46 protein-coding genes and 3 tRNA genes (1 of these 49 running past the window's edge) are annotated in these 57,671 nt (G+C 33.7%); 24 read left to right on the top strand and 25 right to left on the bottom strand.

Translation table 11 applies throughout. The features are described 5' to 3' along the window. On the bottom strand, positions 1-68 hold the 5' portion of the coding sequence (locus BUB82_RS10575; protein WP_073193591.1) for a hypothetical protein. It extends 634 nt beyond the left edge of the window; 68 of the gene's 702 nt are visible here — the first part of the coding sequence; its start codon is at positions 66-68; its stop codon lies beyond the left edge, outside the window. A gap of 70 nt (positions 69-138) precedes the next feature. Between BUB82_RS10575 and BUB82_RS10570 the strand changes: the two genes are divergently transcribed. Further along, positions 139-366, top strand: coding sequence for a hypothetical protein (locus BUB82_RS10570; protein WP_073193590.1), 228 nt, complete (start codon positions 139-141; stop codon positions 364-366). Here the strand turns inward: BUB82_RS10570 and mptB are convergent. From mptB to BUB82_RS10555, 3 genes are read right to left on the bottom strand one after another with little or no spacing between them, the layout of a single operon-like run. Further along, a complete protein-coding gene (mptB, locus tag BUB82_RS10565; protein ID WP_143185679.1) occupies positions 307-1,668 on the bottom strand; it encodes a polyprenol phosphomannose-dependent alpha 1,6 mannosyltransferase MptB in 1,362 nt (453 codons plus the stop codon). The two genes, BUB82_RS10570 and mptB, sit on opposite strands and share 60 nt — an antisense overlap. A gap of 50 nt (positions 1,669-1,718) precedes the next feature. After that, positions 1,719-3,179 (bottom strand): cellulose synthase family protein, encoded by a 1,461-nt coding sequence (locus BUB82_RS10560; RefSeq protein ID WP_073193615.1) that lies wholly within the window; start codon positions 3,177-3,179, stop codon positions 1,719-1,721. Next, positions 3,166-3,864, bottom strand: coding sequence for a glycosyltransferase family 2 protein (locus BUB82_RS10555; RefSeq protein ID WP_073193589.1), 699 nt, complete (start codon positions 3,862-3,864; stop codon positions 3,166-3,168). The genes BUB82_RS10560 and BUB82_RS10555 overlap by 14 nt, the downstream gene beginning before the upstream one ends. Before the next feature lie 307 nt (positions 3,865-4,171). Here BUB82_RS10555 and BUB82_RS10545 point away from each other — a divergent pair, with 307 nt between their 5' ends. Next, positions 4,172-4,702 (top strand): RNA polymerase sigma factor, encoded by a 531-nt coding sequence (locus tag BUB82_RS10545; RefSeq protein ID WP_073193587.1) that lies wholly within the window; start codon positions 4,172-4,174, stop codon positions 4,700-4,702. Positions 4,703-4,708: 6 nt separating this feature from the next. Then, complete coding sequence (locus tag BUB82_RS10540; protein ID WP_073193586.1) at positions 4,709-5,500, top strand: anti-sigma factor; 792 nt, start codon at positions 4,709-4,711, stop codon at positions 5,498-5,500. Here BUB82_RS10540 and BUB82_RS10535 read toward each other — a convergent pair. From BUB82_RS10535 to BUB82_RS10520, 4 genes are all read right to left on the bottom strand, one after another. Beyond that, positions 5,497-7,086 carry a 4Fe-4S binding protein gene (locus tag BUB82_RS10535; RefSeq protein ID WP_073193585.1) on the bottom strand — a complete coding sequence of 530 codons (1,590 nt, stop codon included), beginning with the start codon at positions 7,084-7,086 and terminating at the stop codon, positions 5,497-5,499. The two genes, BUB82_RS10540 and BUB82_RS10535, sit on opposite strands and share 4 nt — an antisense overlap. Beyond that, positions 7,083-8,381: an NAD(P)/FAD-dependent oxidoreductase gene (locus tag BUB82_RS10530; RefSeq protein ID WP_073193584.1), complete on the bottom strand. Its 1,299-nt coding sequence runs from the start codon at positions 8,379-8,381 to the stop codon at positions 7,083-7,085. Before BUB82_RS10530 ends, BUB82_RS10535 begins: the two co-directional genes overlap by 4 nt. Positions 8,382-8,497: 116 nt before the next feature. Then, a complete protein-coding gene (odhB, locus tag BUB82_RS10525; protein WP_073193583.1) occupies positions 8,498-9,760 on the bottom strand; it encodes a 2-oxoglutarate dehydrogenase complex dihydrolipoyllysine-residue succinyltransferase in 1,263 nt (420 codons plus the stop codon). Positions 9,761-9,786: 26 nt separating this feature from the next. Continuing rightward, on the bottom strand, positions 9,787-12,582 hold the full coding sequence (locus BUB82_RS10520; RefSeq protein WP_073193582.1) for a 2-oxoglutarate dehydrogenase E1 component: 2,796 nt from the start codon (positions 12,580-12,582) through the stop codon (positions 9,787-9,789). A gap of 362 nt (positions 12,583-12,944) precedes the next feature. Between BUB82_RS10520 and BUB82_RS10515 the strand changes: the two genes are divergently transcribed. The 8 genes from BUB82_RS10515 to BUB82_RS10480 all read left to right on the top strand — a co-directional run bounded on the left by BUB82_RS10515 (position 12,945) and on the right by BUB82_RS10480 (position 21,460). Beyond that, positions 12,945-13,910 carry a polyprenyl synthetase family protein gene (locus tag BUB82_RS10515; protein ID WP_073193581.1) on the top strand — a complete coding sequence of 322 codons (966 nt, stop codon included), beginning with the start codon at positions 12,945-12,947 and terminating at the stop codon, positions 13,908-13,910. 287 nt (positions 13,911-14,197) lie between these two features. Then, positions 14,198-14,797: a TetR/AcrR family transcriptional regulator gene (locus BUB82_RS10510; RefSeq protein WP_073193580.1), complete on the top strand. Its 600-nt coding sequence runs from the start codon at positions 14,198-14,200 to the stop codon at positions 14,795-14,797. After that, positions 14,798-16,150: a TolC family protein gene (locus tag BUB82_RS10505; protein WP_073193579.1), complete on the top strand. Its 1,353-nt coding sequence runs from the start codon at positions 14,798-14,800 to the stop codon at positions 16,148-16,150. 4 nt (positions 16,151-16,154) lie between these two features. After that, the gene (locus BUB82_RS10500; protein WP_073193578.1) at positions 16,155-17,330 is read left to right on the top strand and encodes an efflux RND transporter periplasmic adaptor subunit; all 1,176 of its coding nucleotides are present in this window, start codon (positions 16,155-16,157) and stop codon (positions 17,328-17,330) included. 7 nt (positions 17,331-17,337) lie between these two features. Beyond that, positions 17,338-20,775, top strand: coding sequence for an efflux RND transporter permease subunit (locus tag BUB82_RS10495; RefSeq protein WP_073193577.1), 3,438 nt, complete (start codon positions 17,338-17,340; stop codon positions 20,773-20,775). A gap of 70 nt (positions 20,776-20,845) precedes the next feature. After that, the gene (locus tag BUB82_RS10490; RefSeq protein WP_073193576.1) at positions 20,846-21,148 is read left to right on the top strand and encodes a thioredoxin family protein; all 303 of its coding nucleotides are present in this window, start codon (positions 20,846-20,848) and stop codon (positions 21,146-21,148) included. Positions 21,149-21,246: 98 nt separating this feature from the next. Further along, positions 21,247-21,330: transfer RNA gene (locus tag BUB82_RS10485), tRNA-Ser, on the top strand. Between the two features lie 55 nt (positions 21,331-21,385). Next, positions 21,386-21,460 (top strand) — tRNA-Pro (locus tag BUB82_RS10480). Positions 21,461-21,709: 249 nt separating this feature from the next. Here BUB82_RS10480 and BUB82_RS10475 read toward each other — a convergent pair. From BUB82_RS10475 to BUB82_RS10460, 5 genes are all read right to left on the bottom strand, one after another. Then, positions 21,710-22,237 carry a hypothetical protein gene (locus BUB82_RS10475; protein ID WP_073193575.1) on the bottom strand — a complete coding sequence of 176 codons (528 nt, stop codon included), beginning with the start codon at positions 22,235-22,237 and terminating at the stop codon, positions 21,710-21,712. Beyond that, positions 22,237-22,383, bottom strand: a complete 147-nt coding sequence (locus tag BUB82_RS11800) for a hypothetical protein (protein ID WP_159432039.1) — start codon at positions 22,381-22,383, stop codon at positions 22,237-22,239. The genes BUB82_RS10475 and BUB82_RS11800 overlap by 1 nt, the downstream gene beginning before the upstream one ends. A 133-nt stretch (positions 22,384-22,516) precedes the next feature. Beyond that, on the bottom strand, positions 22,517-22,843 hold the full coding sequence (locus BUB82_RS10470; RefSeq protein ID WP_073193574.1) for a hypothetical protein: 327 nt from the start codon (positions 22,841-22,843) through the stop codon (positions 22,517-22,519). Positions 22,844-23,002: 159 nt separating this feature from the next. Continuing rightward, the gene (locus BUB82_RS10465) at positions 23,003-23,605 is read right to left on the bottom strand and encodes a polysaccharide deacetylase family protein (protein ID WP_073193573.1); all 603 of its coding nucleotides are present in this window, start codon (positions 23,603-23,605) and stop codon (positions 23,003-23,005) included. Next, a complete protein-coding gene (locus BUB82_RS10460) occupies positions 23,605-26,883 on the bottom strand; it encodes a glycosyltransferase family 117 protein (protein ID WP_073193572.1) in 3,279 nt (1,092 codons plus the stop codon). The genes BUB82_RS10465 and BUB82_RS10460 overlap by 1 nt, the downstream gene beginning before the upstream one ends. A gap of 163 nt (positions 26,884-27,046) precedes the next feature. Between BUB82_RS10460 and BUB82_RS10455 the strand changes: the two genes are divergently transcribed. Next, positions 27,047-27,119, top strand: a tRNA-Gln gene (locus tag BUB82_RS10455). Positions 27,120-27,175: 56 nt separating this feature from the next. On the opposite strand, the gene BUB82_RS11795 is transcribed toward BUB82_RS10455, so the two are convergent. From BUB82_RS11795 to gldJ, 6 genes are all read right to left on the bottom strand, one after another. Beyond that, complete coding sequence (locus tag BUB82_RS11795) at positions 27,176-27,328, bottom strand: hypothetical protein (protein ID WP_159432038.1); 153 nt, start codon at positions 27,326-27,328, stop codon at positions 27,176-27,178. After that, entirely contained in the window at positions 27,328-28,788 is a 1,461-nt protein-coding gene (locus tag BUB82_RS10450; RefSeq protein WP_073193614.1) for a magnesium chelatase, read from the bottom strand. Before BUB82_RS10450 ends, BUB82_RS11795 begins: the two co-directional genes overlap by 1 nt. 5 nt (positions 28,789-28,793) lie before the next feature. Next, entirely contained in the window at positions 28,794-29,906 is a 1,113-nt protein-coding gene (locus BUB82_RS10445; protein WP_073193571.1) for a vWA domain-containing protein, read from the bottom strand. Between the two features lie 57 nt (positions 29,907-29,963). Continuing rightward, positions 29,964-31,304 (bottom strand): MATE family efflux transporter, encoded by a 1,341-nt coding sequence (locus tag BUB82_RS10440; RefSeq protein ID WP_073193570.1) that lies wholly within the window; start codon positions 31,302-31,304, stop codon positions 29,964-29,966. Then, positions 31,294-32,571 (bottom strand): UDP-N-acetylmuramoyl-tripeptide--D-alanyl-D-alanine ligase, encoded by a 1,278-nt coding sequence (locus BUB82_RS10435; protein WP_073193569.1) that lies wholly within the window; start codon positions 32,569-32,571, stop codon positions 31,294-31,296. The genes BUB82_RS10440 and BUB82_RS10435 overlap by 11 nt, the downstream gene beginning before the upstream one ends. 73 nt (positions 32,572-32,644) lie before the next feature. Then, a complete protein-coding gene (gene gldJ / locus BUB82_RS10430) occupies positions 32,645-34,300 on the bottom strand; it encodes a gliding motility lipoprotein GldJ (RefSeq protein WP_073193568.1) in 1,656 nt (551 codons plus the stop codon). Between the two features lie 169 nt (positions 34,301-34,469). Between gldJ and porU the strand changes: the two genes are divergently transcribed. From porU to BUB82_RS10380, 10 genes are all read left to right on the top strand, one after another. Beyond that, positions 34,470-38,294, top strand: coding sequence for a type IX secretion system sortase PorU (porU, locus tag BUB82_RS10425; RefSeq protein ID WP_073193567.1), 3,825 nt, complete (start codon positions 34,470-34,472; stop codon positions 38,292-38,294). 35 nt (positions 38,295-38,329) lie between these two features. Then, positions 38,330-39,505: a type IX secretion system outer membrane channel protein PorV gene (porV, locus tag BUB82_RS10420; protein WP_073193566.1), complete on the top strand. Its 1,176-nt coding sequence runs from the start codon at positions 38,330-38,332 to the stop codon at positions 39,503-39,505. Between the two features lie 89 nt (positions 39,506-39,594). Then, entirely contained in the window at positions 39,595-40,083 is a 489-nt protein-coding gene (cdd, locus tag BUB82_RS10415; RefSeq protein WP_073193565.1) for a cytidine deaminase, read from the top strand. A 79-nt stretch (positions 40,084-40,162) separates the two neighbouring features. Then, the gene (pdhA, locus tag BUB82_RS10410; protein WP_073193564.1) at positions 40,163-41,161 is read left to right on the top strand and encodes a pyruvate dehydrogenase (acetyl-transferring) E1 component subunit alpha; all 999 of its coding nucleotides are present in this window, start codon (positions 40,163-40,165) and stop codon (positions 41,159-41,161) included. A gap of 3 nt (positions 41,162-41,164) precedes the next feature. Then, positions 41,165-42,856 (top strand): pyruvate dehydrogenase complex dihydrolipoamide acetyltransferase, encoded by a 1,692-nt coding sequence (locus BUB82_RS10405; protein WP_073193563.1) that lies wholly within the window; start codon positions 41,165-41,167, stop codon positions 42,854-42,856. Positions 42,857-42,927: 71 nt separating this feature from the next. Next, on the top strand, positions 42,928-43,890 hold the full coding sequence (locus BUB82_RS10400; RefSeq protein WP_073193562.1) for a M20/M25/M40 family metallo-hydrolase: 963 nt from the start codon (positions 42,928-42,930) through the stop codon (positions 43,888-43,890). Further along, positions 43,891-44,571 (top strand): SDR family NAD(P)-dependent oxidoreductase, encoded by a 681-nt coding sequence (locus BUB82_RS10395; RefSeq protein WP_073193561.1) that lies wholly within the window; start codon positions 43,891-43,893, stop codon positions 44,569-44,571. Between the two features lie 5 nt (positions 44,572-44,576). After that, positions 44,577-45,206, top strand: a complete 630-nt coding sequence (locus BUB82_RS10390; RefSeq protein WP_073193560.1) for a SprT-like domain-containing protein — start codon at positions 44,577-44,579, stop codon at positions 45,204-45,206. A 16-nt stretch (positions 45,207-45,222) separates the two neighbouring features. Beyond that, entirely contained in the window at positions 45,223-46,305 is a 1,083-nt protein-coding gene (locus BUB82_RS10385) for a mannose-1-phosphate guanylyltransferase (protein WP_073193559.1), read from the top strand. A gap of 3 nt (positions 46,306-46,308) precedes the next feature. Further along, on the top strand, positions 46,309-47,757 hold the full coding sequence (locus tag BUB82_RS10380; RefSeq protein WP_073193558.1) for a DUF389 domain-containing protein: 1,449 nt from the start codon (positions 46,309-46,311) through the stop codon (positions 47,755-47,757). A 14-nt stretch (positions 47,758-47,771) separates the two neighbouring features. On the opposite strand, the gene BUB82_RS10375 is transcribed toward BUB82_RS10380, so the two are convergent. Further along, the gene (locus tag BUB82_RS10375; RefSeq protein WP_073193557.1) at positions 47,772-48,536 is read right to left on the bottom strand and encodes an ABC transporter ATP-binding protein; all 765 of its coding nucleotides are present in this window, start codon (positions 48,534-48,536) and stop codon (positions 47,772-47,774) included. Beyond that, the gene (locus BUB82_RS10370) at positions 48,536-49,273 is read right to left on the bottom strand and encodes an MlaE family ABC transporter permease (RefSeq protein WP_073193556.1); all 738 of its coding nucleotides are present in this window, start codon (positions 49,271-49,273) and stop codon (positions 48,536-48,538) included. Before BUB82_RS10370 ends, BUB82_RS10375 begins: the two co-directional genes overlap by 1 nt. 114 nt (positions 49,274-49,387) lie before the next feature. On the opposite strand from BUB82_RS10370, the gene pafA reads away from it, so the two are divergent. Beyond that, positions 49,388-51,007 carry an alkaline phosphatase PafA gene (pafA, locus tag BUB82_RS10365; protein ID WP_073193555.1) on the top strand — a complete coding sequence of 540 codons (1,620 nt, stop codon included), beginning with the start codon at positions 49,388-49,390 and terminating at the stop codon, positions 51,005-51,007. On the opposite strand, the gene BUB82_RS10360 is transcribed toward pafA, so the two are convergent. The 4 genes from BUB82_RS10360 to gcvP all read right to left on the bottom strand — a co-directional run bounded on the left by BUB82_RS10360 (position 50,999) and on the right by gcvP (position 56,449). After that, complete coding sequence (locus BUB82_RS10360; RefSeq protein ID WP_073193554.1) at positions 50,999-51,850, bottom strand: glycosyltransferase family 2 protein; 852 nt, start codon at positions 51,848-51,850, stop codon at positions 50,999-51,001. The genes pafA and BUB82_RS10360 overlap by 9 nt on opposite strands. 1 nt (position 51,851) lies before the next feature. Beyond that, positions 51,852-52,376 (bottom strand): methyltransferase domain-containing protein, encoded by a 525-nt coding sequence (locus tag BUB82_RS10355; RefSeq protein WP_073193613.1) that lies wholly within the window; start codon positions 52,374-52,376, stop codon positions 51,852-51,854. A 4-nt stretch (positions 52,377-52,380) separates the two neighbouring features. Further along, a complete protein-coding gene (locus BUB82_RS10350) occupies positions 52,381-53,442 on the bottom strand; it encodes a 3-oxoacyl-ACP synthase III family protein (protein WP_073193553.1) in 1,062 nt (353 codons plus the stop codon). 160 nt (positions 53,443-53,602) lie between these two features. Then, positions 53,603-56,449, bottom strand: coding sequence for an aminomethyl-transferring glycine dehydrogenase (gcvP, locus tag BUB82_RS10345; protein ID WP_073193552.1), 2,847 nt, complete (start codon positions 56,447-56,449; stop codon positions 53,603-53,605). A gap of 103 nt (positions 56,450-56,552) precedes the next feature. Here gcvP and BUB82_RS10340 point away from each other — a divergent pair, with 103 nt between their 5' ends. After that, the gene (locus BUB82_RS10340; RefSeq protein WP_073193551.1) at positions 56,553-57,350 is read left to right on the top strand and encodes a UbiA prenyltransferase family protein; all 798 of its coding nucleotides are present in this window, start codon (positions 56,553-56,555) and stop codon (positions 57,348-57,350) included. The last annotated feature ends 321 nt before the right edge of the window (positions 57,351-57,671 follow it).

Below are 57,671 nucleotides of genomic sequence, written 5' to 3'. Positions count from 1 at the left end.
GAAATTTGTATCTGAGCGCTTGCATAACTGGTAGTTAGTATAAAAAGTAGATAGAGAAAGTATTTCATTTTTTATTTTCAAATTTAATGATTAAAATTTTATTTATATATTTGCATTAATCTAGATGACATCCAATTTATGAAAAAGTTTTATTTAATTTTAATAATCCTTGGTTTAGTTTCAACAAATGTTGTTCAAGCTCAACCAGGCGGTGGAACAACACCACCACCGCCACCAGATGGCACAGAAGATGGTTCAGGCTCTAACACAGATGATGTTCCGCTACCCATCAATACTTTTTTGTTACTAGGTCTTGGTGTTGGCGCTGTAGCTGGTGTTAAGTCTCTTTCTAAGCCTAAGAAATAAATACTTTAATATTATTAGATATATTAAACTGTATTCTACAATTAGTATTATTGTTGGTTCTTTTACTATTTCAGTTTTATAGCTGATATAACTCAATATAATCGTAGCACTCCAAATCAACAGTAGTTGTTTGGTTAAAAAATTCCTATTGATGATACCCAAAGAAAGTGGAAGTATTAAATACCAAGGATGTACGGTCGTAGCTAACAAAAAATAAATTAAAAAAATTACACTCATTTTCTTGAGAAATTCTTCAGCTTTATTTTGTTTATATTTCCAAAAACTAATACACATCACAGTAAAAAAGATTACTGCCGCAAGTAACTTTCCGATAAATGCAATAGCATTATAACCAACCATCCAATAACCTATTTCTCTGAGTACATAATATATAGAGGCATTAAATTCAAATGTAGAAAACCAAAGACCTAGGCTTTCACTATAACTGCTAATTAGTTGCTGGTCAACAAAATAAAGGTAGCTAATTAAACTTAAAATAAGCGTTTGGCTGCAAAGAAATAAACCTTTTAAAATTGATATACGCAAATTCTTATGATAGCGATAGCTTAAAATAAGCGGTAAAATAATTAAGGGTAATAGTTTTGAAACAATAGAAAGTGACAATAGAAGTATTGATAAGTAATAGCGTTTTTTGACTAAAAAGAAGTATAAAAACCCAAGAAAGAAGCATAGCATAACGGCTTCAAAATGAAGGTTTCCTGTTAGTTCTAATAAAATTAATGGGTTTAAAATTAACCAAAAAATAGATTTTAAATTGATTTTGAAGTGCCTCATCAATTGCCACATGAACCAAAAAATACCTATTTCAGCGAGCCAATTAACTATGCGTAAACCGTAGATGTAAGTTGTAATATTTTCTCCACAAATTTTATAAAGTAAGGTGTAAATAAGTTGTGCAAATGGCGGATAATTAGTGTAATTGTGAGCACTTAATTTCCCCATTTTACGATATAGTGTTTCAGTAAATTGGTTGTGTTCAATACTAAAATTCTCCCAGAGTGTTTGAGGTAAATTGACATAAACATTAAAGCCTTTTGCGTTGAGCATACCATCCCAAATAAATCTGTAGAAATCTTGAGACAAGGCTGGGAAATAGTCCCAAAGTAATAGGCGAGAGGCTAAGCTTAAAATAATTAATTCAAAAAAACTGCTTTTTTGATATTTAATCAAAATAAATAGCAATGTAAATGCACTTAAGTATATACCGATTAACTGAAAATGCTCATGACGTTCGGTTTGGTTTAAGAAAATAATTCCTGACAAGAATAATAGGTGTAACAACACTTTTAACAATAGGCTGTAAATATGTGAGTTGAGCAACTTCAACTATTCTAATATTTAGATAAGACAGACTTGTAAAATACAAATCCAAAACCAACAAATAGCATCAAATGAAAAATAATTAAACCAAAATCATCAACTTTAAAAGCACTATAAACTCCAAAGGCAAAGTATAAAAATAAGAATAACTCTACAAAATTCACCCAATTAATCGGTCTTGTAACATAAGTGTTTCCTTGAAGTATATTATTGAGTTTAGGTGTTCTTATAAAAGCTGATTTCTTTTTGAAATGCCCTTCTAAGACGGCGATACTATTATGTAAAGATAAACCCATAGCCACCGAAAAAAATAAAATAAAAAGCCCTAGAAATTTAAAAAAACTGTAAATGCTTTTACCATAAAGCTCTTTAAAACTGTACCAATAAGCAATTAAAAAGAAAAGGCTACTAATACCAAACACGCTTAAAGCATAAAAAATCAACTTGAGTTCTGGAAAAAAAGATTTGATGTATAGTATCGGAATACTAAGTACAGCGATTAATAAAATTAATAGAAATAAACTGCTGTTCAATAAGTGATAAAAGCTATGAAATTTTGAACCTAGCGAAGTGTTTGAACTTTTTAAAACATTAAAAAAGTTTTTGCTGAAGTTTTCGGCTGCACCTTTGTTCCATCTAAATTGCTGAGATCTTGCAGCACTCATAATAGCTGGAAGTTCGGCTGGTGTAACAACATCTTTTAAATAAACAAACTTCCAGTCTTTTAATTGAGCGCGATAACTTAAATCTAAATCTTCAGTTAGCGTATCGCCTTGCCAATTCCCGGCATCATAAATACAAGATTTCCGCCAAATACCAGCAGTACCATTAAAATTGATAAAATGTTTAGCTTGGTTTCTTCCGACTTGTTCTATCGTAAAATGAAAGTCTAAAGCAAAAGCCTGTATTTTAGTGAGTAAATTAGTATTTCGGTTGAGATGTCCCCAACGGGTTTGCACAACACCAACTTGGCCATGATAAAAATGAGGTAATGTTATTTTAAGCCAGTCTTCTTTAGGTAAAAAGTCGGCATCAAACACAGCTATAAATTCGCCTTTTGCAACTTCTAAACCTTCTTTTAAAGCACCTGCCTTGAATCCCGTTCGTGATTTTCTTTTGTGGTGCTTAATATCAAAACCTTGGGTTTTATATTGATTAATAAGTTTACTTGTCGTATAAACTGAAGTATCTGTAGAGTCATCTAATACTTGTATTTCAAGCAAATGTTTTGGGTAATCTAAGTTTATGATATTATTGATAAGTCGTTCAACAACATAAGCCTCATTATATATTGGTAGTTGTATAGTGACTTGTGGCCAGGTTTTGTATGCTCTTGTCTTTGGTTGTTTATGCCGATTTTTAACGTAACTGACTAATAGTTGTAATTGTGCGATACTATAAATAAATATTTGCAGGAGTGCAAAGCTGTATATTGCAATTATAGTAAAGCTAACAATTTTATTTAATAGCATATTTAAAAATCCAACCAATTATTTTAACGCCTGCAAATATAGCGCCTTTAATTGTTCCTGAGACTTTAGAATCGCCTATTCTATTACGGTAATTTACTTTGACTTCAGTATACTTGAGTTTGTGTTTTAGAGCTTTTAATTGCATTTCGACTGTCCAGCCATAGGTTTTATCTTCCATATTTAAAGCCTTGAGTTTTTCATATTTAATGGCTCTAAACGGTCCTAAATCTGTGTACTTAGCACCATAAAACAAACGCATAAGATTAGTTGCTAACCAGTTACCAAATATTTGTGGAAATGTCATAGATCCTTTTTCACGTAAGGATGAAGCTCTAGCGCCAATTACAAAATCGTAGTCGCCAGTTTCTATTGGTTTTAAAAGTTGAGGCATTTCTTCTGGAAAATCACTATAGTCACCATCTAGAAAAACAACAATACTTGTAGAGTCATTTAAGCGCTCAAGATAGTTTAAGCCTTTTAAACAGGCGTAACCGTAGCCTCGTCTCGGTTCGTTTAAAACCGTCGCGCCATGTTGCTTTGCCACAGCTTCAGTTTGGTCTGTTGACCGGTTGCTTACCACAATAATTTCAGTGATATCGCTCGGTATATCATCAATCACTAATCCAATAGAAGCTTCTTCATTAAATGCTGGAATAATAACACGTATAGGCTTCTCTTGAATCATTTTTTTCTAACTAATTTGCGGTGCAAAATTAATCTATTAAATAATTTCTGTGTGGTTTTAACTTCATTTAACAGCGGTTCTGTTGAGTATTTAAACCGTAGGCTAATTTTTTTCGTATATAAAATAAAGTTGGTTGATAATTTTAAAACAACAAGGCTCATAGGTTGATTTTTGTTTTTAATTGTTTTATTCGTGAGTGTTATGAGTGATAGTGTTGTTTTGGGTTGCGGCTTTAATAGCCGCAACTTTTTTTTAAAATTGAAGCGCTTTAGTATATTTTTTAATAGATTTAAAAAAAATTACTAAAATGCAACCCGACTTCCTTATTGAACGATTGCAGAATAAAGATGAAAAAGCCTTTGCTAAGCTTTATGACCTTTATTCTGAAAATATTTTAGGCGTAATTATGACCATAGTAAAAGATCAAAATATAGCTGAAGAAGTCATGCAAGATGTATTTGTAAAAGTTTGGAACAAAGCACAAACTTACAATAAATCTAAAGGGCGTTTCTTTACTTGGTTACTTAATATTGCCCGTAATTCGGCCATTGATCGTGTAAGGTCTAAAGCTTTTAAAAATACTTCTAAAAATCATGATATTGAAACCTTTGCTTTTTTCTTACAAGACGATACTGATTTAGATAAAGCTTCAGAAAGCATCGGGATTAAAAAGTTTGTCAAAAAGTTGAAGCCAATGTGTATAAAATTAATTCAATTATTATACTTCCAAGGTTTTTCACAGAAAGAAACTTCAGAAAGTTTAGACATTCCTTTAGGAACTGTCAAGTCAAGAAACAGAGCTTGCTTAAATACTTTACGAACTTCATTAGAAGACTAATTAGCTATGAAACCACAAGACTACATTACATCTGGATTATTAGAACTTTATGTTTATGGTGTTTTAGATAAACATGAAAATGAACAGATTTCTAGTTTGATTAATAAGTATCCTGAAATTAGAGTTGAAGTTGAAGATATTGAATTAATTTTGATGGAACTTTCAACTGAAATATCACCAGCAGCTTCTCCACAGTTAAAATCATCTGTTTTAAAAGCAATAGGTTCAACTGAAGTTGATGAAGCACCTAGGACCTCTCGCTCACTTTCAGTTTTCGGCGTCATAGGTTGGGCTGCTAGTTTGTTACTTTTAGGTGGCATTTTGTGGCTTTTCAACCTTAATTCTAACCTTGAAACTGAAGTTCAAGTAAGTAATGCTAATCTTGATACTTTAGAAGAACAGCTTAATCAAAAAGAGCGCGTCATTGCTAATTATGAGTCAACTTTAGAAGTTGTAAGAGATAAAGATGTTACCGCTTATAGTTTGCCTGGAAACGAGCCAGTTGCTCCAGATGCTTATGCAAAAGCTTTTTTAGATAAAAAAAACAACAAGGTTTATCTCGATTTAGCGGGTTTACCTAAACCACCAAAAGGCATGGTTTACCAAGTTTGGTCTTTAAAACTTGATCCGTTAACACCAACAAGTATTGCTGTTTTAGATCAGTTTAATAGCGATCAAGATAAAATTTTTGAAATCAGCAATCTACCAGAAACTGAAGCTTTTGGTGTAACACTTGAACCTGAAGGTGGAAGTAAATCACCAACTTTAGAGCAACTATATGTCTTAGGTACAGTTTAAGATTTTTTTAGAAAGTCTTTTAAATCTACATCATTGCCTAACAAGATGTCTTCTGAATTAATGCGATGATCTAAATTATCATTTTCAAGCTTTAAAACACCTCTTGGACATACATTAGCACAGATGCCACAGCCTACACAAGATGACCTGACAATGTTTTCTCCTTTTTGAGCATAAGCCCTAACGTCGATACCCATTTCACAGTAAGTAGAACAATTGCCACAAGAAATACATTGCCCACCATTAGTTGTGATTCTAAATTTAGAAAATAATCGCTGTTGTAGTCCTAAAATTGCAGCCATTGGGCATCCGAAACGACACCAAACCCGATTACCGAAAATAGGATAAAAACCAGTCCCAATAACACCAGAAAAAATACTTCCGATTAAAAAACCATAACTACTTCTCAATGTTTCAGCTTCAAATAAAAACAATTGCTGTTGGTAGCCATCAATAAAATGCATGCTTATTAATGAGCCGATGATTATAAAAAAAGCAATTGCAGCATATATGGCATCTTTTTGTAAAGCGTTTCGCTTAAAAATCATGATTAAAGCAAAAACGAGACTTAAAATACTCATCACAGCGATTAAAAATGTAGATCGGGTTAACCAATATTTAGAGGAATCATCTCCTAAATAGGAGTAGACTACAGCAATTGTCGCAAGCGTAATAAATACGGTAACTAAGTGTATGAGCCAGCGCTCAAAACGCCACGCATTGATTGACTTATTGCTTAAATGCCGAAAAGAATCACCTGCTGTTTCAGCCAGACCACCACAACCGCAAACCCAAGAGCAATACCAACGTTTGCCGTATTTGAAGGTTAAAATTGGCGTGATAATAAAGATTGAAATGATTCCGAAAATAAGTAAAGCAAGACCAATTGAGCCTGCATTTATAAATTGATCAACCCGATATTGCTCAAAGTTATAATAGTTTAAAGGCCAAATATTTTTCAAATCATAATAGGGTAAACTGAAGTTATTGGTATTAAGTCTTGCCATTAGCTCAGGAATTATAAAGGCAAAACTCAACTGAAAAAATATCACCGAAAGAGTTCTTACTTTTTGATAAGAATTATGACGATATTTAAGCAAAGCTTTAATTCCAAAAGTTAAAATAGCAATGGTGTAAAGTGTGCCATATACAAACCATTGGCTAGCCGGATTACCACTTAACACACGGCTTAAAGGATCAAATAAAGCGATAAGTCTTGTGTTTTGTCCGTTTTTAACAAGTCCTAAAATTTCAGGATAAAAATAGAGTATAATATAAAATCCGGTTAAACTTAAGCCCAATAAATATGCCCAAAAACCACGGTTTGTTAAATTGCTGACGTAAATAAAATTGTTCTTTACACCTGGCGATTGACCTTTATAGGTTGATTTGGCATACCAAATAATACCAATACTTATAAAAATTAGCGACGAAAGTAAGGCGACTAATTGATTAACGACAACAATTTTAAATACAGCTAATACCAAAATAAAAAGACCTGAAAAGCCAATAAACAAGGCTATTTTTTGCTGAGCGTTTAAATTGTCTGCTGAAGCAGTAGCTGAAATATTTGCACTAGTACTCATATTTGTTGTGTTTTAAAAGCTTGCTGAATCGATTTTTCGTAGGTTTTATAAAGCTCTGGGTCAAAATTAGCTAAATGAAGATGTTTAACTACGTCATCAACGGTAGCTGAAGCGTCTAAACATTGGTTAAAAAACACATGCCGCATTCTTATTCCAAATGTGTTAAACCCAATAAATTTTCGGCTTCTTTTTTCGTAGTTAATATGAATACAAATATCTTTTTCTGGATGCTTCCAAAAAAAATGTTCATGACCTTCTTTAGGTTGATTAAAGACCCAACCATAAGTTTGGTATTCAATATCAAAAAACTTAGCCGAATTAAACCAATGGCCTGGATTATAGTGCATTGGTTTTCCACAAATTGTCTGAGCAACAGTTTCACCCATCATTCTGCCAGTGTACCATACAGCTTCAATAGGTTTTCGATAGCCAATATTTTCACGTTGTTCTGCACAATCACCAATGGCATAAATGTGTTTATAATTAGTTTGTAAATATCTATTAACTAAAATTCCACGGTTGGTTTCTATCTTAGAATCTTTAACAAACTCAATATTAGGAGAAACGCCAGCGGTTAAACCCACAAGGTCACAATTAATAATTTCGTCGGATTCTTTTACTTTTACAGCGTAAACACGGTTATTTTCATCAACTAAAATTTTTTCTAAATTGGTATTTAAGCGTAAGTCTATGCCATGAGATTTAATGTGTTTATTAAGCATTTTGGCTTCTTCATCTGGTAAGACATTGTTCCAGAAGTTTGACTCACGCACTAAAAATGTTACAGGAATTTTTCTTGTGTGAAGCATTTCGGCAAGTTCAACTCCAATGAGTCCGCCACCAACGATCACTGCACGTCGGCAAGTTTTATTATCAGGTGCATTTTTTTCAAGTAATTCTAAATCTTGCTTAGAGTATAAACCTTGAACACCGTTTGCATTTTCGCCAGGCCAACCGAATTTGTTGGGTTTCGAACCTGTAGCAATTATTAATTGATCAAAGTGTATCTTGCGTTTTGACCGAAGTTCTATTTGATGCTGCTCTGGAAAGATATCAATGACGTGGTCTTGCACTAAGTTGAAGTTGTTTTTTCTCCAAAAATGATCTTCATAAGGTTTTAAGTGTTGCCACTTCATATGACCCATATAAACATACATTAAGGCTGTTCTTGAAAAAAAGTACTCACTTTCAGAAGAGATGATGGTCACTTTTTTATCAGACAATTTTCTAATATGTCTTGCGGCAGTTACGCCAGCGATGCCATTTCCTATTATAACGATATGTTCTTGAGTCAAAATACTAAATTATTGAACTAAATTACTTATTTTAAATTAGCTTAAGTTTATAAAAATTCATAAAAAAAGCTGCTAAAGTTAATTAACAGCTTTTGATTAATAAGATTAGAATTTATTTAAAGTTCAAGTGCTTTTTTGATGTCGCCATACATCAATAAATTGCTTGGGTCTTCAAGCGCTTCTTTTATGGCGACTAAGAAACCAACTGATTCACGCCCATCAATTATTCGGTGATCGTAAGATAAGGCGACATACATCATAGGTCTAATAACCACTTCACCATCAATAGCCACTGGACGTTCAATGATGTTGTGCATACCTAAAATTCCACTTTGCGGTGGGTTAATAATTGGTGTTGAAAGCATAGAACCAAATACACCACCGTTTGAAATGGTAAACGTACCGCCAGTCATTTCGTCAACGGTTATTTTACCATCTCTTGCGCGGGTCGCTAAGCGTTTTACTTCTTGTTCAACACCTCTAAAGCTAAGGTTTTCTGCATTTCTAATCACAGGCACCATTAAACCTTTTGGGCCTGAAACGGCAATACTTACGTCTTTATAATCATAGGTGATCATTTCTTTGCCATCAATCATGCTGTTTACGGAAGGGAATTGGTCTAAAGCTCGCACAACGGCTAAAGTAAAAAATGACATAAAGCCAAGGCTAACACCATGTTTTGCTTTAAAGTCTTCTTTATATTGAGCACGTAAGTCAAAAATTGGTTTCATGTCAACCTCATTAAAGGTTGTTAACATGGCTGTTTCATTTTTAGCACTTACTAAACGCTCGGCCACTTTACGCCTTAACATCGATAATTTACTTCGGCTTTCAGCTCTTGAGCCATTTCCAGGTGTTCCCATAGATGGTTTACCTTCAGCTTTCATGGCGTCTTCTTTAGTGATTCTTCCATCACGGCCTGTTCCTTTAACATCTTTTGGATCGATATCTTTTTCAGCTAAAGTTTTCTTAGCTGCAGGTGAAGGACTTCCAGATGCGTAAGTTTTTTCTTGGCTATCTTCTTTTTTTGAATTGTCTTCAGTAGAAGTGTTGCTTGCCTTTTCTTGTTTATCAGTTTTTTGTTCAGATGCTTTGTTGTCTGAAGTTTTATCTGAAGCACTGTCGTCACTATCAGGTTTTTGGGCTTCGGTGTCGATAAGGCAAACTACTTCGCCAACTTCAACGACATCGCCTTCTTCAGCCTTTAAGGTTATTACACCGCTTGCTTCAGCTGGTAATTCTAAAGTTGCTTTATCTGAATCTACTTCAGCAACTGCTTGATCTTTTTCAACGTAGTCGCCATCCTGGACTAACCATTCTGCGATTTCAACTTCGCTAATTGACTCGCCCGGTGAAGGGACTTTCATTTCTAAAGCCATAATCTAAATATTTCGTAATCTTATTATTAATTTTTATAATCTAATATACAATTGTCTTTTGAAGCATCAAACACATAATCGATAACTTCTTGGTGACGTGTTTTTGATCTAGCTGGGCTACCAGCTGCTGGTGAACTATAAAAACGTCTACTGCAAACTCTAAATTCTCTCGCTTTTGGGTATTGAAGCAATAAGTGACTATAAGCACCCATGTTTCTTGGTTCTTCTTGTGCCCAAACAATGTCGTTTGCTTTATTATATTTCTTTAAAATTGATTCGATTTCTTCTTGTGGAAGTGGGAAAAGTTGTTCTAAACGAATTAATGCCACATGTTTAATGTTGTTTTCTTCTCGGTGTTTTAATAAGTCGTAGTAAAATTTACCTGAGCTTAACACAACTGAAGTTACATCTTTTGCCTTCACTTCTGTATCATCTATTATTGGTTGAAATTTCCCTTCTGCTAACTCTTCTTTAGTTGAATTGACCTTTGGGTGACGTAATAAACTTTTTGGTGTAAAGACGATTAAGGGTTTTCTGAATTTCAGTTTCATTTGTCTTCTTAACAAATGATAAAAATTGGCTGGAGTTGTGCAGTTGGCAATATACATATTGTCTTTAGCACATAGTTGAAGGTAGCGTTCCATACGTCCAGATGAATGTTCAGAACCTTGGCCTTCATAGCCATGAGGTAATAACATCACGAGTCCGTTTTGGGTTTTCCATTTATCTTCAGCGGCTGAAATGTATTGGTCAATCATAATTTGAGCACCATTACTAAAGTCACCAAATTGTGCTTCCCAAATAGTTAAAGTTTGCGGACTTGCCATGGCATAACCATAATCAAAACCGACAACCGCATATTCAGATAAAAGTGAATTATAAATATAAAAATTTGCTGCATCTTTATCTAAGTGGTTGTGAGGTACATATTCTTCTTCACTTTCTTCAACTTTAATAACGGCATGACGGTGAGAAAATGTACCACGCTCAACATCCTGACCGGTAATTCTAACATCATGATTTTCTTTGAGTAGAGTAGCATAAGCTAATAATTCGCCCATTGCCCAATCAAGTTTATTGTCTTCAAAATACATTTTGTGACGTGACTTAATCAAGCGATCTACTTTGCGTAGAAATTTTTTATCTTTCGGTAAGCTAGTTAATTTTTCGGCTAATTGGTCAAGTTCCTTTAAATTAAATGTTGTATCAATTCCTTCTAGCATGTCTTTTTTATCGCCATTTTCAAAGCCATCCCATTCTTCTTGAAGTATTTTAGTTACAACACTATTTTCTTCTTTTTTAGAAGTCTCGTAGTCTTCTTCTAATTTAGATTTATAGTTGTTTTCTATTTTGTCTAAATAGGATTGGTCAATTATATTAGTGTCTAATAATTGTTTGGCGTATATATCACGTGGATTATCGTGTTTTCCTATAGCTTTATATAGTTTAGGCTGTGTAAAACGAGGTTCGTCACCTTCATTATGGCCATATTTTCTGTAGCCTAATAAGTCAATAAAAACATCTCGGCCAAATTTCATCCGGTAAGCTAATGCAAAATCCATAGCATGAACTACGGCTTCAGCATCATCAGCATTAACATGTAATACAGGGGATAAAGTAACTTTTCCGACATCAGTACAATAGGTAGATGAGCGACCGTCAGTATAGTTTGTGGTAAAACCAATTTGATTATTCACTACAATATGAATAGTTCCGCCAGTTTTGTAACCATCAAGTTGTGCCATTTGTACAATTTCATAGGCAATGCCTTGCGCAGAAATTGCGGCATCACCATGCACAACAATTGGTAAAACTTTTTGTTCTTCACCTAAATGGTGGTCGTCTTGTTTTGCTCGGGCAATTCCTTGAACAACAGCACCTACTGTTTCAAGATGCGAAGGATTGGGCGCGATGTTTAAATTAATTTCTTTACCAGAATCGGTTTTACGTTTTGATGTCCAACCTAAATGGTATTTTACATCACCATCAAAGCCATCAACTTCGTAATCTTTTCCTTGAAATTCATTATAAATGTCTTTTGGACTTTTGCCAAAAATATTTGCGAGCGTGTTTAAACGGCCACGATGAGCCATGCCCATGACAAATTCTTCTACACCTTGGTTTGCTGCGCCTTCTATTAAAGCGTCAAGTGCAGGAATTAAAGTTTCATTACCTTCAAGTGAGAAGCGCTTTTGACCCACAAAGTTTTTGTGTAAGAAGCTTTCAAAAACAACTGCTTCGTTAAGCTTTTTTAAAATATTTTTCTTCTGCTCAGTAGAATATTTAGGTTGATTTTGATTGGCGTAAATTTTATGTTGAATCCAGTCTATCTCTTCTGGCTTTCTAATGTAGGCATATTCTACACCAATCGAGTCGCAAAAAACATTTTCTAAAAAATCTATGATTTGCTTTAGCTTAGCTTTACCAATGCCAATAACTTCACCTGCTTCAAATTCAGTATCTAAATCGTCTTTAGATAAGCCGAAATTTTCAAGCGTTAATTTTGGTTGATAATCGCGTCTTTCTCTAACGGGATTGGTCTTCGTAAATAAATGTCCGCGATGACGATAACCATCAATTAAATTAATGACTTGAAACTCTTTCTGAACATTGTCAGGAATTTTTACCTGAGTTTTTTCATTGGTTTCAGCATCTCTTAATGTAACTTCTTGAACTTCATTTGAGTCGCTTTTCCCAAAATCAAAACCTTGAAAAAATGCTCTCCAACTCGGCTCAACAGCATCTGGATATTTTAAATATTGATCGTAAAGTTCAGCGATTTGTTGCGGGTGCACCGCATTTAGAAAAGAAAATTGGTCCATATGTGGATATACAATTGTATTTGTAATACAAAATTACAATTTATAACCAAACTACGATTTTTTTAAGGGTTTTTATGATTTCATTTTGAAGCTTTCTTGATTTGGTAAAATCATAATTTTTGCAATAATTTGAGATATCTATAAAATTATAGTGTTTTATTATTTTTATTTCAATTGAGGTAACCTAGGTTGATTTGTTTTTACGAATTTTTTATTTGCTAAATAACTATAGTTAATTTATCTTTTTAAAACGAGAATTTTATACTTCAAATTTTAGAGTATTTTATTTTGAAACCTTATTATTTTCTAAATAGCATCTTTTGAATTTTCTAAAAAGTTTATTTTCGCTCAAAATCAATTTTATGGATTCCCTAGCGCAATATAAATCTGATTTCCTAGATTTTTTAAAATCTTATGACATCAATGAAACTCCTGAGCAGCTCTACAAGCCCATCGATTATATTTTAAATTTAGGCGGTAAACGTATGCGGCCAATTTTGGTCATGATGAGCGCCGAAATTTTTTCTGGTCAACATAAACAAGCGATGTATGCTGCTTTAGCCGTAGAGATGTTTCATAATTTTTCTTTAGTTCACGATGATATTATGGACGATGCGCCATTAAGGCGTGGGCAAAAAACAGTTCACGAAAAATGGGATTTGAATACCGGCATTTTGTCTGGTGATGCTATGCTAATTCTAGCTTACCAATTGTTTGAGCATTATCCTGACGAGCAATTTAAACCACTTGCAAAATTGTTTAGTAAAACAGCTATAGAAGTTTGCGAAGGTCAGCAATATGACATTGATTTTGAGCAACGCGATGACGTTAGTATAGAAGAGTACTTAAAAATGATTGAGTTTAAAACAGCCGTTTTAGTTGGGGCAGCACTACAAATGGGTGCCATAGTTGCTAATCAAAACAAGCATACGCAGGATTTGATTTATGATTTTGGTAAAAATTTAGGAATCGCATTTCAAATACAAGATGATTACTTAGATGCTTTTGGAGATCCTGAAAAATTTGGTAAACAAGTTGGCGGTGACATCATTGAAAATAAAAAAACCTATTTATACTTAAAAGCACTTGAAAACGATTCGTCTGGTCAATTAGAACATTTATTTAGTATAAGTCCTAAAAACCCTAACAGTAAAATTGAAACTGTAAAATCGCTTTATAACTCTACTGGCGCAACTGAATTTGTTAAGAAAGAAATTAAGAATTATACCCAAAAAGCCTATAAATCTTTAGATGATATAGGTATACCACAACAACAGAAAGAAATTTTAATCGAATTTGGAGATTTCTTAATGAATCGCAGCGTTTAAAATTAACTAATACCATTTATGTTTTGAATTTACTGGGAAAGAAATTGATGATTTTTTGCTTTTTATGAACTTTAAAAATCGAGCATAGCCTTAGCTACGGTCTATTTTTCAAGTGAAATAAAAAGAGAAAAAGGGCGATTTATTCCAGTTAATTTAATGCCTAAATGGTATAAATGCAGTTTAAAAAAGAGATCTTATTAAGGTCTCTTTTTTTTATTGTTAAGGTTTTGTAAAACTATGGAAACTTATTTTGTTTTTAAAGTTTCCGACGTAGATTTGCAACCGAAATGAAAATAGACATTTTACATAAAGCTGCAGATATGTTTCTTGAATATGGATTCAAGAGTGTAACTATGGACGATTTAGCCGCTGAAATGCGTGTCTCAAAAAAAACCATTTATGAGCACTATAACAATAAATCTGATTTAGTTGAAGCCGTCGCTCAACACATTAAAAATCAAATTAATGACGAAATACATCAAGTGATCGCTCAAAATTTTGATCCTATTCAAGAAATGATTGAAATAAAAAATACGGTCATGAGAAGGCTAAAAAATGAAAAAGCCTCACCTCAATTTCAATTGCAGAAATATTACCCTAAGATTCACGAAAAACTTAAAAACTCTCATATCTGTACTATGGATAAATGTTGCACAGAAAATGTGGAACGAGGTGTGAAAGATGGGTTTTATAGAGGCGATTTAAATATTGTATTTGTTGTTCGCGCATACATTTCAGGTATGTTGAATATAAAAAACGAAGACCTTTTCAAGTCAACAGACCTAAATCCTAAACAACTTTATGAAGAATTTTTAATTTATCACTTAAGAAGCATCACTACACTAAAAGGGAAAAACAGACTCGACGCTTTATTAAACACACACTAAATGAAACAACAAACCTTAATTTTACTTCTTTTGTTATGTGTTAATCTCACATTTTCACAAGAAGCCAAAGTTTATAACTTCACACTTCAAGAAGCCATAAACTTTGCAACCGATAGTGCTTACGCTAACCTCAATGCCCAAAAAGATGTGGCTATTGCACTTAAACGTAAGTGGGAAACAACAGCCGATGGTTTGCCTCAAATTAGCGGTCAAGTCAATTACGAAAACAACCCAAAACTAACGGTTACGCCATTACCAGCTGAAATTGTTGGAGGTGAGCCTGGAACTACTGTACCTGTAACATTTGGGCAACGCCACAACATGCGAGCAACAGGAACTGTTAATCAGCTTATTTTTGATGGCTCATACATTGTTGCTTTACAAGCGGCCAAAACCTTTTTAGAATATTCGGCTAATGCTAAAGAAAAAACAGCATTTGAAGTGCGAAAAAATGTAATTACAGCTTATGGAAATGTGCTTTTAGCGAAAAATTCAATTGAAATTACACAAAACAATCTGAATGAAGCGCTCGATAATTTAAATGAAACACGACAAATTTATGAAAACGGTCTAGCTGAAGAAGAAGATGTCGAGCAGCTGCAAATTACAAGCCAGCAATTAAAAAGTCAGTTAAGAAATGCTGAGCGTATGTATAACATCGCAAAGGAAAGTCTAAACATGGTTCTAGGAATCGATGTTTCAGTTGAAGTTATTCTAGAAGATACTTTAGAAAATTTAGCTGCTAAAGAAGCCATGCTGCAAGCTGAAACGCAAGAATTTAATTTTGAGAATACAATTGATTATAAAATTGCTAAAAACCTTGTTGAACAACGTGATTTAGAGTTAAAACTTCAAAAAAGTCAGGCTTTACCGAGTTTGTCTGCTTTTGCCAATTATGGCGCGACAAGTTTTGGTAATCAATTTGAGTTTTTTGAAAGCGGTACCGATTGGTTCGAGTTTGCAACCATTGGTGTAAGTTTAAATGTGCCTATCTTTAGTTCATTTAAGCGTGATGCCCAAACGCAACAAGCCAAAATTGAGCTCGAAAAAGCAAAGTTACAACGCAAACAAACCATTAATCAAATTCAATTAGACTTAAACGCAGCACAAAGCGACTTTGATTTTGCAGTTGAAAATTACACCATTGCTCAAAAAAACCTAAACCTTGCCGAACGAATTCAGCATAAAAACGAAGTCAAATTTAAAGAAGGTTTAGCTTCAAGTTTTGAACTTCGTCAAGCGCAAACCCAACTCTATCAAGCTCAAAATGAGTATTTGCAGGCTATGCTTAACCTAATTAACACAAAAGCCGAACTCGAAAAAGTTAAAAACACACCTCTACAATCTAATTAAAGCCATGAAAAATTTAATAAACATAAGTCTTTTAAGTCTGTTATTAATTACCGCGTCTTGCAATGAAAAGCAACAAACGGTAGAAGAAGTTATTAACTCTAACGATGTTGAGTTAATGCGCCAAAAGCGGACAGAATTATCTACTCAACAGCGGCAACTCAATGCTTCAATTGAAAAATTAAACCAAAAGATTGAAAGTTTTGAAGAAGCTAATTCTTATAGCTTAGTTGAAGTAAATCAGGTAGATACAACTACCTTTAATCATTATGTTGAAGTTCAAGGAGACGTTCAAACCGACGAGAATATTCTGATTTATCCCGAATTTAGTGGAGTTTTAGAAGAAATTTACGTCAGCGAAGGCGATCAAGTTTCTAAAGGGCAATTATTAGCAAAGATTGATGATGGTGGCTTAAGCGACCAATTACAAGAACTTAAAACACAACTAGAACTCTCTAAAACACGATTTGAACGACAATCTAGATTGTGGGAGCAAAACATCGGTTCAGAAATTCAATATCTTGAGGCCGAAACCGCCTTTAAGTCGATGCAAGAAAATGTAAAACGTTTGCAAGAGCAGCTTAATAAAACAAAAATTCGCGCGCCATTTGCAGGTAAAATTGATCAAAAATTAACCGACCAAGGCGAAGTTGTAAGTCCTGGAATGTCTCCAGTATTTAGATTAATTAACTTAAAAGAAATGTACATCAGTGCTGAAGTTCCTGAGCAATATTTAAGTGCAATATCCCTAAATACTTCAGTTGAGGTGAGTTTAACAGCGGTTAATGAAGTTTTTTCAGCTCAGGTTATTCAAATTTCAGATTACATTAATCCTGCAAACCGAAAGTTTTCAATTAAAATAAGCATCCCGTCAGGAAAAGAAGTGATTAAGCCTAATTTAATGGCCAAAGTTAAAATTAACGATTATAGGCGTAAAAACACGATTGTAGTTAAAGAAAGCATAATGCAGGAAACGGCTAGTGGAGAACAAGTTATTTATGTATTTCAACCAGAGAAGGATAATGTAGGTAAAGCCAAAAAAGTTCAAGTAGAAATCGGTAAATCTTACAATGGTTTTACTGAAATTAAAAACGGACTTAAAGCTGGTCAATATGTCATAACAAGTGGTTCAAGATCAGTTAGAGATGGTGAAAAAGTTAGAATCGAAACGCCTTTAAAATAAGCTAATTATGGCCAAAAACACTTACAAAGAATTCGGGATATCGTCATGGTCTATAGATAATAAAATGACGGTTTATGTCATAACAGCTATTATCTTACTCGGTGGTCTGTTATCCTATTACAGTATGCCAAGAGAGGCATTTCCTGAAATTGTTGAAACTAAAATTTATGTGAGTTCAATCAACCCTGGAAACTCAGTTGAAGATATTGAAAAATTTATCACTGAACCTTTAGAAGAAGAATTTAAAAATGTAAAAGGTGTTAGAGAAATAACGTCAACAACCATGCAAGATTACTCTATGGTGATTGTTGAGTTTGAAGAAGATATTGAAGTTCCTAATGCAAAGCAACTTATTAAAGATAAAGTTGACCAAGTGAAGTCTGAAACCACTTGGCCAACTTTAGACAATGGCGCTAAAGTAGAGCCTAATGTTTTTGATTTAAATATATCAGAAGAAATGCCGATTTTGAACGTCAATTTTATTGGCGATTACAAAACTCAAAAGTTGAAAGATTTTGCGGAACATTTACAAGATAAAATAGAGCTTTTACCTCAAATTAAAGAAGCAAGCATACGTGGCGTAGACGAAAAAGAAGTTGAAGTTGCAGTTGACATTTATAAAATGAACGCTTCAAAAGTCTCTTTTGATAATATTATTAACGCCATTAGATCTGAAAACACAACAATTTCAGGCGGTAATGTCATTAAGAATGGTTTACAGAAAAACATTCGTGTTATCGGTGAAATTGATACACCAAATCAACTTAAAAACATGGTGGTTAAGTCTGACGACGGTACGGTATTTTTAAGTGATATTGCTCAAATTAATTTTCATGAAAAAGATCCAACAACATTTGCTAGAAACCATACTAAGCCTGTTGTCATGCTCGACGTTAAAAAACGCGCAGGAAAAAATATGATTGAAGCTGTCGAGCAAATTAAAGCGCTAGTTAAACAAGAACAAAACAGCTATTACCCAGAAGATTTAGATATAAGTATTACCAATGACCAATCTGTTAAAACCGAGAATCAAGTTAACGATTTAGTAAACAACATCATTTTTGGTGTTATATTAGTTGTAGGTGTTTTAATGTTTTTCTTAGGTTTTAGAAATGCCTTATTTGTTGGTATAGCCATACCTTTATCGATGTTTTTAGCCTTGACAGTATTATCATCGCTTGGTTTTACATTAAATACAATGGTGCTATTTGGCTTGGTGATGGGATTAGGAATGCTAGTAGATAATGGTATTGTAGTTGTAGAAAATGTTTATAGCTTGATGGACCAAGGCTTGCCAAGAATTAAAGCTGCCAAACAAGGTATTGGAGAAATCGCATGGCCAATCATAGCTTCAACCGCAACTACTTTAGCTGCATTCTTCCCGCTTGGACTTTGGCCAGGTACTATAGGTAAGTTTATGATTTACTTTCCGATCACACTTTCAGTAGTCTTAACATCTTCACTTTTTGTAGCTTTAGTCATCAACGCGATGTTGACTTCTCAGTTTATGAAAATTGAAGAAGAAGAGTTTACCAAAAAACAATTAGTTAGATGGAGTTTAATTCTTTTTGTAGTAGGTATTGCACTTGTTGTTTCTGGATTTGTATTAGATTTTGGAGCCTTTAGAGGCATTGGTAACCTTGCTATATTTACAGCAATTATGTTATGGGTTTATAAGTTTTTATTACTAAAAGCTATAGATTACTTTCAATTCAAGTTGCTTAAAAAGTTAGAATATTTTTACGAAAAAACATTAAAGTTTGCTTTATATAAAAAGATGGCTTATGTCTTCTTTTTTGGAACAGTTGCCTTATTGATTATGGCTTTCTTTTTAGTTGGTGTAGCACAACCAAAGGTTTTGTTTTTTCCAGAAAATGAACCTAACCAAATTATGACTTATATCGAGTACCCTGAAGGTACTGATATTGACAAAACCAATGCTTTAACCAAAAAAGTTGAAGCCAAAGTTTACGAAGCTATTAAAAAGTACGAAGATGAAGACGGCTATAATTTCATGGTTGAATCTGCCATTGCCCAAGTTGGTAAAGGTGCTGGAAACCCAAACACCAACAGCGGAATGGCCAATGAAATGCCACATAAAGGAAAAGTGACATTAACATTACGTGAATTTAAATTGCGTCGTGATATATCAAGTACGCAAGTGTTAACCGAAGTAAGGCAAGCCGTAAAAGGTTTTCCAGGTGTCTCAATTATCGTAGAAAAAGATGCGGTCGGACCTCCAGCAGGTTACCCAATTAACCTTGAAGTTAAAGGTGAAAATTACGATGAGATGTTAGCAGAAGCTGAAGATGTTAGAACATTTATCAATGAGCTTAATATTGATGGTATTGAAGAATTAAAAATAGATGTTAATAAGTCTAAGCCAGAGCTAGAACTGCTAATTGATCGTGAAAAAGCTGGCGAACTAGGAATTTCAGCTGCAATGATAGGCCAAACGATAAGACGATCTGTATTTGGTCAGGAAGCCTCAACCTTTAAAGATAACGATGAAGATTATGAAATTAATGTTCGTTTTAATGAATCACAGCGTTATGATGAAAATGCCATATTTAATCAACCAGTTACTTTTAGAAATCTAAAAGGTCAAATTGTGCAGGTGCCAATTTCAGCTTTAATTAAAAAGAATCCTACAGCGACTTTCAACGCAATTAAGCGGAAAGACTTAAAACGTGTGATAACAGTTTATTCTAATGTTTTAGCAGGATATAATCCAACTGAAATTGTTAACGCTATTAAAGAAGAGTTGAAGTATTATGATAAGCAGGAAAATATGACTTATCAATTCACAGGCGAACAAGAAGAGCAAGCCAATAATATGGACTTTTTGTTGAAAGCTTTACTATTAGCGCTAGGTAGTATTTTGTTAATTTTAGTAGCTCAATTTAATTCGATATCAAAACCTGTAATTATTTTATCAGCTGTAATTTTAAGTTTAGTTGGTGTCTTGTTTGGCTTGGTTATTTTTCAAATGGATTTTGTGGTTATTATGACGATGATGGGTGTAATTTCGTTAGCTGGAATTGTGGTTAATAATGCCATTGTTTTAGTTGATTATACGCAAATTTTAATCGATCGTAAAAAAGAAGAAAATAATGTAGAAGACGATCAAATGCTAAGCAGAAATGATTATTTTGAATTAATTACTGCTGGTGGTAAATCTCGTTTAAGACCAGTATTATTAACCGCAATAACTACTGTTTTAGGTTTAATACCTTTAGCCATTGGTTTAAACATAGACTTCTTTTCGTTATTTACAGATTATGATCCAAAAATTTACATGGGTGGCGATAACGTTGTTTTTTGGGGACCTTTAGCTTGGACAGTAATTTTCGGGTTAATTTTTGCTACATTCTTAACCTTAGTTGTTGTGCCAGTCATGTTCTATTTAACAATTAGAGCAAAATTGAAGTTTAAAAAGGTGTAATTTAAGTAATAAGATAGCCTTAGTTAAATTTTTTATTACATTAGTAAGACGAAACCAACATCAAACTCTTATGACAAAGTTTGGAGAATTAATAGATCTAGAAAAACCAGTTTTGCTGAATTTTTTTGCAGATTGGGATGAAAACTGTGAAGTGATTCATGAAACATTGAAAGATGTTTCAGCAGCGGTTGGAGATTCGGCTAAACTAATAAAAATCAATGCAGAATCTAATGAGCAACTTATTGAAGCCTTACGTGTAAAAAACTTGCCTACTTATATGCTTTATAAGTCAGGCGAGATGGTTTGGCGTCAATCAGGCGTATTATCGGCAAATGATTTGATTATAAAGATTGAAGAAACAGCCAATAAATAAGCTTGTAAAATATTTTCAAAAATTATATCAATAAGTTTGGCAAAAATAAAAAAGCCCTTTATATTTGCACCCGCATTAAAATAAGTTCTTAAAATATTGGAGAGGTGGCAGAGTGGTAATGCAGCAGATTGCTAATCTGTCGACGGTCAAACGTCGCCAGGGTTCGAGTCCCTGTCTCTCCGCAAGATATACGATAATTTGATTTAGCGATACCATCAAATTATTTACCATATTATTCGGGGTGTAGCGTAGCCCGGTTATCGCGCCTGCTTTGGGAGCAGGAGGTCGCAGGTTCGAATCCTGCCACCCCGACTTTTAGCCTTGTAAATTCAACTAAATTTTACTAAATAGTTGATTTTCAAGGCTTTTTTATTTTTAGAGGTTACATATTTTAGCATATAAAACCACTTTTTTGGTGTCCAAATTGGGGACAACTTTTTAAGCCTTGATTTTTAACCTGATACCCCATGATATAAGGGAAAGAGCTAAATATGTTATTGTATTTTGGTGACCATTTTTAATCCTTTCAGGTGTCCATTTTTACCTAATCTTTTACTTGAGTTATTTTACTTTCCATAGATACTCCAATTCTGGAAAATCTTCTTTTTTATAATAGGGTGGGAAGTATTTATTTATGCCACCTGTAAGACTTTTAAAAAAGAATGAATCTATAGTGCGTTGATACTCTTCTATGGGGTGTTGACTCAGGCTATCTTTTTTGAAATAATTCTTAATAGAATCATGAATTTCAAGGTTTAAAAAGCATATATTGTCACTTGGATTTTTAGAATTATAAACTACTATGTAGTTTTTGCCAATTCTTGGGTTTGAGTTGTCAAATGTAGCTAAAGAAATAGCTCCTTTATAAGTTATATTTTTAGCTCGAAACTTATAACTAGCCAATGTAGTTCCTCTACCTGCATTTCCAATATCATATAAAACTCCTATAGTATAAGCTTTATTAGTATAGATGTTCTTGATTTCTGTTTTAGAAATATAGGAATAAATAATATTCATTAAAATTAAAACAAATATTGATATCAATAGGTATTTAAGTACTTTTTTATATTTAATTCTTTTTAGTATCATTACAATTGTTTTTTTACAAGATCACTACCTAAAACACCAAATGCATTACCTGTAAATCTTAACCCATTGTGTCCTAAATAATTTCCTGGTGAGGCCATATTTTTACTTAAACCAGGTATATAGGAAGCGCCCCAATCAGATAACATTCAAATTTAAGCTTTCCTTATGTTCTTTCCCATTATATGTCTGATGCTTATTCTCTATCCCATTCACTACAGTATTATAACCCTTTGTATTGTTAGCATAGTTCGAAATAATAAATTCAGACATTTAGATTATCTACTTTAAATCATCATAGTTTTTAGCCTTTTTTTCAAAAATAAGTTCATTATGATTCGGTGAATTTTTATTATACTTTACATAATAAAAGTCCCCTACTTTTACTTGATTTCCATATATGAAATTCTTGGATTCATAATTCTTATCTTTTACAGTATAAGTGTAGGAACAAGACATACCTCCTTTAGCCCAAAAAATATTTTCAATTTTACCAATTGTATATTTTCCATTTTTATCAAGTTTTGATTCTTTCAAGTTACCGTAAATCAAAGCTATAATTACAATAGTTACAAAAACGGCTGCATTTTTAAGATACTTTTTCTTCATATTATTTATTGTTTATTAACAGACATTGTAAGCTTCCCATAATTAGAACTGTTTATTATTTCAATCTAGTAGCAAACTTATTAATATGGCTTTTTTCATAAGTTTTTTAAATATCCAGCGCGATCTAATGGCTTATCGAAGGTTTCTTGTGGAAAACTATTAAATCGCCTTAAAATGAAGTTTTTCGTTTAAGATTTTTGGTAAAATGTACTGTAGGTTTTTAAATGCTTTTTGACTGTCATGCATTACAATAATGCTACCATTTCTAACTTGTGATTTGTAAATTTTAAAACAGTCTTGAGGTGATTTTCCCGCATCATAGTCTTTTGTAATTACATCCCACATCACGATTTTAAATCCCTTTTGGTGTAAAATTTTCGCTTGTTTAGAAGTACACTTGCCATATGGTGGCCTAAATAAGCAAGTGTCTGTATTTAATTGTTTAATGGTTTGTTGACAATTATTTACATCTTCTATATAGTCTTCAGTATTTGTTATCCAACCATTTAAGTGGTGCATGCTATGATTGCCAATGCTATGGCCTTCATCTATAATTTGTTGAAAAATTTCTGGATGCTTTTTAATATTATCACCGATACAGAAAAAAGTTGCTTTGGCTTTAAATTGTTTTAATTGTTTTAAAACCCAAGGCGTTACCTCAGGTATTGGTCCATCATCAAAGCTTAAATAAACATTGTTGTCTTTAAAACGCCAAAACCGTTTTGGATAAAGCAAATTATAATACCAACTGCTTCTTAGCATTATTCTAGGTCTTGTCTTGCTTCTTCAAAAAGTTCACTTGAATTAGTTGAATCTACAGCTTGATTAGGCGATGCTTCAAGATCTTCACCTTTAAATAAACCGAATAAGTCTAAGTAACCATTGAAGTTTTCAGCTTCTTGACGAGCAAGATCACTATCTTTAGCAATGATTAAAATATCAACTAAACTTCTGTACTTTTCAATTTCAGTATAAATTTTTTGAGCATATTCATATTGTTTTTCAAAATCTAAACTACTGTAATACTTCAACCAATCTTGGTATTTTTTAGCAACACTTCTCCAAATTTCTCTTGCTTTTTCTGGTTTACCAATTTCATAATACCCTAAAATATAAGGTTCTAATAAAGTGTCAAATCCAAAATATTTAACGGGCATTTTCTCCATAGCTAAGTCAAGTATATCTTCAGCTTTATCGTATTTCTTTTCTTCTAACAATTTTTCTAAAAGGCGCGCTAGATTACTGCGGTAAGTAATGGCATTTTTTCGCGTTTCTGGGTCGTGATAAATATCATCGCTTCCTAAATTACCCCAATCCCAATTCATGACTAATTTGTACATTTTGTCACTATCAATTCTACCCATATCAAAGGGATTATTCGGGTTGACAGGTGTTTTTATAGGGGTTAATTTGTAAACAACACCATGCAGTTGAAGATAGTCTTTTAGCCATAAGTAGTCTGAGTCATTATAACTTCCGCCTGTAAAGTAAATTGGTCTTTCCCAATCGTTAGAGGCTAATACATCAAGCATTAATAAGCGATTTTTATAAATAATGTTCTCCTCTAAGTTTAAAATAATCTCATCTACAGCTTTGTCTTTATCTTTAATTGAAAGACTATTACTTTTTATAGCCTGTTGAATATCGACCGGAATTCGTAATTTTTTTGCAGGAAAAGTATTGTAAATTTGGCCATTTTCAAGTTCTTCTTTTGTTGAAGGCTGGTCACTTTTAATATACTTCATCCATTTATCTATGCTTAAAGTGTCTGCAAATCGCTTATCATCGCGATAAAACACAGCATCATTAATACTGTAAGCATAGTCATCATGTTCTAAATAAGTTTTAATGGCTTCGCTGTTATAGGCTTTCCTCCGCATTTGGTCAATATACCAATCTGTGGCAAATAAACTTGTATTAATTGTTCTTACATCACGTCGGTAACCTTCTATTTCTTGGGCATACCATAAAGCAAAGGTGTCATTGTCACCTATCGTAAACAGGATTCCGTTTTCTTCAACAGAATCAAGGTACTTTTTAGCCATAGCTAAGGTCGTGTATCGATTTGATCGATCATGGTCGTCCCAGTTTTGTTGTGCTAAAAGTGCTGGAACTGCAAGTAACGTAGCGATTCCTACTAACGGTGCTGCAATTTTAGGATTTAGCTTATGTTTTAATACATCAAATAACCCAAAAACGCCAATTCCAATCCAAATAGCAAATACGTAAAACGAGCCTACTAAGGCATAATCTCGTTCTCTTGGTTCAAATGGGCGTTCATTTAAATAAATCTTTAAAGCAATTCCTGTGAAGAGAAAAAACACGGTAAGAATCCAAAAGAAATTAATGTCTTTTCTTAAATGAAACAGCAAGCCTATAATCCCCAAAATTAAAGGCAAAAAGTAGTAGGTGTTTCTTGCCCGATTATTTTTTATTTCTTCGGGTAATTCAGATTGGTTGCCAAGGAAAATTTCATCTATAGCATCGATACCGCTAATCCAGTTACCATTAAAATCGGTTAGTTTACCCTGTTCGTCGTTTTGTCTGCCAACAAAATTCCACATAAAATAGCGCCAATACATGTAGCCTATTTGATATTGAAATAAATAGTTGAAATTAGCTGCAGTTGAAGGTTTAGAGATGTTTAAATAAGGGCTGAATTTTTGCAAAAACCCAGCATATTCTTCAGTTGAAATTTCACCATTTTTAAATCTGTTATTGTATTGTGCAACGGTTGAAATTAATTCAGATTCACCTTGATATTCTGCTTTAACACTTAAGTCTAAAGCACCAGTAAACATTAAATAATTAGCTGCATGTTCAGTACTCCACATGCGTGGCAAAAATGTTTTTTGAGCATCATCAGAGTTTTGTTTGTGGTTTTTATACTGATTCACAATTTCATATTTACCTAACTCGTGATTCATTTCATATTTTGGTTCATCATCGTAGTAAGGATTTTCAGGATCTAAACCAGCGTAAAGTTCTGTGAATTGAGGACCATAAAACAGCTTTTGTTCTGGATACTGTTCACGATTGTAGTAAGCCAGCAAGGCTCTGGCGCTACTTGGGTTATTTTCATTAATAACAGTACCTGCATTTGCCCTGATAGGCAGCATTACCCAGCTAGAAAAGCCAATAAATATAAATAATATAGAAAGCGTTACGGTATTAAGTAGCTTGTAGTTGTGCTGATGAGAATACTTCAGCAATAGCACAAATGCAATTATAATACTAATTCCCATGAATATCGTACCTGAATGAAATGGTAAGCCTAAACTGTTCACAAAAAAGACTTCTGTTTTACCAAATAAGCTTAAAGTGTATGGTAATAAGAGTTTAAAGATAAAAAGCAAAATAGCAATCACGACCACATGAGCAATCACAAAGTTTTTGATGGTGATTTTTTGGGTATGCTTAAAATAGTAGAGTAGACCTATGGCCGGAATAGTTAATAAGCCCATAAAATGAACACCAAAAGATAAGCCAATGAGAAAACAGATTAAGATTAACCAGCGGTTACCACGTGGCTGAAGCATATCACGTTCCCACAGCATAGCAACATAAAACATTGCTGCCATAATGCAAATGGCCATGGCATAAACTTCGGCTTCAACAGCACTAAACCAAAAACTGTCTGTAAAAGCAAAACTTAAAGAGCCTACAAAACCACTTGCTAAAACAGCTATCTTAGTTGCTGAGTCTGATGTTTCTAACTTTACAAATTTCTTTAGGATTAGGACAATTGTCCAAAACATAAATAAGACTGTAAATGCTGAAGCAACACCAGACATGAGATTAACCATGAGCGCTATTTGCGAATTATCAAGTGCAAACATCGAAAAAAACGCACCAAATATTTGGTAAAATGGTGCGCCAGGTGGGTGGCCAACTTGTAACTTAGCTGAAGTAGAAATATACTCTCCAGCATCCCAAAAACTTGCCGTAGGTTCTACTGTTAAAGCATAGGTAAGTAGGGCAATAGCAAAGGCCAGCCATGCTAAGATTTTATTCCAAAATGAAAAATTAAGCTGCTTCATGAAAGTTAATTTAATTAGCGAAAATAAGGATTATAATTTAACCTTAATACAAGCCTTTAACGATAATTTAGTTGGCTTATTTCCTGAAAAATATTTTCTAAAAAAAATTGATTTATTTTTTTGTGTAAACTAAAATAGGTTTTATATTTGCAACCCGAATTAATGGCCTATAGTGTAACTGGCAACACGTCTGGTTTTGGTCCAGAAGAGTCTAGGTTCGAGCCCTAGTAGGCCAACAAAAAACCGAATTTCGTTTCAGAAATTCGGTTTTTTTATGCCTTGAATTTAAATTTTAGCTTTTTTTGCGTTTGTATTGCATGTAAACTAAAAGCACAACCAAAATAAAACTTACCAAATAAAACCAGTTTTCAGTTAAGAAAACTTCAAGATTAAAACCGTCTTCAAATTGTTGTGTTTCTTGCGCTTTTGGAAGTTCTACTTGCATTATAAATCGTTTATATAATTACTAAAACTATCTTTAAAATTAATTTTATTATCTATTGTAATACGATCTATTTTATTGAAAGCTGCTAAAGCCCAAATAATAAAATCAGTATAAAAATAAAGTTCTGTGTCTTCAACTTGGTTAAGATGCTTTTGAACAAATTCAATTGAAGGTTTAATTTTTTTTAGATTACTAATGTATTCTTGATTATTATCATCTACAATAAAATCAATTTCATGCTCTAAAAACCAATTGATGATGCTATCATGAGCTTGGTCTTCATCTTTTTTTGTCAATTTTTTTATTTCTGGGAAAGTTGCATTGTAGCATGATTTAATGGCATTTTCGAGTAGTTGAAGTGTAACTTGTTCGGCACCAAGTTCTTCACCTTCATACATGAGTTCTATTTTTCCTGTAATAGCCGGAATTATTCCTATAAAATCACTCATTCTAATTTGAGTTTCTTGGTCTCCAGCCAATAGCATCCGGCGCTCGGCAGTACTCACTAAATTTTCAAAAGCTGAAATGCTTAAGCGTGCACTTACACCGCTTTTGGCATCTATATATTCATTGTCTCTGGCTTCTACAGCGATTTGTTCAAGTAAGCTGTGTGCAAATTCAGGGATATGAATGTGTTCTTTTTGAAAATCGGTGAGTTGTGCTTCTTGTTTTGTGATGGTTTTTGATATGTTGATGTCGTTTGGATAGTGCGTTAAAATTTGAGAGCCAATTCTATCTTTTAAGGGTGTTACAATGCTACCACGATTGGTATAGTCTTCAGGATTAGCGGTAAATACAAATTCTAAATCTAGTTGAAGTCTTAAGTTGAAGCCTCGAATTTGGATATCACCTTCTTGTAATATATTAAATAATGCCACCTGAATTCGTGCTTGTAAATCGGGCAGTTCATTAATAACAAAAATACATCGATTGGCTCGCGGAATCATACCGTAATGAATAACACGTTCATCTGCGTAGCTTAATTTTAAATTTGATGCTTTAATAGGGTCAATATCGCCAATTAAATCGGCTACTGTGACATCCGGCGTTGCTAATTTTTCAGCAAAGCGCTTGCTGCGATGAAGCCAGGTTATTGGGGTTTCATCACCTTTTTCCTTAAGTTGGTTTTTAGCATATGATGAAATTGGATTAAACGGATCGTCATTAATTTCAGAACCTTCAACAACAGGTATATACTCATCTAATAATTCAATTAACTGACGCGCAATTTTGGTTTTAGCTTGACCTCTTAAACCTAGTAAGTTAATGTTATGTTTTGCTAATATGGCTTGTTCAAGCTGTGGAATGACTGTGGTTTCATAACCGTGAATTCCTGTGAAACTATTTTTTTTGGCTTTAATTGCAGAAATTAAATTATCACGTAATTCGTTTTTAATTGATTTAGATTGGTAGCCAGTTTCTTTTAATTCGCCTAATGTAGTTATGTTATTGATTTGCATCATTGCTATAATTTTTTCTTTCTGTTTTGTTCGTAATCTTCAAAAATCATCTCACCAAGCCCTTTAAGTCCAGAATAGTACGCTTTACCTTGATTGGCTTTTGTGAAGTCTTTAATAAATTCTTGTAGGTATGGATCTGAAGCTATCATGAAACTCGTAATTGGTATATTAAGTTTTCGCGCTTCAGCTGCTTTCTGATAGCATTTGTTGGTTATATAATCGTCTAAACCTACGCTATTTTTATAATAGCGGCCATCATTTAATCTCAAACAACTAGGCTTACCATCGGTAATCATAAAAATTTGTTTATTAGCCTGTTTTTTGCGCCGTAGAATCTTCATGGCTAACTCAAGTCCAGCCACGGTGTTAGTATGATAAGGGCCGACATTAAGATATGGTAAATCTTTAATTTTTACGGTCCAGGCATCGTTGCCAAATACTAAAATATCAAGTGAATCTTTTGGGTAACGCGTTGTAATTAATTCAGCTAATGCCATAGCCACTTTTTTGGCTGGTGTTATACGGTCTTCGCCATATAAAATCATGCTGTGGCTGATATCAATCATTAAAACAGTACTCATTTGAGTTTTGTAGTAAAGATCTTTAACAACCAGATCGTCTTCAGTGAGTTTGCTGTCAAATCCTCGCGATTGCGCATTTTTTAAACTCTCTGTCATCGAAACATGGTCTAAACTGTCACCAAATTGATAGTTTTTTAAATCACCTGTAAACTCACCTTGGTTGCCTGTGAATTTTGAGCTGTGTTGGCCTCGACCAGATTTTCTTAATTTTCCGAAAATTTGTTCAAGCGCACGTTTTCTAATGGCTTGCTCTGTTTTATCTGTAATTTTAAGCTGTGGTGTGCCTTTTTGAGCAACTTCTTCTCGAAGGTAACCTTTTTGCTTCAACTCTTCAATGAAATCGTCAATTGTATAATCTTCATTAGTAAGTTGATAGGCTTTGTCAAGCTCTTTTAGCCAATCAATTGCTTCGTCAACATCACCAGAAGTATGTGTAATTAATTCTTTAAAAATTTCTAATAGTTGATTAAATAAAGAAGTAGAGTCTTCTGATTTTTGTTGGAATCTAAAGCCGGCAGTTGTTCTATCAAATTTCATAGCATAAACTTAAAAGAAACTAGCTAAAATGACTAATAAGCATTTGTTAATTCGGCATTAAACTTTAGCTAAATACTTTTGCTTAAATTGAATGACAAGCGCTGAACTTCGGATGAGCATCCATATAAAAAATGCAATCCAAATTCCGTATAGTTGAAGCCCGAATGCATCAGCAATTAAAAGACTTGGGATAAAACCTCCGAAAGTAGCCACTAGTAATAAGTTTCTTAAATATACAGCTTCGCCAAGGCCTTTAAAAATACCATCAAACATGAATGCAATAGCGTTAATAGGCTGCATGAGAAGTACAATCCAAAACACTTTTTCAAATTCAGCTAATACAGCTTGATTTTTATTAAAAATTAACCCGATTTCACTATAAAATAGGGCGCAAACTAAGCCAAGGCTAATTGCGATAATAACAGCATATTTACTGATGTCTTTGCTTAAAAGCCAAAGTTTTTGATAAGCTTTTTCGCCTAAAAGTTTGCCGCCAATGGCATTGCCAGCATTGGCATAGCCATCTATAAAGAATGAAAAAAACAGCCATATATTCATTAAAATACTTTGGGCTGCGATATAATTCTTACCATAATCTGTGGCATAGGCATTAGCAAAATAAATGGCAATATTTAAAGCTAAGGTTCTTAAAAACAAGTTGGCACTCATTTTTATAAGTGGTTTTAGATTTGGGTTAAGTGAGAGTCTAATCTTTAAATTAAAAGGTGTTTTTTTAAAGTAAAAATATAAAGCTAAAACCAGCATTACAGCCTGAGCAATAACGCTTGCAATGGCAGCGCCTTCAAGGTGCATAGGCTTAATAATGTTTGGGATTCCAAAAACCAAGACATAACTCATAATTACGTTTACTAGGCCGCCAATTAAACTGCATTTCATGGCCCAAAGTGTATTTTGTAAGCCTCTAAACACTCCAAAAATGGCAAAAGTGACTAAGGTTAAAGGATAACCGAGTGCTCTTATGCGGTAATAAGATTTGGCATAATCTAATATTTGACCTTCAGCATTATAGGCCGAAAATATGAGTTCAGCAAAAAAAGCGGTAATTGTATAAACAATAAGACTGAGTATTAAATTTAGAGCTAAAGTTTGTGGAACTAATGTTTTAACAGCATTGAGTCTATTTTGTCCTAAATGTTGTGAAACCAAGGCCGAAATTGCTGTTTTTGTTTGGGCAAGAATCCATATTAAGGCTGATAAAAATGAACCTACCAATCCAACAGCAGCAAGAGATTCAACAGCATTGACTTTTACATTACCAATAATAGCTAAGTCAGTTAGTGAAATTAAAGGTTCTGCAATCCCAGCTATAATTGCAGGTATAGCAATTTTATTGATTTCAGAAAAACTTACTTTGGGTAATTTTGACTTAGATTTCATTAGTAATGACTTCTAATTTCATTCCTCTAGAACCTTTTATTAAGATTGAACTATCGGTTAAGTCGATTTGTTTTAGATGCTTAATTAAGCTTTCAACGCGATCAAAATGCCTTATGTTTTTAAATTCAGCTGAAGCTTTTTTAAATTCTTTACCTAATAATAAAATTTCGTTTAGTTGAAGGGATTGGGCATAGGCTAATAATTGCTGATGTTCTTTAAAGCTGCTTTCTCCAATCTCAAACATATCACCTAAAATGGCCACTTTTTTCTTTGAATCAAAACGATTTAAGTTTTCTATTGCTAATTTCATGCTTGTAGGATTGGCATTATAAGCATCAAGAATAATTTGATAACTTTTTCGTGTTATGAGCTCTGACCGCATCGCTTCTGGCTGAAAATTTTCGATTGCAAATTGAATTTTTTTTATTGGAACGCTAAAGTATTTGCCAATTCCAACTGCTGCAGAAATATTTTTAAAATTATATTCACCTAATAGTTGGCTTTGAATCTTTACACCATCAACTTCAATTTTCACGTAGGGTTTTGCCTCTAAAAATGATACAACACAATGTGAAAGTTTGCTTTGGCCTATGCTGTAAGTCTTGGCATCTAGTGTTTTGTTAATCTGGATTTCATCGTCATTATTAATAAATATTTTTCTATTGGCTTCTATTAGAAATTCATAAAGTTCACTTTTACCTTTAATTACGCCTTCAACACCGCCAAATCCTTCTAAATGTGCTTTACCGAAATTTGTAATATAACCATAGCTAGGTTCGGCAATTTTGCAGAGGGCTTCGATTTCTTTTTGGTGATTTGCGCCCATTTCTACAACGCCAATTTCTATAGAGCTGTCAAATGACAGAAGTGTTAAAGGGACACCGATGTGATTGTTTAAATTTCCTTTTGTACCAGCTACTTTAAATTTTTGACTAAGGACTTCTAATACCAGTTTTTTTGTTGTAGTTTTTCCGTTACTGCCAGTAATTGCAATAATTGGTAAGTTAAGATATCGCCTATGATAATTGGCTAATCTTTGTAAGGTTGATAGTGTGTTTTCTACAAGAACACAATTATTTTGATAGTAATTTTCAGCATCGATTACTGCTTTTAATGCACCGTTTTCAATCGCTTTTTTGGCATAAGTATTACCGTCAAAGTTTTCACCTTTCAGTGCAAAATAGATTTGATTTTTTTTAAGTGTTCTAGTATCTGTGCTAATCCCAGATGATTGCAAATAGAGTTGATGAAGTTGCTTTATGTCCATATAGGTTGTTATAAAAAATAATGCCCTAATTCAAAATTAGGGCATTATGAGTAATTTATAAGTTTAAACAATATTAATTTCTAGTTTTTCGACCTTTAAATGTTTTAGAGCCTGTTTTAGACATGGCGTTTCTAAACCCAATAAAATCTGTTGCCATATCTTGTGGGAAATAGCGTCTTTGTGCAGGATCTAACCAATAAGCGCGATCTCTCCAAGAGCCACCTTTATAAACACGTACACTATCATCTATTAGAGTAGTTCTAGAATTCGATTCATCATATTTACGATCTAGTTTACCATTAGCGGCTGTAACTTCGTGTTCTGGAGAATTATACATCTTGTTATCAGAATTGTTACTGCCTGATTGTTTAAAATATCTTGACGAGGCTTTATCACCATCTCTAAAATTCTTATTGTTACTTCTTGAGAAATTAGTTCTCAAGTAAGTTTCTTTTTCGTCAATTCCAACTTTTTTGATTTCGCCAGGTAAATTTCTAGCGATAATTTTACCGTCACTTAAAGTGTCATAAACGACATCGTCAGCTCCTAAAATTTCAACTTTACCATCTTTTCCGATCGCATTTTTAGTATAAACGTTACCACGATAGTAATTAAAATCATTAAATTCAACATCAACTCTAGGTCTGTAAACATCGGCAACCCATTCCGCAACATTACCAGCCATATCGTATAAACCATAATCGTTAGGCTCATAAGATTTAACTTCAGTTGTAATATCAGCACCATCATCACTCCAGCCTGCAATTCCGCCGTAATCACCAACACCTTGTTTAAAATTAGCTTTTTGGTCACCTAAAGTTTTACGCTTACTTGAACGTGTGTATTCGCCATCCCAAGGATATTTTTTTCGGCCTTTGTAGGAATTATAATCTCTAACCGAAGTTTGCGCTACTGCAGCATATTCCCATTCTGCTTCTGTAGGTAAACGGTATTCAGGATAAAAAACACCATCTTTCTTCTGTACGTAGATATTAGTTGAGTCAGAATTTTTTCTGTTTAATTTACGCTGAGTTTGTTTTCCAGCTCTTGTAATTGAATCGTTTCCACCATAGACTTGTGATGGTGCGTTTAAATAAGTGTCAGTTGTAAAGTTAGATTCAGCTGAAGCATTTCTATAGGCATCTCTAGCCACGTAGCCTTCATCAGCTGCAATTTTTTCGTTAACACGGTCTGTACGCCACTTACTAAATTCTGTTGCTTGAATCCAATTAACACCAACAACTGGATAGTTTTGGTAAGCAGGGTGTCTTAAATAATTATTAACCATGTTTTCTAAGAAACCAAGCGGGTTTCTCCAAACAAGTGTATCTGGTAATGCACCTTTATAAATATTTGCATATCGTTCTTCACTTGGTGGATAAACTTCTTTAAGGTAATTTAAATATTCTAAATACATTAAATTGGTAACCTCAGTTTCATCCATATAAAAAGATTGAACGTGCTGTTGTGTAGGTGAATTATTCCAATCATGCATTACATCATCTTGAACACGACCCATTGTAAATGTTCCACCTTCAACAAAAACTAAGCCTGGAGCAGGCTCTTTAGATTCATAGTCTGTTTTATATTCAAGACCACCTTTTTTTCCACTTAAATCCCAACCAGTGGCTCTAGATGAGCTAGAATAATCTCTTGAATTATTACAACTTATTAAAGCAAAGGCTCCTAAAACTGTAACACCAATATTAAGGATATTCTTAATTTTCATAATTAACTTGTTTGACTTGACTATTTAGGCTCGCAATATAATAATTAACGCTGTATTAACAAGAATATTTTTTTATAATCAAAAAAAAATGAAAAGATGTTTAAAAACATCACTTAAAAATTAATTTTGCATTGAATACTATAAGCATTTACAAGACGTTTTAAAATTAATGAAATTATATTCTAAGTTTTTGTTTGCTATTTTTTTTGTGTTTAACCTAGCTTACTCACAAACCGAAACTATTTCAATTAATTGGAAGGATGTTAACTTAGTCAATGATCAAGAAGGTCGATTTATTATACATGGTTTTAGTCAAGAATTTTTGTCATATAATCCAGCATCAAAAGAATTGAGATACGAGCGTTCTTGGAAATTATCTCAAAACAGCTATAAAATTACCAACTTAGTTTACCAACCTATTTCAAAAAATAAAATTCAGCATATTAAGCCTAATCAAGCTAAAAATAATTTTAGAACTTCTATAAGTTATGCTGGTAAAACCGCTTTCTTCAATTTAAGTTTACCACCTATTATTGAGGAAAATGGCGTTCTTAAAAAATTGATGCGTTTTGATTTGGTAAAGACCTCTGAATTTAGTTCAACTCGAACTTCACCTAAAACAGTACCTAGTATTAGTAATTCTGTTTTTGCGACCTCCAATATGTACAAATTTTATGTTGAAGATGACGGTGTTCATAGAATTTCTGGTGCTTTTTTAGAGCAATTAGGTGTTGATTTAGACAATTTAAGTTCAAATTCAATACATGTTTATGGTCATGGCGGCGGTATGCTTCCACTTCGAAATTCTGAAAATCAATTTTTTGATCCACCGAAATTAGCAATTCAAGTTGTCGATGGTGGTGATGGTGTTTTTAACGCTAATGATTATGTTTTGTTCTATGCGACAACAACTCGACAGTGGAATGAAACAAGTCAAACCTTTGTCAACGCATATGCTGATCGTGCTTACTATTATATTGGTATTAATGGTACTTCACCAAAGCGGGTTTTAAGCTTTACGCAGCCTGCTGAACCGCCAAGTTTAATACTTACAGAGTTTGAGGAAGAGCAATTTTATGAAGTTGATGAGGTTAGCCTTGCTTTGGTTGGTAGACGTTGGTTTGGCGATCGTTTTGATATTGAAACACAACGTGATTACAATTTTGAGTTTGAGAATTTAATAAGCTCTGAACCAATCGAGTTAAAAGTTTATGCTGGAGCAGTTTCTGCATTAACTAGTTCTATGAATATCAGTGCAAATTCTAATGAAGTTGGCACGATTAATTTTGCAGCTAATAGCCAAATTTCGACAGCTACTGGTGGCAATTTTTTTGGTAATTTCAACTCAAACTCAGATGAAGTTAATATTAGTTTGACCTACAATAAGCAAGGTAACCCAAGTGCGGCAGGTTTTCTAGATTTAATAAGTGTAAAAGCAAAACGTGCCTTAGCAGGTTCTAGTGAGCAGTTTAAATTTTACCATCCAATCGTAGAAAATCAACCAGGTGTTGTGCAGTATCAATTTGAAAACGCTAGTCAAATCAATCAAATTTGGGATGTTAGCAACTTTACCGATGTTACCTCTATTCAAAATGCCCAAGAACTTTCAAATTTTAGTTTCAAAGCCAATATGGGGCAAGTTAAGACCTATGTCGCAGTAACTTCAACCTATCTTACGCCAAGAATTGAAGCTGGAAATGTCAATCCCAACGCGATTAACTTAAAAGGAACTATTTTTAATTCAGTTAATGGTAATTTTCAAGATATCGATTATTTAATTATTGCGAGAAGTGATTTTCTTTCAGCTGCTGAAAAGTTAGCCAATTACCGTAGAAACCGTGATGGTCTTAATGTAAAGGTTGTTCAGCTATCACATATTTATGAAGAATTTAATTCAGGTAAACAAGATATTGGTGCTATCAGAAATTTTGTGCGTTATGTTTACCAAAACGCCTCTAGTCCTGATAAAAGGTTGAAGTATCTCGGGTTTATAGGCGATACGTCTGTCGATTATAAAAATCGCCTTACCGGAAATACAAATGTAGTTCCAACTTACCAAAGTTACGGGAGTTTTTCAGATACGAGTAGCTCTTTTATGTCTGATGATTTTTATACCATGATGGATCCTGATGAAGGTTTAATGTTGGCTTCAGAAAAAATGGATATTGCCGTAGGTCGCATAGTTGCCGAAACGCCTAGCCAGGCTAATATTCAAATCAATAAAATTATAGATCATGAGTCTAGAGCTGCGCTTGAGCCTTGGCGTAATAATTTTATTTTGATTTCAGATGATGTTGATGAAGCATTTGAATTTCAAGATTTGCAACTTCAGCTAGATCAATTAGGCGATGAAATATCAGCTAACAAACCAAGTATTAATGTAAAAAAAATACATGCTGATGCTTTTCAGCAGCAACCATCAGCTGGTGGCGATCGTTACCCTGAAGCTGTTAAGGCAATTAATGATGCTATTGAGGTTGGCGCTGTTGTAGTTAACTATTTTGGACATGGTGGTGAAGATGGCTTGGCTCAAGAACGTTTGGTTTCGCAAACACAAGCACAAAACTGGACACATCCTAATCGCTACAATGTATTCGTAACCATTACTTGTGACTTTACAAAGTTTGATAATCCACTAAGAGTTACTGGCGGCGAACTGACTTATTGGAATAATAACGGTGGTGCGGTTGCCTTAGTGACAACCACGAGATCAATTACTGTTTCTGCAGGAGTTGCTTTTAATAATGTCTTTGCACCATTTTTATTTGATTATGACAATTTAGATGAGACTATTGCTGAGTCTGTTGTGAGAGCAAAAAATAACTTATCTGGTAATGGTAAACGCATCGTATTCTATATTGGTGACCCTGCAATGAAATTACCATTGCCCGAACCTCGTGTAAACATTACACAAATAAATGACCAGCCAATTGCACAGTTTTCTGAAACCCTACAGGCTTTAAGCCAAAATAAAGTCACTGGACAGTTGGTTTCTCCTAATGGTCAAATAATTGATGATTATAATGGTGAAGTAACCTTGACGCTATTTGATAAACGCATAGAACGTTCAACTCTTGGTAATGATGGTGTTACTGAAAATGGAGAACTATTAATAATGGATTTTACCACACTCGGCGAAATTTTATTCAAGGGAAAAGCGAGTGTTACAAATGGCGAATTTGAGTTTAACTTTGTTTTACCTAAAGACACCAGAATAGATGAAGGTGAAGGACGATTTAGCTTTTATTCCTTACAAAATCAAGCGCTCAATGAGTATAGCGGTTTCAATACAAGCATTTCTATTGGTGGTTTGAATGAAAATGCAGATGACGATCAAGAAGGACCACTAATTAATCTCTATATGAATGATGAAAATTTTGTTGACGGAGGAATTACCAACACAAATCCCTTTATCTTAGCAAATTTAGAAGATAATAACGGTATTAATACAGCTGGCGGAATAGGTCATGACATTGTTGCTATATTAGATGGTGATGAAGAAAATCCAATCATTTTAAATGAATACTACGAGGCCGCAACAGATACTTATCAGTCAGGTCAGGTTTACTATCAGCTTAAAGATTTAGAGCCTGGACCGCATACTTTAAGTTTTAAAGCTTGGGATGTTTATAATAACTCATCTACTTCAACCCTTAATTTTGTGGTGAGTAGTAATGATGAGTTGCAGCTTAGTAATGTTTTAAATTATCCAAATCCTTTTATTGACTATACTGAGTTTTGGTTTAATCACAATAGGCCATTTGAGCCGCTAGAAGTTCAAGTTCAGGTATTTACCGTGACAGGAAAAGTTGTTTGGACGCACAATCAAATGGTAAATACAAGCGGATTTCTGTCTAAGGATATTACCTGGAATGGCTTAGATGATTTTGGTCAAAAAATCGGTAAAGGTGTTTATATCTATAAACTAACTGTGAGATCTACAATTACAAATCAAAAACAAGAAAAATACGAAAAACTCGTTATACTTCAATAAAATTATAACTCTATATTTGCAATTCAATTTATATTATGAAACATAGTTTTTTATTTAGCATACTTTTAGTTTTAGGCGCACAAAATATTTTCGCTCAGGATGAAGATAGGCGAGTCGTGGCGACAGGCGTTCCTTTTTTATTGATTTCAGGTGACGCAAGAGCATCAGGCTTGGGAGATCAAGGTGTGGCTACACGGGTTGATGCTTTTTCTCAGCAGTGGAATGCTTCAAAATATGCTTTCTCTCAAGATCAGCAAGGTATAGCTTTAGCATTTACACCTTATTTAAGAGATATAGCAACTGATATTAACATTGCTCAACTCAATTACTTTAATCGAATTAGCGAAAGTGGTGCTTTTGCTGCGAGCTTAAAATACTTCAGTCTTGGCGAGGTTGAACTTAGGCAAACCGCTGATCAAGTTCCACAGATTGAAAGTCCCAACGAATTTGCCTTAGATTTAAGTTACTCATTACGTTTAAGCGATTTGTTTTCGATGGGAGTTACAGGCCGATTTATATCTTCTGATTTACGTATTTCATCTGTAGATGGAGATGCATCTGCGGCAAATACATTTGCGGCAGATATTTCGATGTTTTACAGAAGCGAAGAAGAAGTCTATAAAGATTTTAATGGTAGATGGCGAGCAGGATTAAGTATTAGTAACATTGGTCCTAAAATTAGTTACACAGATGACGATATTGGCGAAAATTTCTTACCTACCAACTTCCGTGCTGGTGTTGGTTTTGATTTTATTTTAGATCCATCTAATGTAATTGGCGTTTATGCGGAAGTTAATAAGTTGCTTGTGCCAACGCCTCCTAAAATAGAAACCGATGAAAATGGTGTTTTAACACCAGACAGCCAAGCTGCTCTTAATGATTATAATGATACAAATGAGTTTTCTGCCATATTTTCATCCTGGACAGATGCGCCAGATGGTTTTAGCGAAGAGCTTAAAGAATTTACTTGGGCCTTAGGTGCTGAATATTGGTACGAAGATAGCTTTGCTTTACGTTTAGGGTATTTTAATGAATCTGAAGAAAAAGGCTTTCGTAAATTCATGACGATTGGTGCTGGCTTTAAATATTCATCTATAACCATAGATGCTTCTTATTTATTTTCTACTTCTCCTATTCAAAACCCGTTAGAAGGTACTTTAAGGTTTGGCTTAACTTTCAATATTAATTCAGGCGCTTATTATGAATATTAAACTTAAGATTATCAAATAATATAAATGAAAAAAGTATCAATTTATTTTGATGCTTTTTTTGTCTATTTTAGTGATACCAAATTTCATTTATGATTAAAAAAACACTAAAAACTGAAATTGAAATCTACGATGGCTTAAATGAATTGTCAAAACAGCATCAAGATTTAATGCAACAGGCGCTTGAAGTTAGAGATCATGCATATGCACCTTATTCAAAATTTAAAGTTGGTGCAGCTATTTTATTAGATAATGGAAAAGTAGTTACAGGGAGTAATCAAGAAAATGCATCTTACCCTTCAGGCTTATGTGCCGAGCGAACTGCTATTTATTGGGCTGGTGCTAATTATCCTGATGCTAAAATTGTAAGTATTGCTATATGCGCTTCATCAATTCAGCAAGATAACCAAGAGCCAATACCGCCTTGTGGAGCTTGTAGGCAAGCAATCGCTGAATATGAACAAAAACAAAATACACCAATTTCAATTTTTTTTATGGGAATTAAAGGTAAAGTGGTTAAGGTTAATGCATTAGCCGATATATTACCACTAGCTTTTGATAATAAATATCTCAATTTTTAAATACCTATATTGGTTTTAAAATCTATTTTAAAATATTACTTTTGTAGTTCATTTTTGGAATCAAAGAAACAAACGCCTAATGAAAAAGATCACAAAGAAAACCTATCTAAAATGGTATGAAGACATGCTGTTTTGGAGAAAATTCGAAGACAAGTTAGCCCAAGTCTATATTCAACAAAAAGTAAGAGGTTTCTTGCACTTATACAATGGTCAAGAAGCAATTTTAGCTGGTGCTTTACACGTGATGGATTTAGAAAAAGACAAGATGATAACCGCTTATCGTAACCATGTCCAACCGATCGGTATGGGTGTTGATCCTAAGCGTGTTATGGCAGAATTATATGGTAAAGGCACAGGGACTTCACAAGGTTTAGGTGGCTCAATGCACATTTTCTCTAAAGAACACGGTTTCTATGGTGGTCATGGTATTGTTGGTGGTCAAATTCCACTTGGTGCTGGAATTGCTTTTGCTGATAAATACTTCAAAACAGGTGGTGTTACACTTTGTTTTTTAGGTGATGGTGCCGCAAGACAAGGTTCACTTCATGAAACTTTTAATATGGCAATGAATTGGAATTTGCCTGTTGTATTTTGTGTTGAAAATAACGGTTATGCAATGGGAACATCAGTTTCTAGAACAGCTAATCATGATGATATCTGGAAGTTAGGCCTTGGTTATGAAATGCCTTGCGGTCCTGTAGATGCTATGAAGCCCGAAAAAGTCGCTGAAGCTTTAGATGAAGCCATCGATCGGGCAAGATCTGGTGGCGGACCAACGTTTTTAGACCTTAAAACATATCGTTATAGAGGTCACTCGATGAGTGATGCTCAAAAATACAGGACTAAAGATGAGGTAGAAGAATACCAAAAGATCGATCCTATCACACAAGTTAAAGAATTGATTTTAGAAAAAAAATACGCCACTGAAGATGAAGTTAAATCGATGGACAAGCGTGTGAAAGACAAAGTAAAAGAATGTGAAAAATTTGCTGATGAGTCAGATTTTCCTGATAAAAACGTAATGTACGACGTTGTTTACGAACAAGATGATTATCCATTTATTCCTCATAAATTATAAATTATGGCAGAAGTAGTAAACATGCCACGATTAAGCGATACCATGGAAGAAGGTGTGGTCGCAAAATGGCTAAAACAAGTTGGCGATAAGGTAGAAGAAGGTGATATTTTAGCTGAAATTGAAACCGATAAGGCAACTATGGAATTTGAGTCTTTTCATGAAGGCACATTGCTTCATATCGGCATTGAGGAAGGTGATGGTGCACCAGTTGATAGTTTGTTAGCCATAATTGGTGAAGAAGGCGAAGATATACAAGCCTTGATTGATGGCGATAGCTCGGCTGAAGAAAAAGATGAAAAAGCCTCTGAAAAAGAAAACACCAAAGACAATATTGACGCTGAGAACAATAATTCATCTTCAGCTGAAATTCCTGAAGGTGTTGAAGTGGTTACAATGCCAAGACTTAGCGACACCATGGAAGAAGGTACTGTGGCAACTTGGCTAAAACAAGTTGGTGATGAGGTTGAAGAAGGCGATATTTTAGCTGAAATAGAGACTGATAAAGCAACAATGGAGTTTGAATCTTTTTATTCAGGCCAATTATTACATATTGGTATTAATGAAGGTGACTCAGCTCCCGTAGATGACGTTTTAGCAATTATTGGCCCAGAAGGTACTGATGTTGATGCTGTCTTAAACGCTTCAAAATCTTCAGATAATTCATCAAGTGATAAATCTTCTGAAGCTGAAAAAAATAATACGTCAACCCAAAATAAAGAAGAAAGTAAGTCCTCAACTGAAAGTCAAAGTCAACAGAATTCAAGCGCTTCGACTTCAACCGATGGTAAAGGTCGTATTTTGGCTTCACCTTTAGCTAAAAAAATGGCTAAAGATAAAGGGATTGATATTGCTCTAGTAGACGGTACCGGTGAAAACGGTCGAATCGTGAAAAAAGATATCGAAAATTACCAGCCAAAAGCAGCTGCTCAAAAAGAAACTTCATCAGAAAAACAAGAAGTTTCAGAACAAGAACAAGTACCTGCAAGTGTTGAGGTTTATCAGCCTGCAGGAGAAGAATCATTTGAAGAGGTTAAAAACTCTCAAATGCGAAAAACTATAGCAAAACGATTAGCCGAATCGAAATTTAACGCACCACATTATTATCTCACTGTAGAAGTAAATATGGAGCAGGCAATGGCCTCTAGAAAAAATATTAATGCCATGCCAGATGTTAAAGTTTCATTTAATGATTTGGTTATAAAGGCTTCAGCAATGGCGCTTCGTAAACACCCAAGAGTTAACTCGTCTTGGAATGGTGATGTAACAAAAATTGCTAAACACATTCATGTAGGTGTTGCCGTTGCCGTTGACGAAGGTTTAGTTGTTCCTGTTTTAGATTATGCAGACCAGCAAAGCTTAATGCAAATAGGTGCAAACGTCAAAGCCTTAGCAACTAAAGCCCGAAACAAAAAGCTTCAACCACAAGAAATGGAAGGTTCTACATTTACGGTTTCTAACTTAGGAATGTTTGGAATTACTGAATTTACAAGTATCATTAATCAACCCAACTCTTGTATTTTATCTGTTGGTGCTATTGTAGAAAAACCCGTTGTAAAAGATGGCGAAATTAAGGTTGGTCATACAATGAAACTTACATTAGCTTGTGATCACCGAACAGTTGACGGTGCAACAGGAGCTCAATTTTTACAGACTTTAAAAACTTATTTAGAAAATCCAGTCACGATGTTGGCTTAATTTAAATTTCTAATCAATAATTTAGCTGCCTTTAGATGTTCATTTAAAGGCAGTTTTTTTATATTCACATTATGAAAAATATAATTTTACTTTTAGCAATTAGCTTTGGTTTAATCGCTTGCCAAAAAGCGACAGAAAAAACAACTGAAGCCTTAACATCTTCAGCTTCGGCTGAAGGACAAGAACAAAACTTTACTTTAGAAGCTTCACTGAAATTTCTGTCTTCAGATTCGCTTGCCGGTCGTGAAACAGGAACTGTTGGTATTGAAAATGCAGCTGATCATATCGAGCAAGTTTTTAAAAAATTCAATGTTCAGCCTTATTTTGAAACTTATAAAGATAGTTTTCAAGTAAAAACTCAAACTGCCTATAATGTTGTAGGTATGGTCAAAGGTTCCAAACCAGAATTAAAACCAATCATGATAGGTGCTCATTACGACCATATTGGTTACGGCAAAGTTGTAGATAATGATAGTATTGCCAATGGTGCTAATGACAATGCAACAGGTACAGTAGCTGTTCTTGAATTAGCTAAGCATTTTTCTGAAAATCAACCTAAACGAAATGTGATTTTTGCCTTATTTTCTGCTGAAGAAAAAGGTTTACTAGGAGCAGAGCACTTAGCTGAACGATTCAGTAAAGAAGCCGTTGTGCCTTATTTTTTATTCAATATTGAAATGATTGGAATTCCAATGAATGGTAAAAACTATAAAGCCTATCTAACCGGTATTGAAAAATCTAATTTTGCTCAAGTTTTTAATACTGCTTCTAAAGCGTCAGTAGTTGGTTTTTTACCAGAAGCGCAAAAAATGGGTTTATTTAAGAGAAGTGATAATTACCCTTTTTATGAAGTTTTAAATATTCCAGCGCATACCGTTTGTACATTCGATTTTACAAATTTTAAGTACTACCACCATGTTGATGATGAGTTTGATAAGATGGACTTAAAGCATTTAAAATCTCTGATTAATAGTTTTAAATCTGGACTTACTAATTTGGCAAATACAACCAAAGACGAAATTAAATTAAACTAAATGAAACATATTGTCATAACAGGTACGAGTCGCGGAATTGGATTTGAAATGCTAAAGCAGTTTGCAGATTTAGGTCATCAAGTTTACGCATTATCGAGAAATGCTTCAACTGTAACCCAATTAAATCTAGATAGTGTTTACCCAATAGCCTGCGATTTACAGGATGAAACAAGTATTGCAACTGCGGTTGAATTTATTCAGTCTAAAACTTCAAAAGTTGATATTTTAATTAACAACGCAGGATTATTCTTGAAACAAGACTTTGCTGAAACAAATATCGCTGATGTTGCTGAAGTATATAAAACCAACGTTTTTGGTGTATTTTCCTTAACACATCAGCTATTAAATTTATTTAAAAATGAAGCACATGTTGTTACGATAAGTAGTATGGGAGGCGTCCAAGGTAGTGTTAAGTTTCCTGGATTAGCCGCTTATAGTTCAAGTAAAGCTGCTGTAATTACATTAACAGAGTTGCTAGCCGAAGAATATAAGGATACTGATTTGGCATTTAACGTTTTAGCTTTAGGTGCTGTGCAAACCGAAATGTTAGAAAATGCTTTTCCAGGCGTTGAAGCGCCAGTTTCAGCTGAAGAAATGGCTAAGTATATTGTTGAGTTTGCCTTAACCGGACATCAATTTTATAACGGTAAATTGTTACAAGTTTCTAACTCAACGCCATAAATGGCATGCGTGCAACCTTAAAAAATTATATTCCTCAGGCTGCTTTAACTTCAGTTATGCAATTAATTGAGCTTTATCAAGTTCATCTAAAAATAGTGAATGATCGGCAATCTAAACATGGTGACTTTAGAACCTTGAGTAACGGTAAGCATGTTATTACAGTTAACCATAGTTTAAATAAATACCGTTTTTTAATCACATTAATTCATGAGATAGCCCATTTAGTTGCTTTTGAAACTTATGGTCGGTCAATAAAGCCACACGGAAGAGAATGGAAGTATGTGTTTCAAAAACTAATGTTGCCGTTAATTAATCCTAAAATATTTCCTGACGAAATTTTACCATTCTTAGCTACACACTTTAAAAATCCAAAGGCTAGTAGTGATACTGATGCTAAATTATCGATTCTATTAAAAAAATACGACCAAACTTCAACAGGAAGTGATCATCCAGAAAAGGCTTCAGCAAAAAACTATATCTTTGAGCTTCCGCTGGGCAGCATTTTTCAAACCTCAAATGGCCGACTTTTTAAAAAAGGTCATCGTTTAAGAAAACGCTACCAATGTGAAGAGCTGAAAACAAAACGGCAATATGTATTTCAGCCAAATGCAGAAGTAGAACTTATAAAATCTTAATTTCAAAATAAATTATATGAACCAAAATAGATATGCTGTAATTATGGCTGGTGGCGTAGGCTCTCGGTTTTGGCCAGTCAGCAAAACAAGTCATCCCAAACAATTTCATGACATGTTAGGCACTGGAAAAACACTTTTGCAGCAAACTTTTGCAAGGGTGAATAAATCTATTCCGCAAGACAACATATTTATTTTAACCAATAATATATACGAAGACTTGGTGAAACAGCAGCTTGAAGATATTAAAGACTTTCAGATTGTTTTAGAACCAGCCATGAGGAATACAGCACCATGTATTTTATTAGCGGCTTTAAAAATAAAGGCAATAAACCCTAATGCATCTATGGTGGTTGCACCTAGTGATCATTGGATTGAAGATGAAGCAGCCTTTGCAAGAAACTTAGATCAGGCTTTTAAAGTGTGTGATGATCAAGAAGCCTTGGTTACACTTGGTATACAACCTAGCTTTCCAAACACTGGTTATGGTTACATAAAGTTTGAAGATACTGATAAGGATGAATTGAGTAAATCGGTTATCAAATTTACTGAAAAACCTGATTATGAAACTGCTAAGCGTTTTTTAGCTGAAGGTAATTATTTATGGAATGCAGGGATTTTTATTTGGAATGTCAGCTATATTTTGAAACAATTTGAGCAATATCAACCAGAAATGTTTCAACTTTTTGCAAAAGCTGAAAATATTTATAATACGCCATCAGAGCGTGATTTTATACAATCTAATTATTCAAAATCAGCTAATATTTCAATTGATTATGCTATCTTAGAACCATCAACTTCAGTTAGATGCATTCCTGCTGAATTTGACTGGAATGATTTAGGAACTTGGGGCTCATTGCATGATAAACTAGAAAAAGATTCAGAAAATAATGCTGTGATAAACGCAGAAGTTATTTTGAATCACTGTAACAACAACATTATTAGAACCGAAAATGGTAAGATTGTTGTGCTACAGCGACTTAACGATTATATTGTTGTTGAAGATGAAAAAGTATTAGTGATAGCTCCAAAATCTGACGAACAAGATATTAAAAAGTTACGCCAACAAGCTATAGAAAAATTCGGTGATAATATAGGATAAGACGTGAGTACAGAACAACAGTCCAACGAAGATAAAGCTAAGCAAGAATCTGAAGCTAAGCAAAAAGAGATTAAGGAAAGTGCCAAGAAAACTTATGGCAGTATTCGTTCGTATTTACTTCATTTACTAGATATTAGAGATGAAACTGATCGTGATTCGACCATGGATGCGATTATTAAAGACATTCCTTTTAGAGGTCACAATGCATGGATTCTTATTTTTTCAATTATAGTAGCCTCTATCGGTTTAAATGTTAGTAGTACTGCTGTTGTTATCGGTGCCATGTTAATTTCGCCTTTAATGGGGCCAATTGTAGGCTTGGGTTTCTCTGTAGCAATTAATGATGTTGACACCTTGCGTCGCTCTTTAATTAATTTAGGTGTTATGGTAGGTTTAAGTGTTGTAACTGCATTTTTATACTTCAAAATTTCGCCGCTTACAGAGTTAACACCCGAACTTGCTGCCAGAACAGAACCGACTATTTTAGACGTTATTGTGGCTATATTTGGTGGCTTGGCGCTAATCATTGCTAAAACCAAAAAAGGAACTATTGCTAGTGTAATTTTTGGCGTTGCCATTGCTACAGCTTTAATGCCACCACTTTGTACGGCAGGTTATGGCTTAGCCGTATGGGATTTATCAATTTTTGGAGGTGCTATTTATTTATTTACCATTAATACCATATTTATAGCATTGTCTACTTTTGTGGTTTCAAAGGTCTTAAAGTTTCCATTAGTTAAATATGCAAATTCGCAACGCCGCCGGTTTATTGCTCGAACGGCTTATTTTATTGCTATTATTGCTATCATTCCTAGTATTTATTTATTTTATCAACTTTTACAGGAGTCTTATTTTACTCAAAATGCTAAGGCTTTTGTTAAAGAAGAATTAGCTCAATATGGTAATTCATTTCTTCAAACTAACTCAACTCATATTAATTACAATTCAGGCGAAAATCCAGTAATTGAAGTTGCCTTTTTAGGAAAAGAAATACCTGATGAAGTTATAGACTTATGGGAAAATAAACTTAAAAACAATGATTATCTAAGTAATACAACCTTAAAAGTATTGCAAAATGAAAATTCTGAAAAATTTAATGAATATAAATACATTGTAGAATTAAAACGTCGAGACTCACTTGATTTAATCAACAAAACGAAAGAAATTGATCAGTTAAGGCAAGAGTTAAACTCTGTTTATTCGCAAAAAATAGATGTACCTTTTACTGAAGTCGCTAAGGAAATTAAGTTGAACTATTCACAGGTGACTAAGGTTAGTTTTTCTGAAATATTAGTTACCAATTTTAGTCAAGTAGATACCATTCCTACTTTTAATTTGATTTGGAAAGATTCGATTTCGCCGAGTACAAAAGAGGATTTTCAAAAGCGTCTTTCAGATTGGTTGTCATATAAGCTTAATGTTGAAAAACTCAAGGTTGAAATCTCGTACTAAAACAAGCCGTAAATTTAATATCCTTTTTGTTGAGCAATTTTTACTTTTCGGAATAAATTAGAGGAGTAAACAAAATCTGTAACAGCTTTGTTATCTGTTTTGTGAATTTCGTCTTTTGTACCTTCCCAAGCTAAAATACCATCTTGCAGATAAATTATTTTTTCGCCTATTTCAAACACAGAGTTCATGTCATGTGTGTTAATAATAGTAGTAATTTGGTTTTCTTTGGTAATTTCTTGGATTAAATTATCAATAACAGTTGCTGTTCTTGGGTCTAGCCCCGAGTTAGGTTCGTCACAAAATAAAAACTTAGGTTTATTTACAATGGCTCTAGCAATAGAAACCCGCTTTTGCATTCCACCGCTTATTTCAGCAGGAAATTTCTGATTAGCACCATCAAGATTTACACGATCTAAAACTTCTTCTACACGGTTTTGCATTTCAGCTTGAGATTGTTTAGTAAACATTCTTAAAGGAAATTTGATGTTTTCTTCAACCGTCATAGAGTCAAATAGAGCGCCACCCTGAAACACCATTCCCATTTGCTTTCTTAATTCACGTCGCTGTTTAACAGAGAAATCTCTGTATGTTTTATCATCAAAATAAATATCACCTTTAGTAGGCTCAAAAAGTCCAAGTAGGCATTTTAAAAACACTGTTTTACCAGAGCCAGACTGACCAATAACAAGGTTTGTTTTTCCACGAATAAATTGTGTATCAATGCCTTTTAGAACATTAACATCGCCAAAGGATTTATGAAGATTTTCAACTTTAATCATTAACTTAAGAGTAATTGGGTTATTACATAATTTGAAACAATAATAACAACACTAGTCCACACAAAAGATGTTGTACTAGCACGGCCAACTTCTAAAGCACCACCTTTCATATAATAACCGTGATATGAAGGTATTGTAGCTAAAATAATAGCAAATATGAAGGTTTTAATAAAGGCATATATGATGTGAAAGGGTATGAAGTCCTCTTGTAAACCTGTTAGAAATTCGCTTGAGCTTAAAAACCCACCAATTGTAGCAGCCATATAAGCTCCAAAGATTCCTATAAACATAGAAATTCCAATCATAAATGGGTAAAATAGCATGGCTATAATTTTAGGAAATACCAAATAATTGAGTGAATTAATACCCATAACTTCTAGGGCATCAATTTGTTCAGTTACTCGCATTGTACCAATACTTGAGGTTATATAAGAACCGACTTTTCCAGCCATGATAACCGATATAAAAGTTGGTGAAAACTCTAATATAATAGATTGTCTTGCTGCATAACCAATTAAAGATTTAGGAATTAAAGGGTTTGATAAATTTAAGGCCGTTTGAATCGTTATAACTGCACCAATGAAGAAAGAAATAAAAATTACAATACCCAAAGACTTAGTCATTAAAACATGAATTTCTTGCAAAATCAAACGTTTCAGCTGTGAGGCTTTGGTCATTTTTTTGAACAAATCCCGAAACATGATAAAATATTGCCCAATACTTTCGATGTAACTCATTGAATTCCCTAGAATTTTCGCTAAAAATAGAATAAAATATTGAGCTATCAATTTAACTTGCAGTTAATCTTTACTTTTGCGGGTTCATTTAACTTTGCAGTAAAATCTATAAATATGAGATTAACTAGTATTGTTTTGTTAGCCCTTTTTTCGGGGTTTATTTTTGCTCAAAATCAGTCTAAACCTAAACTTATTGTTGGTGTAGTCGTAGATCAAATGCGTTTTGATTATCTTACTAAATTCGATTCTCACTACTCAGAAGATGGTTTTAAGCGCTTAAAACGTGAGGGTTTTGAGGCTAAAAATCTTCATTTTAATTATGTGCCAACTTATACAGGTCCTGGTCACGCTTCAATTTTTACGGGAACAAGCCCGATGAATCACGGAATTATAAGTAATACTTGGTATGATAAGTTTCAAGACGATTTTGTGTATTGTGCTGGCGATGTTAATGTTAAACCTTTAGGTACTGACGCACGTGACGGTCAGATGTCGCCACACCGTATGCTAACAACAACTTTTGCTGATCAAAACAGACTTCATACCCAATTTAGAGGTAAAACTATTGGGATTTCAATTAAAGATCGTGGTGCAATTTTACCAGCTGGCCACACAGCCAATGCTGCTTATTGGTTTTACGGGAAAGACAAAGGTCACTTTATTTCAAGTACTTTTTATCAAGATGAACTCCCGAAATGGGTGAAAAAATTTAATAAATCTAAGGTAGTTGAAAATTACTTAAAAAAGGATTGGAACACCTTCAAAAATGTTGAATCATATACAGAAAGTGGAAGTGATTTAAATAATTATGAACATGGTTTTGAAGGTAAAGATGAAGCCACTTTTCCTTACAACTTAAAAGCATTAAATAAGCAAAATGGTCAATTTGATATATTGAAAGCAACGGCCTACGGAAATTCCATCATTGTTGATTTTGCTAAAGAGGCAATCAAAGCTGAAGATTTAGGTCAAGATGAGCACACAGATGTTTTAACTGTAAGTTTTTCGAGTACAGATTATGTTGGTCATAATTTTGGGGTTAATTCTAAAGAAATACAAGACACCTATATTAGGTTAGATAGAGATATTGCAAATTTGCTAAACTTCTTAGATTCGAAAGTAGGCAAGGATAATTATACTTTATTTTTAACCTCCGATCATGGTGCGGTTCATGTGCCTCAATTTTTAAAAGATCACCATATTCCTGCAGGTTATTTTGATACGAAACAATTAGAGGCTGATTTAAATGAGTATTTAAATAAATTTGTTTATGAAAATGTTATTAAAAATATAAGTAATCAGCAAATATTTTTAAACTATGACTTTTTAGTAACATATAGCAACTTAGTTAAACTTCAACGGGAAATCAAGCATTTCTTATTACAATACCCAAAAATAGACCGTGTTTTTACCCGAGAAAATTTGGCTCAAAGTTCTGCTAGTACAAGAGCCGAAGCTTTAATTAAAAATGGGTTCCATCCCAAGCGAAGCGGAGATATAATTTTTGCTTTTGAACCTTCATACATTTCTTATCCAAAAAAAGGCTCAACACATGGTTCAGGCTTAAATTATGATACGCAAGCACCATTTTTGCTTTATGGTCAAGGTGTAAAGCCTGGTTATACCTACAAAAAACTTTTTATAACTGATATTGCACCTACTATTTCAGCATTATTAGGAATCGAAATGCCAAATGGTGCTACAGGATCGGTTATTGAAGAGGCTTTAGACTAATTTATCTAAAACACCTTTCCAACGTAATTTGCGAATAAAAATTCCTTGTTTAGAGTCTACTAAATAAGGAATTTTTTTTGTTTTTGCTTTAAAAAAGTTGAGCATAGAAATGATAAAAAATTTCAAGCTGTGCTTTTTCAACCCCATTTTTAATGAAGTTAAAACTGCTAGACCAATATCATAACGAATTTGATGCAGTGAAATTCCAAATTTTCTAGCTAAAGAAGTCTTGTATCGCGTTCCAGTTGGCTTTAAATGCTTAACCACAAGTTCACTATTAGTTTTTACAGTAAAGCCATAATACTGGGCAAGTAACTCATCGATGGTGTCCCAACCCATTTCAGATTTTAACCCACCAATACTTTGAAAACAGTTTTTTGAATAAGCTTTTAGAGCACCTCGAACATGTTTACTGCCTGTTAAATTTTCAAGTTTCCAACCTGAATTGCTTTTAATTGAACAAAATCCGCCATAGATACCTAATTTAGGTTCATTAGAAAAAGCCTGTACAATAACTTCAAGGTAATCTGCTGGAAATATAAGGTCAGCATCAAATTTACAGATGAGATCCATATTTTGGGTCGAAGTATGCGATAGACCAAAATTGAAGGCTTTTACAATTTTACTGCCAGGTTCATGTGCATTTGATGAGGTTCGGTTGACTAATTTTATAAAACTATATTGTTTTGAAAAATCTTGTACAATAGCTTCAGTTGAATCTGTTGAGTTGTCATTAACCACAATGACTTCAGCTGGTAAGTGCGTCTGCTGAACTAAAGAATTAAGGGTGTCTTTAATAAATTCAGCTTCATTGTGTGCAGGAATAATAACTAGTACCTTCAATTTAATCAGCTTTTTCGCAATATACCAAATAATAACGTGGTGTGAACTGTCTTAAGATAGGTCTAATTCCTATTTTATTGACTGGATTTGTAAATTTTGTATGGTCTACAATTTTCCAACCTGATTTTTCTAATAACCAATCAAATTGCCAATCTTCAAATTCATGAAAGTGCCGATCTCTAGGGTCGGCTTTACTTTGGTAAGCTTTAGCAAACCAAAGTTTTAAAGGAATACTTGCAAATAAATAAGGCGTTTGGATTGACTTTAAAACTTCATATGGAGATAATAAATGCTCAAAAATTTCAAATGCTGTGGTTATTTGAGCTTTAGATGTTATAATTTCTGTTTGATCGTTATCTAAATCTGTTCCAGAAGTATTAGTTACATTATAACCTTGTTCTTGCATTATTTTCGAAAATGGATTTTCAACACCAAGGTCTAAAATAGACTGTGGTGGTGCTTGGTGCTGTTTTAAAAATTTTAAGGTAAGATTAAAACGTTTTTCGGGATAATGATGTTCGTACATCTCATTAAATTTGGTAGGTAATTGCATTGATATTCATTCCTGCACCAACACTTGCAAACATAATTAAGTTTCCTTTTTTGAATTCTTGACCGCCGTAATAACCCTGTAAGTATAAGTCGTAAAGTGTTGGTACAGTTGCTACACTGCTATTTCCAAGTTCACTAATACTCATTGGCATAATGCCTTCTGGCATTTCAGTTTTGTAAAGCTTATAAAAGCGTTTCACAATGGCTTCATCCATTTTTTCATTAGCTTGATGTATAAAAATACATTTAAGTTCATCAATACTATGTCCACTTTCATCTAAACAAGCTTTCATCGCTTCAGGAACTTTGGTTAGAGCAAAATTATAGATTCTGCGACCATACATTTTTATGTAGCCGCGGTTATCGAGTCGTTGAGGTGAATTAGATTTATCGAAAAATATATATTTAGCTTCATTTAAACTGAAGGTAGCGCTCTGATGAGAAAGAATACCGCCATTGTCTTCAGTTAATTCTAGAATTGTTGCGCCAGCACCATCAGCATAGATCATTGAGTCACGATCATGCGGGTCTATAACACGAGATAAAGTTTCAGCGCCTATTACTAATGTTCGCTTTGCGAGTCCTGCGTCTATAAAGGCTTTTGATTGAATACAGCCTTCAATCCATCCAGGGCAACCAAATACTAAATCATAGGCTACGCACTTAGGATTTTTAATCTTTAAAATTTGCTTGACTCTAGATGCTATACTGGGTACAATGTCTGTTTGCTGTGTTTGATGCTCGACATCTCCAAAATTGTGAGCCACAATAATATAGTCTATATCTTCTTGATTAACACCTGCATTAACAATAGCTTTTTGAGCTGCAATTGCTGCAATATCTGAAGTTTTCATATGATCATCAGCATAACGGCGTTCAGCTATTCCAGTGATGGCTTTAAACTTTTCTATAATTTCTTTAGGATGGGCATCAAACTTTGATTCATCTTGAGTGTAAAATTGATTACTTAAGAAATCCTGATTGGTTTTAACATTTTTGGGGACATAGCTGCCTACTCCCGCAATTTTTACATTTGCCATAATAAGCGTGTTTTAGATAAATCAAAGTTGATTTAAAAATATCAACTTATCAATAGTTTTGTAATTAATTTTTTTAAATGTTAAAAAATTACAGTATATTAAAATATAAGCCTTCTTATTGGTTATTTATCAAGAAGGCTTATGTTAATTTTGTTATTAATTATGAGATGTAATCTTCAATAGGTGCACAGGTACACATCAAATTTCGATCACCATAAGCTTCATCAACTCTTCTCACTGTTGGCCAAAATTTGTTAGACTTCAAATAGTCTAATGGGAAGGCTGCTTTCTGTCTAGAATAAGGGAAGCTCCATTCATTTGAAGTTAACATTTCTTGAGTATGTGGTGCATTTTTAAGCACATTATTAGGCTCGTCTTTAGTACATGTTTCAATTTCTTGACGAATTGAAATCATTGCTTCACAAAATCGATCTAATTCTTCTTTGTTTTCGCTTTCAGTTGGTTCAATCATCATTGTTCCAGCAACCGGAAATGAAACTGTTGGGGCATGAAAACCATAATCGATTAAACGTTTAGCAATATCTTTGACTTCAATACCAAATGCTTTAAAAGCACGACAATCTATAATCATTTCGTGAGCAGCTCGACCGCGTTCACCAGAATATAATGTTGGGTAGAAGTCATTCAATTTAGATTTAATATAATTGGCATTTAATATAGCCGTTTCAGTAGATTTTCTTAAGCCTTCTTCGCCGAGCATTCTGATGTAAGCATAAGAAATTAGACAAACTAAAGATGAACCAAAAGGTGCTGCTGAAATAGCAGATATTGCTTGCTCGCCACCTGTTTCAATAATCGGATTATTGGGTAAAAATGGCTTTAATTGTTTGGCCACACATATAGGACCAACGCCAGGACCACCACCGCCATGAGGAATAGCAAAAGTTTTATGTAAATTTAGGTGGCAAACATCAGCACCAATCTGACCAGGACTGGTTAAGCCAACTTGTGCATTCATGTTAGCTCCGTCCATATAAACTTGACCACCATGATCATGAATAATTTTGGTAATATCTTTTATTGCAGATTCAAAAACACCATGAGTTGAAGGATAGGTTACCATCAATGCTGCGAGATTTTCACTATATTTTTCAGCTTTAGCTTTTAAATCGTCAACATCTATATTTCCTTTCTCATTTGCTTTAACCACAATAACTTTCATGCCTGCCATAACTGCGCTTGCAGGATTAGTACCATGGGCTGAGGAAGGAACTAAGCAGATATTTCTATGACTTTCATTGTTTGATTGATGATAGGCACGAATCACCATTAGACCAGCATATTCACCTTGAGCACCAGAATTAGGTTGAAGTGAAGTTGCAGAAAATCCAGTTATTTCAGTCAAGTAGTCTGCTAAGTCTTTTAGTATTTTTTGGTAACCCTGAGCTTGCTCTTTTGGGGCAAAAGGATGTATATTTCCCCATTGAGGGTTCGACAGTGGCAACATTTCTGAAGCAGCATTTAACTTCATTGTGCAGGAGCCTAGTGAAATCATAGAATGATTTAAAGCCAGATCTTTGCGTTCAAGTGATTTGATGTATCGCATTAAGGCTGTTTCAGAATGGTAACGATTAAAAACATCATGTGTTAAAAATTGAGTTTCTCTTGCTAGCTCATGCTGATCTATGATAGGTTCTACTGAAAATGAAAACGATTTTGATGCGCTTGAATTTGCCTTTGCAAACACATGAATTATATTGTTGAGATCTTCAATTGAAGTTGTTTCGTTTATTGAAATACAAACAGTTTCAGCATCTGCATAGTGAAAGTTTAATTCGTGTTGTTCGGCTAAAGTTTTAATTCGTTCAGCTTCAGCTTTAATTTGAATAGTATCAAAATACAAACTATTAACCTGATAATATCCGAGTTTCTCGAGTTCATTGGCAAGATTAACTGCTTTATGATGAACGGCGTTTGCAATGTGTTTTAAACCTTCAGGACCGTGATAAACTGCATACATTCCAGCCATAACAGCTAAAAGTACTTGTGCTGTACAAATGTTTGACGTGGCTCTGTCGCGTTTAATATGTTGTTCACGTGTTTGTAAAGCCATGCGCAAACCAAAATTACCATCAAGGTCTTTAGTGACACCGATAATACGACCAGGTATGTGGCGTTTGTATGACTCTTTAGTTGCGAAATAGGCTGCGTGTGGACCACCGTAACCCAGTGGGATTCCAAAACGTTGTGTAGTGCCAACTACAACATCTACACCCCAATCACCAGGAGCTTGAAGTTTAACTAGGCTTAATATATCGGCTGCGACAGCAACTTTTATGTCACTTGCAATCGCTTTTTTTGTGAAGCCTTCAAAGTCAGTAATTTGACCATGTTTACCAGGATATTGCAATAAAGCACCAAAAAAGTTTGCTGAGTAGTCAAATTCATTTGGGTTGCCAACAACAAGTTCTATACCTAAAGGCTCTGAACGTGTTTCTAGTAGCGCTAAAGTTTGAGGCAAAACATTGCTGTCTACAAAAAACTTAATTACTTTATTTTTTTTCTGTTCGCGGTTACGAACAGCAAAAAGTAGGTTCATGGCTTCTGCTGCTGATGTAGCTTCATCAAGAAGTGATGCGTTAGCTAGCTCCATGCCAGTTAAGTCTGAAACCATGGTTTGAAAATTCAGTAAAGCTTCTAATCGGCCCTGAGCAATTTCAGCTTGATAAGGCGTATAAGCTGTGTACCAACCAGGGTTTTCCAATATATTTCTTTGAATCACAGCAGGCATTACAGTTTCGTGATACCCCAAACCTATAAATGATTTGAAAACCTTGTTTTGCTTTGATAAATTATTGATATGCTTTGCAAACTCATATTCACTTAAAGCTTCAGGTAAATCAAGAGGCTTTTTTAGCTTTATACCGTCAGGTATAGTTTCATAAATGAGTTGTTCAAGTGAGTTAACCCCAATGTTATCAAGCATATCTTGAACTTCAGCTTTACTTGGTCCGATATGACGTAATGCAAATGATTCTGTGTTCATTACAAACTTTTTAAAATTTGCTTGCAAAAATACACTATTTGTAAGAAAACACTTGTTAAAAGATAGTGTATAATAGTTAAGTTTAAAGGCTTAATTTTGTAAAATGAAGCTCATAAAAAAAATATTTGATTTTTATATCAATGCAAGTATTCACGTTGCATTAGCTGTGGTTGCTTTTACTTACATTACATGTTTGTGTTTTAAATATAGTTTAGATCTAAAATTAGCAGTAGTAATTTTTTGTTCAACTGTAACGGGTTATAATTTTGTGAAATATGCAGGTATTGCTAAGTTACACCATCGTAGCTTAACTAGAAATTTGAAATTTATTCAGTTATTTTCATTTTTTACATTTATTTTTTTTTTATGGTTTTTGACATATTGTAGTTGGCGAGAATTAGCACTTTTAGCGATAATAAGCCTTCTTACAACTGCATACGCTATCCCTTTTCTGCCAAAAAAGAAAAATTTAAGGGCTGTAAAAGGTTTAAAGATATTTGTAATTGCTTTAGTCTGGACTTTAACTACAGTCGTACTTCCTTTAATAGATTCTATTGCTATTGATATAAAACAAATATATTATTTTAGTTTACATCGTTTTATTTTAATTTTGATTCTATTAATTCCTTTCGAAGTGCGAGATATTGATTACGATGATATTCAATTAAAAACTCTACCTCAATTGTTAGGTGTTAAATTTTCACAAGTTTTGGGTGTTTTTCTTGTATTAATACAACTATGTTTGGTGATAGAATTTAATCTTGATTATGATCTATTTGTTTTGTCTCTAATTTCAATTATTCTTATGTATGCTATCTTAGCTTCAAATTTAGTGAAATCTTTTTATTTCGCTTCGTTTTGTGTTGAATCGATACCAATTTTATGGTATTTAGTGATGTAATTAATGGGTTAATTTGATTGATTTATAGGTATGAGTTAAGTTTAAATAGTTAGTTAGTAATTAATTAGGGATTATTTGTCAAAAACGTTTAAAAAAAGTTTTGTGATTGCGGATAAAGGTTGTAGTTTTGCGCCCCGCAAGGAAATAAAGTTCTTTAAAAGTATTTAAGATTGATTTTGTGTAAGGGCTGTAAAATTTTTTTTCTAAAAAAGCTTGTTATGTTAGAAAATAGTTTTACATTTGCACTCGCAAAATCAGAAACAGAAATGAGTCATTGATTTGGTTTATTTTAGCAAAGAATTTAGATTAAAGTTCATTGAT

It is taken from the genome of Psychroflexus salarius (genome assembly GCF_900129035.1).
GTDB classification, from domain to species: domain Bacteria; phylum Bacteroidota; class Bacteroidia; order Flavobacteriales; family Flavobacteriaceae; genus Psychroflexus; species Psychroflexus salarius.
This window is presented reverse-complemented; position numbering and strand designations above follow the sequence as displayed.

Bases quoted from the DNA above. Each gene is read 5' to 3' on its own strand.
- pafA (WP_073193555.1), top strand. From the start codon at position 49,388: ATGAGATTAACTAGTATTGTTTTGTTAGCCCTTTTTTCGGGGTTTATT.
- BUB82_RS10400 (WP_073193562.1), top strand. From the start codon at position 42,928: ATGAAAAATATAATTTTACTTTTAGCAATTAGCTTTGGTTTAATCGCT.
- cdd (WP_073193565.1), top strand. From the start codon at position 39,595: ATGATTAAAAAAACACTAAAAACTGAAATTGAAATCTACGATGGCTTA.
- BUB82_RS10395 (WP_073193561.1), top strand. From the start codon at position 43,891: ATGAAACATATTGTCATAACAGGTACGAGTCGCGGAATTGGATTTGAA.
- BUB82_RS10505 (WP_073193579.1), top strand. From the start codon at position 14,798: ATGAAACAACAAACCTTAATTTTACTTCTTTTGTTATGTGTTAATCTC.
- BUB82_RS10495 (WP_073193577.1), top strand. From the start codon at position 17,338: ATGGCCAAAAACACTTACAAAGAATTCGGGATATCGTCATGGTCTATA.
- BUB82_RS10490 (WP_073193576.1), top strand. From the start codon at position 20,846: ATGACAAAGTTTGGAGAATTAATAGATCTAGAAAAACCAGTTTTGCTG.
- BUB82_RS10450 (WP_073193614.1), bottom strand. From the start codon at position 28,788: ATGCAAATCAATAACATAACTACATTAGGCGAATTAAAAGAAACTGGC.
- BUB82_RS10460 (WP_073193572.1), bottom strand. From the start codon at position 26,883: ATGAAGCAGCTTAATTTTTCATTTTGGAATAAAATCTTAGCATGGCTG.
- BUB82_RS10350 (WP_073193553.1), bottom strand. From the start codon at position 53,442: ATGGCAAATGTAAAAATTGCGGGAGTAGGCAGCTATGTCCCCAAAAAT.
- porV (WP_073193566.1), top strand. From the start codon at position 38,330: ATGAAACATAGTTTTTTATTTAGCATACTTTTAGTTTTAGGCGCACAA.
- BUB82_RS10340 (WP_073193551.1), top strand. From the start codon at position 56,553: ATGAAGCTCATAAAAAAAATATTTGATTTTTATATCAATGCAAGTATT.
- BUB82_RS10515 (WP_073193581.1), top strand. From the start codon at position 12,945: ATGGATTCCCTAGCGCAATATAAATCTGATTTCCTAGATTTTTTAAAA.
- BUB82_RS10500 (WP_073193578.1), top strand. From the start codon at position 16,155: ATGAAAAATTTAATAAACATAAGTCTTTTAAGTCTGTTATTAATTACC.
- BUB82_RS10535 (WP_073193585.1), bottom strand. From the start codon at position 7,086: ATGAGTACTAGTGCAAATATTTCAGCTACTGCTTCAGCAGACAATTTA.
- porU (WP_073193567.1), top strand. From the start codon at position 34,470: ATGAAATTATATTCTAAGTTTTTGTTTGCTATTTTTTTTGTGTTTAAC.
- BUB82_RS10435 (WP_073193569.1), bottom strand. From the start codon at position 32,571: ATGGACATAAAGCAACTTCATCAACTCTATTTGCAATCATCTGGGATT.
- BUB82_RS10545 (WP_073193587.1), top strand. From the start codon at position 4,172: ATGCAACCCGACTTCCTTATTGAACGATTGCAGAATAAAGATGAAAAA.
- BUB82_RS10555 (WP_073193589.1), bottom strand. From the start codon at position 3,864: ATGATTCAAGAGAAGCCTATACGTGTTATTATTCCAGCATTTAATGAA.
- BUB82_RS11800 (WP_159432039.1), bottom strand. From the start codon at position 22,383: ATGTTATCTGATTGGGGCGCTTCCTATATACCTGGTTTAAGTAAAAAT.
- BUB82_RS10355 (WP_073193613.1), bottom strand. From the start codon at position 52,376: ATGTACGAACATCATTATCCCGAAAAACGTTTTAATCTTACCTTAAAA.
- BUB82_RS10570 (WP_073193590.1), top strand. From the start codon at position 139: ATGAAAAAGTTTTATTTAATTTTAATAATCCTTGGTTTAGTTTCAACA.
- odhB (WP_073193583.1), bottom strand. From the start codon at position 9,760: ATGGCTTTAGAAATGAAAGTCCCTTCACCGGGCGAGTCAATTAGCGAA.
- BUB82_RS10520 (WP_073193582.1), bottom strand. From the start codon at position 12,582: ATGGACCAATTTTCTTTTCTAAATGCGGTGCACCCGCAACAAATCGCT.
- BUB82_RS10375 (WP_073193557.1), bottom strand. From the start codon at position 48,536: ATGATTAAAGTTGAAAATCTTCATAAATCCTTTGGCGATGTTAATGTT.
- BUB82_RS10440 (WP_073193570.1), bottom strand. From the start codon at position 31,304: ATGAAATCTAAGTCAAAATTACCCAAAGTAAGTTTTTCTGAAATCAAT.
- gldJ (WP_073193568.1), bottom strand. From the start codon at position 34,300: ATGAAAATTAAGAATATCCTTAATATTGGTGTTACAGTTTTAGGAGCC.
- gcvP (WP_073193552.1), bottom strand. From the start codon at position 56,449: ATGAACACAGAATCATTTGCATTACGTCATATCGGACCAAGTAAAGCT.
- BUB82_RS10540 (WP_073193586.1), top strand. From the start codon at position 4,709: ATGAAACCACAAGACTACATTACATCTGGATTATTAGAACTTTATGTT.
- BUB82_RS10405 (WP_073193563.1), top strand. From the start codon at position 41,165: ATGGCAGAAGTAGTAAACATGCCACGATTAAGCGATACCATGGAAGAA.
- BUB82_RS10510 (WP_073193580.1), top strand. From the start codon at position 14,198: ATGAAAATAGACATTTTACATAAAGCTGCAGATATGTTTCTTGAATAT.
- pdhA (WP_073193564.1), top strand. From the start codon at position 40,163: ATGAAAAAGATCACAAAGAAAACCTATCTAAAATGGTATGAAGACATG.
- BUB82_RS10445 (WP_073193571.1), bottom strand. From the start codon at position 29,906: ATGAAATTTGATAGAACAACTGCCGGCTTTAGATTCCAACAAAAATCA.
- BUB82_RS10385 (WP_073193559.1), top strand. From the start codon at position 45,223: ATGAACCAAAATAGATATGCTGTAATTATGGCTGGTGGCGTAGGCTCT.
- BUB82_RS10370 (WP_073193556.1), bottom strand. From the start codon at position 49,273: ATGAGTTACATCGAAAGTATTGGGCAATATTTTATCATGTTTCGGGAT.
- BUB82_RS10470 (WP_073193574.1), bottom strand. From the start codon at position 22,843: ATGAAGAAAAAGTATCTTAAAAATGCAGCCGTTTTTGTAACTATTGTA.
- BUB82_RS10560 (WP_073193615.1), bottom strand. From the start codon at position 3,179: ATGCTATTAAATAAAATTGTTAGCTTTACTATAATTGCAATATACAGC.
- BUB82_RS11795 (WP_159432038.1), bottom strand. From the start codon at position 27,328: ATGCAAGTAGAACTTCCAAAAGCGCAAGAAACACAACAATTTGAAGAC.
- BUB82_RS10390 (WP_073193560.1), top strand. From the start codon at position 44,577: ATGCGTGCAACCTTAAAAAATTATATTCCTCAGGCTGCTTTAACTTCA.
- BUB82_RS10475 (WP_073193575.1), bottom strand. From the start codon at position 22,237: ATGATACTAAAAAGAATTAAATATAAAAAAGTACTTAAATACCTATTG.
- BUB82_RS10465 (WP_073193573.1), bottom strand. From the start codon at position 23,605: ATGCTAAGAAGCAGTTGGTATTATAATTTGCTTTATCCAAAACGGTTT.